We start from the raw sequence: 47,465 nt of genomic DNA, 5'->3' as shown, positions 1-47,465 counted from the left end.
CCCGCGCCGGGCTGGAAGTCGCGGCCGCGCGGGCCCGCCGGGCGGCGGCCGGGGTCGCGCTGATCGGGCCCCGACGCGCCGTCGGGACCTGCGCCGCCGCCGCGCCCCGGGTCGGTGCCGCGGCGCAGGTCACGGGGGCCCGGATCGTCGCCCGTGCGGTCGGCGCGCTCCGCCGGCGGATCGATATTGGTGGACACTTGTCGTTGCCTCCTGAGCCAGTACCGGTTTCCCGGTCCCGTACACCATCTCCAGGTACGCTAATGGATCGCTGAAGGCGGGCTTGCCGCTACCATCCACTGTCCGGTTCGCCGGGAAGTGGGCGCGCGAATCCGTCGATCAGCCCCCGAATTCATGCATACTTCTTCCGTGAGGCGGGACTTCCGCTTTTCATTCACGCCGGGCGCGCTGTCGCCCGGTCAGATTTCAAGGGGGGAACCCATGAAGTTCACGGCATCGCGCACGGCGATCGCGCTGCTCGCCGCCGGTGCGCTGGTACTCACCGGTTGCGCGGACAAGAAGACCGACGACACGTCGTCGGGCGGCGGCACCACCACCGCGGCGGCACAGAGCGGGGCCTCCGGCGCCCCGTCCGCGGCCCCGTCGGTGGACGCGAACGGCCTGCCGACCGTCCAGATCGTCAAGGACGCGGCCCTCGCCACGCGCGAGACCTACTCCGAGCACCTGACGCTCGCCGTCGACAAGGGCATCCAGGGATTGCCCGTCACGAGCGTCACCGGCGACATCATCTCGTTCAAGGACACCAAGCGGGTCGCCGCCCAGGGCGATGCGAACGTGCGCGTCAAGGACAGCTACGTCCAGACGAAGTTCGTCGTCATCGACGGCATGCTCTACGCGAACCTCGGTGGCGCGAAGTACCAGCCCATGGGCAAGACGGGCGAGAAGGGCGTCTACGACCCCGCGATCATCCTCGACCTGGAGAAGGGCCTCGCCAAGATCCTGGACTCCATGCAGGACCCGAAGGTCGAGGGCAAGGACACCGTCAACGGCCTCAAGACCGTCAAGGTCACCGGCACGGTCGCGACCCAGGTCCTGGACCCGCTGCTGCCGCAGATCACCGACATCGCCACGCGGGGCAACGCGGGCACGTCGCTGCCCATCACGCTGTGGATCGTCTTCGACGCCTCCGCGAACCCGATGCCCAAGCCGAACGTGACGCGCATGGAGGTCAAGCTCAAGGAGCTCCCGATCACCCTGAACCTCACCGAGTTCGGTAAGGACGTCAAGATCGAGAAGCCGGCCACCTAGCCGGAACAGCGGGTGCACGGGGCCCGGCGGACTTCGGGGGGAGTGCGCCGGGCCCCGTCGTATCCGGGGGCGGATCGCCTCAGAACCCCTTGGACCGCAAGTACTTCCCGAGCGTCTCCACACTCGACGGTGTCCGGGGCCCCTCGACCCAGGCCGCGTACGGCAGGACCACGAAGTTCCCCTCCCGCACCGCGGTGGTGTTCGCCATGAGCGGCTGGGACTTCAGCTGCGCGATCTTCGCCTCCGGCGTGTTCTCCTGGCCGAGGCCGTAGTCGACGACGGCGATGACCTGCGGGTCGCGCTGCGCCGCCGCCTCCCACGAGGTGCTGGTCCAGGAGTTGTCGAGGTCGGCGAAGACGTTCGTGCCGCCGGCGTTGTCGATGATCGCCTGCGGCGTCCCGGTCCGGCCCGAGGTGAACGGGTCGGGAGTGGCGCTGTCGAACAGGAAGACGCGCGCCCGGCGGGCGTCGTCCTTCGGAGCCCGCGCCCGCTCCGCGTCGATGCGGGCGCGGTAGTCCGCCACGAGCCTCACCGCACGGTCCTGGACTCCGAAGATCTCGCCGAGAGCGGTGAGATCCGCGAAGAGCGCGTCGAGCGGGGCCATGATGCCGCGTGCCGTGCTCCCGGGCTGCCGGCACGCCTCGGTGAGCTGGTAGGGCACGGCGCCGATCGAACGGACCCAGTCGGGGGTCACGCCGGTGGTCTCCTGGAATCCGTAGCTCCAGCCCGCGAACACGAGGTCGGGCTTCGCGGCCTGGATGACCTCCCGGGTGAAGCCGGTGCCCAGGTTGGGGGCGCGGTCGAAGTCGGCCTTCCACGGCGAGGTCCGGTAGTCCACGTGCTTCCCGTCGTAGGTCGTGTACCCGACCATCCTGTCGGTCAGCCCCAGCGCGAACACGATCTCCGCGATGCCGGTGTCGTTGACCACCACGCGGCTCGGCGGGTGCGGCACCGTCAGCGGTGCGCCGCAGTTGGTGACGGTCACCGGCTTGCCGGACGCCGAGGCGGGCGCGGCCTCGTCGACCTTCGCGCCGCACCCGGCGATGGCAAGGGACGCCGCGACCACCGTCGGCACGATCCTGCGTGTTCTCATCGATTCATCCTTCGTCGTCGAAGATCACCTGGGGGACGCCCAGGCGGGGGTGGGGCACGACGTGCGCCCCCATGTCGAAGTACCGCCGGATCGTCGCGGGCACGAGGATCTCCGACGGGGTGCCCGAGCAGGCCAGCGAGCCCTCGGACAGCACGTAGAGGCGGTCGCAGTACTGCGCGGCCAGGTTCAGGTCGTGGAGCACCGCGATCACGGTCACCCCCAGGTCGCGGGCCGCGCTGAGCACCGCGAACTGATGGCGCACGTCGAGATGGTTGGTCGGTTCGTCGAGCACCAGGACCTTCGGCTCCTGCGCGAAGGCGCGTGCGATCAGCACCCGCTGTGCCTCGCCGCCGGACAGCGTCCCGAAGCCCCGGCCCGCGAGGTCCGCGGCACCCGCGGCGGCGAGCGCACCGTCGACCGCGCGGCGGTGCGCCGAGGACGGGACGCCACGCCTGCGGTGCGGCAGCCTGCCGGTCTCGACGATCTCCCGGGCCGTGAAGCCGATGTCGAAGGGCGCGTGCTGCATCACCGCGGCCACGTTCCGTGCGTTCTCGGCCAGGCTCACCGCGGTCACGTCCGCGCCGTCGACGGTGACTGTTCCCGCCGCGGGCGTGAGCACGCGGTAGACGCAGCGCAGGAGCGTCGACTTGCCGCTGCCGTTGGGCCCGACGACGCCGACGAAGGTCCCGGTCTCGGCGCTCAGACTGACGTCCTCGATGACCCGGGCCCCGCCCAGCTCGACGCTCACGCCGGAGTACTCGACCCGCATCTCACGCACCCCCGACCGAGCGGCGCTGCATGAGCGCGATGAACAGGGGCACGCCGACGGCCGCGGTGATCGCGCCGAGCGGCAGCTCCTGCGGCGGCGCGACGGTCCGCGCGACGATGTCCGCGAGGACGAGGAAGACGGCGCCCAGCGCGGGAGCGACGAGCAGGACCCTCCGGTGGTCGGCACCCACCAGCAACCTCGCCACGTGGGGCACGACGAGTCCCACGAAGCCGATGGCGCCGCAGACGGAGACGATCACGCCGGTCATCGCCGCGGTGAGCACGAACAGCGCCGTGCGGAAGGCCGCAGCCGAGACGCCCAGCGAGATCGTGACCTCGTCGCCGAGGGCCAGCGCGTTGAGCCGGCGGGCGGACCAGCCGAGCACGACGAGGCCGAGACACACGTACGCCGCGAGGAGTGCGGTGGTGTGCCAGGTCGACGGGGACATGCTGCCGAACAGCCAGAACATCACGGTCCGGGCGGCGTCGCCGCGCGGCGCCAGGAACACCAGCACGGTGGTCACGGCCGAGAATCCGTAGGCCAGCGCGGTTCCGGTGAGCACCAGGCGCATCGGCGCGAGTCCGCCGCCGCGGGAGGCGATGAGGTAGACCAGCGCCGTCGCGGCGAGGGCGCCGAGGAACGCGGCCGTCGGCAGGGCGTACAGGCCGAGCGTGCCGAGGACGCCGAACAGGGCCACCGTCGTCGCGCCGACGGAGGCCCCGGAGGAGATGCCGAGCACGTACGGGTCCGCGAGGGCGTTGCGCACCATCGCCTGCACGGCGACGCCGATCGCGCTGAGCCCGGCCCCGACGATCGCGGCGCTGAGCACCCGAGGGATCCGCGAGTCGGCGACGATGCGATAGCGGGTCGCGTCCGCGGCGTCGATGTGGCCGCCGGTCAGGAAGGCACCCACGAATCGCGTGCTGTCGGCGACGGGGATGTGCACCGTGCCGAACAGCACGCCCAGCCACATGGCGCAGATCAGCGCGATGAGCAGCGTCGCGAGCAGCACGACGACACGGCGCGGCGAGACCACTCGCACTCCGCGACTCCCCTCGGGTCGGTGAGCACCGCCCGACTCCGGGCGGTCGCGAGGGCAGGTATCGGACTCGCGTCACCCGGAGGTGGCGTCACCGTTGCGGGGCAGCCCCGGATTCACACCGGGTTCCCTCTTGCGCCGCGCACTCTCGCCCGCGGACCGTCGCTGGGAGGCAGTCTAGGCCGAGGATGCGGACATATCGGCGGCGGGCCAGGCGCGGACCACGCCGAGCAGCCGATCGCGGATCGGGCCGGCCCGCTCGGCGAGCGCGACCTGCTGCCGCACGTACTCGCGCCGTCCCTCGGACGTCTCGATCGCGATGGGGGAGAAGCCGTGGTCCGCGAGGTCGTACGGGCTGGCGCGCATGTCCAGTTCCCGGGCGTCGCGGGCCAGGTCGAAGGAGTCCGCCACGAGGTCCGACGGTGCGCCGGGCGTCAGCTTGAAGGCCCACTTGTAGAGGTCCATGCCGGCGTGCAGGCAGCCGGGCTGCTCGCTCGCGACCTGTGTCTCGCGGGTGAGTTCCGTGGCGTTACGGGGGACCGCGTCGGGGGTGAAGAACCGGAACGCGTCGTAGTGGGTGCACCGCAGGCTCCCCGCGCGGACCACCTCGTCGGTGCCGTCGGGTCCGAGCCGCAATGGCACCGGGTGCCGCGCCTGGTCGGCCTCGCGGAAGACCATCGCCCACTCGTGCAGCCCGAAACAGCCGAAGACCGGCGCGCGGGACGCGGTGGCCTCGAGCAGCCGCGCGACGTAGGCGGCCGTGCCGGATCGCTTGGCGAGCACGGCCGGATCCTGGGTCACGAGCGTCCCTGATACCTGGTAGCCCCGGATTCCGCCGAATTCTTCAGCGGCGAGCGGCCCGTCGAGCTCCGTGCCGAGGCCCGGGTGCCAGCGCAGCAGATGCGCGGGGCGGTGCCCGTAGTAGGTGAACAGGAAGTCCCAGACGGGGTGCTTCTCGCCGCGGGCGGCTCGGCGACGATGCGCGTCCACGAACGGTTCGAGGCGGGCGCGGTGGCCCGCCGCGAGCGGTTGCCACTGCGCGTCGGTCAGGACAACCGCGCTGCTCACACCCGGTGCGTTCCGTCCCGGACCGTGCCGACGAACTCCTCGACCACGTCCTCCAGGGCGACGATGCCGATGGTCCGGCCGTGGTCGTCGGAGACCGCGGCCAGGTGCCCGCCGAGGCGACGCAGGTGCGCGGTCGCCTGGTCCAGCGACAGCGCACCGTCGACCACGGGGAGCGGGCGGATGCGGCCCGCGCCGATCACCGTGTCCGGTCCGACGGCGGCGTCCATGATGTCCGGCAGTACGTCCTTGACGTGCAGGTACCCGGTGAACGCACCGTCGCGGCTGCGGACCGGATAGCGGGAGTAGCCGGTCTCGGCGACCGCCGACTCGATGTCGCCGAGCGTGGGTCCCCACGTGCCGCTCGTGCCCTGGACGGCCTGCAGCCCGCGGATCTCGGTGAGCGGGATCGCGACGTCGGCGACGGTGCGGCGGGAGGTCTGCAGCGCGCGGGTGAGCCGGACGCGCTCCTCGGCGTCGATGAGGCCCTCGTCGTGCGATTCGGCGATGAGCTCGGGCAGCTCACCGGCGGACACGGTGCCCTCGAGCTCGTCCCGGGGCTGCACGCCCAGCGCCCGGAGCACCAGCATCGCGAGCCAGTTGTACAGGGCGATGAGCGGGCGGGCGATCCGGACGAACCACAGCAGCGGCGGCACCAACAGCATGGCCGCGGCCTCGGGGCCCGCGAGCGCGATGTTCTTGGGCACCATCTCGCCGAGCAGGATGTGCATGATCACCACCAGCGACATCGACACCGCGAACGAGATCGGGTGCAACAACGCGTGGGGCACGTGCGCCCATTCCAGCGGGACCTCCAGCATCCGGGCGATGGCCGGCTCGCCGACCTTACCCAGCAGGATCGAGCAGATCGTGATGCCCAGCTGGCACGCCGCCAGCATGAGCGAGAGCTGCTCCGAGGCTTTGATCACGGCGCGTGCCGAGCCGCGGCCCTGCTCCACCAGCGTCTCGAGGCGGTCCTTGCGGGCCGCGATCAGCGCGAACTCGGATCCGACGAAGAAGGCGTTGGCGGCGAGCAGCAGCACCGTCAGGAAGATGTACAGAACGTCAATCATGGCTCAGCTCCACCAGGTCGACGCGGCGGCCGTCCATCCGTGCGACGCGCGCCGTCCACACCGGCGCGGCGGTGGCACCGTCGTCCTCGAGCAGCGAGGAATGCTGCGGGAGTTCGACGACATCGCCCACGGCCGGGATCCGGCCGAGCAGGAACATCACCAGGCCGCCGAGCGTGTCGTAGTCGCCCTCGGGCGCGCGGTAATCGGTGTCGCGCTCCACCTCGTCGATGCGCAGCAGACCCGAGCACAGGAAGCCGCTGTCGGTGCGCTGCACGTCGACGGGCTCGTTCGCGTCGTGTTCGTCGCGGACGTCGCCGACGATCTCCTCGATGAGGTCCTCGACGGTGACGATACCCGCGGTGCCGCCGTACTCGTCGACGACGAGGGCCATCTGCAGCCCGTTCGCCCGCAGCTGCTCCATCAGCGCGTCGCCGTCGAGGGTTGCGGGCACGACGGGCGGCGTGGTCGCGATCGTGGCGACGGGCACCGCCCCACGGCGGTCCGCGGGCACCGTCAGCGCCTGCTTGACGTGCACGAGCCCGACGGTGTCGTCCAGGTCGCCCCGGACCACGGGGAAGCGGGAGCGGCCCGATTCGATCGACAGCGCCATGAGGTCGGCGACGGTGGCGTCGGCCTCCAGCGAGTCGACCCGCTGGCGCGGCGTCATGAGATCCTCCGCGGTGAGCTCGCCGAACTCGAGCGACCGACCCACGAGCTCGGCGGTCATCTCGTCGATCGCGCCCGACGCGGCCGAATTGCGCACCAGCGCACTGAGTTCCTGCGCGGATCGAGCCGAGCTCAGTTCCTCCGCGGGCTCGATGCCCAGGCGGCGGACCAGCCCGTTCGCCGACGAGTTGAGGAAGGTGATCGCCCAGCGGAACACCGCGGAGAAGGCGGCCTGCGGGCCGGCGCTCCAGCGCGCGGTCTGCAGCGGGCGGGCGATGGCGAGGTTCTTCGGCGCCAGCTCGCCCAGCACCATCGACAGCGAGGTCGCGAGGACCAGCGCCAGGACCAGGGTCAGGGCGGCGACCACGGCCTCGGGGGCACCGGTCCACCCGAGCGCAGGGCGCAGGAACTTCGAGAGCACCGGCTCCGCGAGATAACCGGTGACCAGCGTCGTGATCGTGATGCCGAGCTGGGCGCCCGACAGCTGGAAGGTCAGGGTCCGGTGGGCCCCCTGCACCTGTTTGGAACGGCGGTCGCCGCGCTCGCGGACGTCCGCGTCGACGGTCGACTTCTCAAGCGCCGTGAGCGAGAACTCGGCCGCGACGAACAGCGCCGTGCCCAACGTCAGGGCGAGGAATCCCACGACGGCGCCGATCGTGATGAGCGCGCTAGCCATCGGCGCGCCTCCTCGACGTGGTCAGTGCCTTCTGCGCTCGTCGTCGGCGGCGTTTGCCGGGTCTTCGGGGCTTCATGGTCCTTCCCTGAGGATCGTCGGTGGGATCCACTGCATCCTACCGGCGATCCATCGAGTTCTCACCAACCGCCGGGCAGGGGCCGGCCCTCGGCGAAACCGGCCGCGCTCTGCACGCCGACGGTGGCCTTCGCGTGGAACTCCGGGACGGACCGGGCGCCCGCGTAGGTGAACGAGCTGCGCACCCCCGAGGTGATGCGGTCCAGCAGGTCCTCGACGCTCGGGGCATCCGGGTCGACGCGGATGCGCGAGCTGGAGATGCCCTCCTCGAACAGTGACTTGCGGGCGCGGTCGAAGGCGCCCTCGCCCGCGGTGCGCGCGGCGACGGCGCGCTTGGACGCCATACCGAAGCTCTCCTTGTACGCGGAACCGTCGGTCGCGTACTTCATGTCGCCCGGGGACTCGTAGGTACCGGCGAACCACGAGCCGATCATGACGTTCGACGCTCCGGCGGCCAGTGCGAGCGCGACATCGCGCGGGTGCCGCACGCCGCCGTCGGCCCACACGTGGGCGCCCAGCTCGCGGGCGGCGGCCGCGCAGTCGAGGACGGCGCTGAACTGCGGCCGCCCGACACCGGTCATCATGCGGGTGGTGCACATGGCGCCGGGGCCCACACCGACCTTGACGATGGTCGCGCCGGCGTTCACCAGGTCGCGGGCGCCGGCCGCGGCGACGACATTGCCCGCGGCCAGCGGCAGTCCGAGGTCGAGCGCGGCGACGGCCTCGAGCGCGTCGAACATCTTGGCCTGGTGTCCGTGCGCGGTGTCGACCACCAGTACGTCGGCGCCGGCCTCGGCGAGCGCGCGGGCCTTGGCGGCCACGTCGCCGTTGATGCCGACGGCGGCGGCGATGCGGAGTTTGCCGGCCCCGTCGACCGCGGGGCTGTAGATGCCCGCCCGGACCGTGCCGGTGCGGGTGAGGACGCCGTGCAGGCGGTCGTCACCGTCGACGAGGACCGCCAGATCGGAGTGGTCCTTGGCCAGCAGGTCGAAGATCGCCTCGGGCGCGGTACCCGCGGCGGCGCAGACGAAGGACGTGGACATCACGTCGCGCAGGCGCGCGAATCGGTCGACGCCCTCGCACGCGGCCGTGGTGACGAGGCCGATCGGGCGGTTCTCGCCGTCGATGACGACGACTGCGCCGTGCGCGCGTTTGGGGAGCAGTGCGACGGCGTCGCTCACCGAGTCCTCGGCGGTGAGGGTGAGCGGGGTGTCGGCGACGAGGTCGCGGCTCTTGACGTAGGAGATCGTGTCGGCCGCCGCCTGCAGCGGGAGGTCCTGGGGGAGCACGACGATGCCGCCCCGGCGGGCCACCGTCTCCGCCATGCGGCGGCCGGCGACCGCCGTCATGTTGGCGACGACGAGGGGGATGGTGGTGCCCGTGCCGTCGACCGACGCGAGGTCCACGTCGAACCGGGAGGTCACGTCCGACCGGTTCGGGACGAGGAAGACGTCGTCGTAGGTCAGGTCGTACTGCGGGCGGCTATCAGGAAGGAACTGCACGTGTCGTCATCCTACTCGATGACGTCGTGGCGCAGCTCACGGTCGGGATCAGTGCATGACCAGACGGTAGAACTCGGTGAGCCACGGGACGGCCACGGCCACCGTGGGCACCACCAGGATCAGGCCCGCGAGCAGGTAGACCGCGCCGCTGAACATCGTGCTCGCCGGGGGCATCGACAACCGCTCGACCCGCACGACGGTGCCCGTCGAGCCGACCGCGAGAGCGCCCCGCGGGGCGCGGCTCCGCGCGCAGGTGACCAGCGCATTGGCCAGGGGGAGCGGACCCGCGGCCGCGACGGCCTCGTCGTCGGCGAGGAGCTCGACCAGCAGCTTGACGGAGTCGAGCGCCGCCGAGGAGCGGACGAGGCGCGGGAACGCGTGGTGCACCGCGGTGAACGCCTCGAGCACCAGGTCGTGCCGGGAACGCAGGTGTGCGCGCTCGTGCGCGAGCACCGCGGTCAACTCCTCGTGGCTGAGCTGGGTGAGGGTACCGACGCTGAGCACCACGCGATGCCGCAGCCCGGGCAGGCAGTAGGCGAGCGGCTCGTCGACGCCGAGCACCCGCAGGTCGGCGGCGGAGACGGGGTGGTCACCGTCGACCGCCTGGGACAGGATGTCGACGACGGTGCGGTGCCGGGCCCGGCGCCATCGCGTGCGGACGGCCAGCCGGACGGTGGAGGTGATCAGGCGTGCGCCGATGATCAGGGTGAACACGAAGGCGATCACCGACACCGTCCACGGCACGGCGCCGAGCTGGCGGATCTCGTCGATCGGATTCGTGGTGGGCCGGCCGTCGGCGCCGGGGACGAGGAGGCGGCTCGCGATGACCAGGCCGGCGCTGAACGCCGACAGCACGGCGGCGAGCGCGATGGCCTGCCACAGCACGAGCGCGGCGCGGGGGGCGCGGATCGGCCAGGCGGCGCTGGACAGCCAGGTGGGTACCGGTCCCGCGAGCAGCAGGGCCAGCACTCCGAAGATCAGGGCCGCCATGGGCTTGAGCCTACTGGCTCAGGACGACCGCGTGGGACGCTCGGCGGCGCGGTCGACCCCGGCCTCGAGCTTCGCGAGCGCGCGGCGCAGCGCCTCGGCCTCGTCGGCGCCGACGCGCTCGACGAAATGGACGAGAGCGGCCTCGCGGGAGCTCTCGGCCTGCGCGAGTGCGTCGAACATGAGGTCCGCGACGAGTTCCTCGCGGCCGAAGGTCGCGGCGTAGCGATGCGCCCGGTCGGTGCGGATCTGCGTGACCAACTTCTTCTTCGCCAACCGCTGCAGCACCGTCATCACGGTCGTGTACGCGAGTTCACGGTCAGCGGAGAGTGATTCGTGCACCTGTCGCACGGTCTGCGGTTCGGTGGACGCCCAGAGATGGTCCATGACCGCGCGCTCGAGATCTCCCAATGCCGCCATTGCTCCGATTCTACTCGGGATGGTCCGCGCCGCTACGACAGGCTGTCGTAATCCACACCACATCGATGAGGGCTTGCTAAGTTAGGGGAGGCTGCCCTAGAGTGATTCATGTCGCCGAGAGCGACACGAGATCCACATCGGACCGGTTCGCGAACTGAGGGCTGCAGTAATCCGCCCGGTCTGTGCCAAGGCGGGTCCGGGGATGGCTGAGCCCCGGGCCCGCCGCTCTCGTTTCCGGCGGCGATCGCTCCGCGGGGCGGTCAGTCCTTCGGCATCACGAGCCAGAGCAGCAGGTAGAGCAGGAACTGCGGACCCGGCAGCAGGCAGGACACCACGAACAGCACGCGTACGAGGGTGGCGTCGATCCCGAAGTAGCGGGCGATGCCGGCGCACACGCCGCCGATCCAGTTGTTCTGCAGGTCGCGGGCGAAGCGCTTCTGCGGTGCCGGGGTGTAGGGGGACTGGGTGAAGGGCGTGTTCTCGGTCATGACTCCACGATGCCGTCCGCCGGGCCCGTTCCGCATCGGGGTCTTCCCGGAATCCGGCCCGGAGATCGACCCGGCGGTGCGCCGCCCTAGGGTGGGTTCATGACGCAACCGACCCCCGGACAGCAGCAGGTCATCGACGGGATCCAGGCCCAGGGCACAGCCGGCTTCGACTCGCTCCTCGGCCTCGAGTACACCGCGCTCACGCCCGACGGCGTCCGGGCGACGCTCACGCTGCGCCCCGAGCTGCACCAGCCCTTCGGCATCACCCACGGCGGCGTGTACTGCGCGATCGTGGAGTCGGTCGCCAGCGTGTCGGGCGTGATCTGGCTCGGCGGCAGCGGTCACGTCGTCGGCGTGAACAACAACACCGACTTCCTCCGCGCCCTCTCCAGCGGCGTGCTGTCGATCCGCAGCACCCCCATCCACCGGGGCCGCCGGCAGCAGCTGTGGCTCGTCGAGATCGACTCCGAGGACGGCAAGGCGGTCGCGCGCGGGCAGGTCCGGCTCCAGAACATCGAGGCGTAACAGCTAGCGGTTGGACCACGCGGCCACCGTGTTGCCCGCGGCATCCCGTCGCACCAGCGCGATGTCCGAGCGGCCCGACTGGTTAGCGGCCCAGTGCAGCGCGGACCAGTCGAACGCCGATGCGGGCAGGACGACTCGGTAGGGCAGGTCGGCCAGGACCTCCCCGTCCTTGGTCGGCATCGCTTCCGTGGGCGCGTCGGCACGCGTTCGGACACCGATCTCGACGGTGTCGCCCCGCTCGGCGACCACGAACGCGTCGACGTTCCCCCACGGGACGACCGAGCGGCGCACCCGCACGTCCTCGGCGGACGCCTGGAACAGCGTGGCGGACGCCACGTGCTGACCGATGACCGCCACCATCCCGGCGATGAACAGCGGCCGGGCGGCGACGCCGAGGCCGGCCTTGTCCAGCAGGTACGCGGCACCCGCGAACACGACGGTGCCCGCGACGAGCTTCGCGGCCAGCCGCAGCGGCGCGTAGGAGACCGTGACGTGGTAGCGGGCCCGCGCCAGCAGGGTGCGGGAGCCGAAACCTGCGGCGACGCAGACCGCCGCGGCGATCACCGCGAGCGACCACGCGCCCGTGCCGCCCTCATCGAGCGCGAACAGGAGCGTCACGACGGCGACGATCCCGGCGAGGATCGAGACCAGTTGCACGGGCTTGCCCACACCGGCGGCCTTGCGCATGCTGCGGACCGCCGCGTCGTGCGAAACGGGAGCTGTGGAGTAGGGCACGGTGCCTCCTGGGAGTCGGAATCTCTTCGAGCACCGTAGGACCGTGCGCTTGCGCTGGAGTTGCGGCTCGCTAGCCCCGGGCTTCGCCCATGACGATCGATCACGGCCGCTCCGCCCACCAGGAACGCGAAGCCCGCCAGGGCGCCGACCGCCGTGAGCATCGTGGTGAGGGCGGTCCGGCCGTCCGCGACGTATTCGACGTCCACGCGCTGGTAGGGCTCGTCGGAGGTGGCCCGGCCGAAGCGGAAGTCGGTGGTGATGGACTCGGGGGCCGCTTCGGTGGTGATCCCGGGTGAGGTAGTCGCCCACTGCGGCGGACGGCTCCGTCAGACGCGCGCCGTTCGGCAGAGAGGCGACCACGATCATGTCGAATCCTGTGCCCGCAATGCAGCGTGGCGTCTAGCTTACTGGGGTTGCCGGAGACGGGACGAGCGCGCTCCCGATCGGGAGCGCGCTCGTTCATCGTGTGCGGGTCCGGTGTCAGCCGGCCTTCTCGGCCTTCTCCGCCTCGGCCGACGGTGCGCCCGGGGCCTGCGCCTGGACGTCCGCCTTGGGCGCGGACTTCGGGAGCGCCTTGGTGGGGGAGCTGGTGTGCACCGGCGGGATCGCCGGCTTGGCACCGGTCTGCAGCGCGTCGAGCGCCGTGCGCGCGTAGACCTGCTGCTCGGTGATCGTCATCTGGCCGCGCTTGTTGGTCAGGAAGGTGATGGCCCACGAGGTCAGCGTGATGACGCGGTTCTGGTAGCCGACGATGTACCAGAGGTGCAGCGCGAGCCAGCCGAGCCAGGCGAGGAAGCCACCGAACTCGAGCTTGCCGACCTTCGCCACGGCGCTCGCACGCGAGACGGTGGCCATCGAGCCCTTGTCGAAGTACTTGAAGGGCTTGCGCTCGGCCGGGGTCTGGCCCTTGAGGCCGGCCTCGATCGCCTTGGCCGCGTAGGTCGCGCCCTGAATGGCGCCCTGCGCCATCCCCGGCACACCGTCGACCAGCATCATGTCGCCGACGACGAAGACGTTCGGGTTGCCGGGGATCGTGAGGTCCGGCAGGACCTTGACGCGGCCCGCGCGGTCGGTCTCGGCGCCGGACTGGTCCGCGAGGACCTTGCCCAGCTTGCTCGCTGCGACGCCGGCGGACCACACCTTGCACTGCGCCTCGATGCGCCGCTGGGTGCCGTCCTTCTCCTTGACGACGAGGCCGTCGGCGTCGACGTCGATGACCATCGCGCCCAGCTGGATCTCGACGCCCATCTTCTCCAGCCGCTTCGCGGCCATCGTGCCCAGCTTCTCGCCCATCGGCGGGAGCACGGCGGGGGCGGCGTCCAGGAGGATCACGCGTGCCTCGGTGGGGTCGATGTTGCGGAACGCGCCCTTGAGCGTGTTGTCCGACATCTCCGCGATCTGCCCGGCCAGCTCGACCCCGGTGGGGCCGGCGCCGATCACCACGAAGGTGAGCAGGCGCATGCGCTCCTCGTGGTCGTTGGACAGCTCGGCCTGCTCGAAGGCGCCGAGGATGCGGCCGCGCAGTTCGAGCGCGTCGTCGATCGTCTTCATTCCCGGCGCGAACTCGGCGAACTGGTCGTTGCCGAAGTAGGACTGGTCCGCGCCGGCGGCCACGATGAGGCTGTCGAACGGGGTGATCGTCTCACGCTCGAGCAGGTGGCTGGTGACGGTGCGGTTCTCGAGGTCGATGTCGGAGACCTCGCCGAGCAGTACCTCGGCGTTGCGCTGCTTGCGCAGGATCATCCGGGTCGCGGGAGCGATCTCGCCCTCGGAGAGGATGCCCGTCGCGACCTGGTAGAGCAGCGGCTGGAACAGGTGGTGAGTGGTCTTCGCGATCATCGTCACGTCGACGTCCGCGCGCTTGAGGGCCCGGGTGCCGAACAGGCCGCCGAAGCCCGAACCGATGACGACCACCCTGTGGCGGTGCGTTCCGTCGCTCATTACTCTCGTTGCTCCTGGTATCGCGTCGTAGCCGGGATCCCCGGCATGTGCAGTCCTACCGTAGTCCCCTGCTCACCTCTCGTCGCGACGCACGCCCGAACCCGTGGCGCGGCGCTCGCGGTATGCGGCCACGTGGGTCCGGTTCCCGCAGTTCCCTTCGGTGCAGAAGCGCCGGGAACGGTTCTTCGACAGGTCGACGAGAACCCGGTCACAGTCGTCGGCCGCGCAGGTCTTGAGGCGGTCCACGCTGCCGCTGCGGACCAGGTCGACGAGGGCCATCGCGAACTCGGCGCGCATCCGGACGGGGAGCGGGGCGTCGTCGGGGGTGAAGTGCAGGTGCCAGTCCCAGGCGCCGTGCCGGGTGAGGCGCGGTTGCTGCGGCGTGGCGGCCAGCATCTCGTTGACCAGCCGGGCGACCTCGTCGGGGTGGCCGGCCGCCCAGGCGTGCGCGAGCTCCGCGCGCAGCTCGTGGATGGGGCCCAGGTCCTTCGTCTCCGCGGAGCTCCAGCCGGTGAACTCGTGCTGCCGCAGGTACTCCTTCAGCGCCGCGGCGGTGCCGAGCCGTTCCTCGTCGCCGTAGTCGGTGTTCACCAGCTCCGCCGCCATGATCAGCGAGGGCTCGGTGTCATGTGCGAATTTCATTTGACTCCTTACGGCGGGTGCCGCTACTGTCACTAGCGTACTTCACTTGACTCCTTACTGATGGCGCGAACACGGAGGTGACGCATGGGTCGGGGTATCGCTATTGCACTGGTGTCGGGCTTCGCTTTCGCGATGTCCGGCCCGTTCGGCAAGCCGCTGCTCGCCGCCGGATGGAGCCCGGCCGGCGTGGTGCTCGTACGCATCTGGATCGCGGCGATCGTCACGCTGGTGCCGATGGTGATCTTCGGCCGCGCGCGGCTCGCCACACTGCGGCATGCGCCCTTCACGGTCCTCGCGTACGGGCTGCTCGCCGTGCTCGGCGTGCAGCTCGCGTACTTCAACGCGATCGCGCACATGTCGGTGACGGTCGCCCTGCTCATCGAGTTCTCCGCGCCGCTGCTGGTGCTGGTGTACCTGTGGGTCCGGTTCGGCAAGCGCCCGACGGTGCGCACCGCCCTCGGTGCGGCGTTGGCGGTCGCGGGGCTGGTCGCGGTCGTGGGTGCGGCATCGGGCGGTGCGGTCGTCTCGCCGATCGGTCTGGCCTGGGCGTTCGTGTCGTTGGTGGGTCTCGCGGCGTACTTCCTCCTGGCCGAGGACGGTACCCGCGCCGACGACCTCGAGGTCGAGGGCATGGACGGCGCGAAGCCCTCGGTGGACCAACTCGCCCTCGCGGCCGGCGGCCTGCTCGTGGGTGCGGTCGTGCTGTCGCTGACCTCGCTGGCCGGACTCATGCCCGTGCGGATCTCGACCCAGCCCGTGGTTCTCGGCGGCCTCGGCACGACGCCGTGGTGGGTGCCCGCCGTCGTCATCGGCGCGGTCGCCACGGGGCTGGCGTATGTCGCCGGCATCGTCGCGATCAACCTGGTCGGCCCGACGCTCGCGTCCTTCCTCGGATTCTCCGAGGTCATCGCGTCCGGCGTGGTGGCCTGGCTGATGCTGGGGGAGGCGCTCACGCCCCTGCAGATCGCGGGTGCGGCGGCGATCGTCGCCGGCGTGATCGCCGTCAAGCGGGGCGAGCGGCGCGATCCGGACGAGTCCGGCCGGCCCGTCGCTCCAGCCAGTCCGCACGATGGATCTCGTACTCGACCCGTGCGTACGGCGTGAGGTCCGCGTCGCCCTCGTCGTCCAGGTCGACCTCGCCCTGCAACGACTCCCAGTCGAGCATCGCGATATCCAGTTGGGACATGCCCAGCCCGGCGAGGACGCGCCGCGACGCGAGGTTCGACCACGCCGTGGAGGCGTAGACGCGACCGGTGAGGCCGCGCCCGAAGGCGTGGTCCACCAGGGCGTGCGCCGCCTCGGCGCAGAACCCCCGTCGACGGTGCGCCTCCGCCACCGAGTAGCTCAACTCGAGGCCGCGCGCGCTGCTGTGCCGGGACGCGCGCAGCGCGATCCGGCCGAGCGTGCGGCGGGTGTGCCGGTCGACGATGTGGAACCGACCGTCGAAGACGGCGGACCCGGGGGTGCCGGCGGCAGGCGCGAGGTGGAGACGAGCCGTCTCGATGTGCGCCTGCAAATCACCCCTCACAGTGCACAGCGTATCCGCTCGGGCCGCGCGGGAGGCGCAGTTCCCGCGGGTGTCGCGACAGCGGAACGCCGATGGCTGCCATACTGTCCGGCGTGACGTACCGAATCGCTCTTGCCACCTCCGCGGCGCAGCCGGACCTCGACGACCGCGGCCAGGAGGTCCTCGCCGCCCTGCGCGCGGCCGGCCACGAGGCCGAGGCCGCCGTGTGGACCGACTCGAGTGTCGACTGGGAGCAGTTCGACGCCGTCGTGATCACCGGCGTGTGGGACTACGCGCAGCGCTACGACGACTTCCTCGGTTGGGCCTGGCGCGCAGCCGCGCAGTCGCTCGTACTCAATCCGGAGCCGCTCGTCCGCTGGTACGCCGACAAGCGCTACCTCGCCGACTACGCGTCCGAGGGCCTACCGATGGTCCCCGCGCAGTTCATCACCGTGCACGACGCCACGCTCGACCACGACTACCTCGGCGTCGATCACGTGGTCCGGCCCACGATCAGCGGAGGACTCGCCGAGGCCTTCCGGTTCGGCCCGGAGGATTCCGCGGCGAGCCGCGCGAAGCTGGAGGAGATCAAGGCGGCGGGGACGTCGGTCATGGTCTTCCCGTACGTCGGCGAGGTCGGCAGCGTCTCGCTCGTCTACATCGGCGGCGAGTACAGCCACGCCTTCGGTCGTGATCTGGCCGCCGAGGTGAACGCGGAGCCCGCGGAGGGGCGTCCCGTCGAAGTGCTCTCCGATGTCGAGCCGACGGCGGCCGAGCGCGAGGTCGCCGACGCCGCGCTCAAGCCCATCGACCCCGCCAACCCGCCGCTGTACGTGCGGGTCGACCTCGTCCGTACCCCGGAGGGTGACCCGCTGATCCTCGAGGTCCAGGTCGTCCAGCCCGATCTGCATCTCGAGCGCGTCGAGAACGGTGCGGTGAAGTTCGCCGAGGCGATCGTCGCCCGGATCGCCTCGACGAAGGCCTGATCGGCACCGTCGTACCACGTCAGAAGCCTCCGCCCGGACACCGGGCGGAGGCTTCTCGCGTTCGAGGGGTTGCCAACCGGACTATCGCGATATATCATGAACGCATCGGGTTGCGAAACATGTGACCCCCTACCGAAAGGAGTGCCACCATGCGTAGGCACATTCACGATGAGCGCTTCGATGCACGATTCCGCAACAGCGGCTTCCCGTCCGAGTGCGGCCCCGGAGAGGGCCGCGGCGAAGGTCGTGGCCGCGGTCGTGGCCGTGGATTCGGCCCGGGCGGACCGGGATTCGGCCCTGAGGGGTTCGGCCCCGGCGGCCCCGGTTTCGGTCCCGGTGGACCCGGACCGTTCGGCCCGGGCGGCCCCGGAGGCCACCGCGGTCGCGGACGGGGGCGCGGCCGTCGCGGCGTCCAGCGCGGCGACGTCCGGATCGCTGTGCTCCGACTCCTGGAGACCGAGCCGATGCACGGCTACCAGATCGTCTCCTCCATCGAGGAGCGCACGGCGGGGGCCTGGAAGCCCAGCCCCGGCGCCATCTATCCCACGCTCAGCCAGCTCGAGGACGAGGGGCTGATCACCATCGAGCGGGAGAACGGCCGCAAGGTCGCCACGCTCACCACCGCGGGCCGCGAGTACATCGAGAGCGCGCTCGCCGACGCACCTGACCCGTTCGCCGGCTTCGACGGCGGCTCGGCCGAACGCGGCCACCTCCGCGAGACCTTGCGCGAGCTGCACGAGGTCACCCGGCGCGTCGCCCGCACCGGCGATCCCGAGCAGACCGCCGCGGTCGACACCATCCTCGGCGACGCGATCAAGCAGGTCTACCTGCTGCTCGCCGGCGTGGACCGCACGCCCCCCGCGGCCGCGGAGGCGGCTACTGAGGCTGCTGATCCGGACGACGAGCAGTAGTCACCCGGTGCGCGCGGGTCAGGTCCGGCACCAGCCGGACGGGGGCACCGGGATGAATCTCCCGGTGCCGCTCGGCCGGTAGCTCGGCCACCAGGTCGACGGTGCCGTCCGCCCCCGCGGGGGCGACGCTGCTGGTCACCCGGCAGCGCCCGCCCGCCACACTCACCTCGACGACGGTGCCGGACAGTCCGGCACCGTCGTCGTTCGCGGCGACGAGGTCGAGGTCCGCCGGCCCGAACACCCACGCCCCGTCGCCGTCCGGCAGCAGGTTCATCCCCGCCAGCCGGGCGGCGAACGGCGTCGCGGGGGAGAGGAGGAGATCGGCGGCGGGCCGCTGGTCGGCGATGCGGCCGTCCTCAAGCACGGCCGCCTGGTCGGCGAGGGCCACGACATCGGCCGCGTCGTGGGTGATGAGCACGCAGGTGCGTCCGTCGAGCAGGGAGCGCAGAACCGACCGGACCTCGGCCCGGGCGCCCACGTCGAGCGCGGAGAGCGGCTCGTCGAGCAGGAGGACCTTCGGCTCGGCCGCGAGGGCCCGGGCGAGCGCGACCCGCTGCGCCTGGCCGCCGCTGAGCTCGTGCGGGCGCCGGTTCCGCAGCTGTGCGGCGCCCACGGCCTCGAGCCAGTGGTCGGCCGCGGCCGCCGCGGCCCGGCGGTCCGCCCCCGCGCTGCGCGGCGCGAAGGCCACGTTGGCATGCACGCGCAGGTGCGGGAACAGTCGCGCGGTCTGGCCGAGCAGTGCCACTTTCCGACGGTGCGCCGGTACCCACCGCCCGGCACCGTCGAAGACGGTCTCGCCGGCGACGACGACGCGGCCGGCGTCCGGCCGGACCAGCCCCGCCACGGCGTCGGCGACGGTCGACTTCCCGGTCCCGTTGGGGCCGAGGAGGGCGAGGGTCTCGCCGCCGGGCACGGTGAACCGGGCGTGCACGCCGCGCTCGCGCACCTCGACGTCCGCCTGCAGGCCGGGGGTCACTGGCGCCACGCCCGCACCCCGTACACCGCCGAGACGATCACCGCAGCCGCGGCCAGGAGCACCAGCGACAGCGCCACCGCGGCCTGCGGATCGGTCTCGTTGCGCAGGTAGATCTCCAGCGGCAGCGTCCGCGTGGTGCCCGCGAGCGAGCCGGCGAAGGTGAGCGTCGCCCCGAACTCGCCGAGCGCCCGCGCGAAGGTCAGCACCACGCCGGACGCGATGGACGGCAGCACCAGCGGGAGGGTGATGCGGCGCAGCACGATCGACGGCGAGGCGCCCAGGGTCGCGGCGGTCCGCTCGTAGTCGGTGCCGAGGGTGCGCAGCGCGCCCTCCACGGCGAGTACCAGGAAGGGCAGCGCGACGAAGGCCTGGGCCAGGACCACGGCCACCGTCGTGAACGCGATGTGCCCGCCGATCCCGCCGTACTGGCCCACCAGGCCGCGGCGGCCGAACGCGTAGAGCAGCGCGATGCCGCCGACCACAGGGGGCAGCACCAGCGGCAGCAGGACCAGGGGGCGCAGCACGCCGACCAGCCGGGATCGGCTGCGGGCCAGGATCACCCCGAGCGGGACGCCGAGCACGATGCAGACCAGAGTCGCCGCGAACGAGGTCTGCAGGGACAGGACCAGGGCGGTTCGGGAGTCCTCCGAGGTGACCAGCTCCCCGAACCGCGGCCAGTCGACCTTCGCCACGACGCCGATCAGTGGCACGAGCACGAAGGCCGCACCGACCGCGGCCGGGACGACGATCCAGCGGGGGAACGCCCCGTCGACGCCGGGAGCGGACCGAGCGGGCCGGTTCAGCTGGGCGTCCCGAAGCCGGCCGCCGCCAGGGCCGCCCGGCCCTCGGGGCCGCGGACGAATGCGACGAACTCCTTCGCGCCCGCGGAATTCTTGGCGGCCGTCAGCGGCGCGATCGGATAGACGTTGACGGCACCGTCGGCCTGCGGGAAGTCGACCGACCCGACGGCGCCGTTGGTGCCCTTGACGTCCGTCTTGTAGACCAGACCCGCGTCGGCCTGCCCGTGCCGGACCTTGGCGAGCACGCTCGAGACGGAGTCCTCCTCGCTGACGGGGTGCAGCGTCACGTCGGCGGCCTTGGTCACCTTGGCGGTCGCCGTGCCGCACGGCACCGGCTGCGCGCACACCACGACGCTGACGCCCGGCTTGGTCAGGTCGGCGAGCGAGGTGACGCCCTTCGGGTTCCCGGGGGCGGTGGCGATGGTGAGGACGTTGGTGGCGAAGGGCTGCGGGTCGGTGACCAGCGACGCCGTCCTGGCCTTGTCCATGGTGGGGGTGTCCGCGGTGGCGAAGACATCGGCGGGCGCGCCCTGCGTGAGTTGCGCGAGCAGTCCCGACGACCCGCCGAAGGAGAACTTGACCGTGGTGCCGGGGTGCTTCGCGCGGAACTCGGAACCCAGCTTCTCGAAGGTGGCCTGCAGGCTGGCTGCGGCGTACACGATCACGGTGCCGCCCGAGCCGCCCGAGCCGCCCGAGCCGGCCGCGGCGGACGAGGGGGCGGAGGCGCCGTCGCCCGAGGTCGAGCAGGCGGTGAGGCTTGCAGCGAGCACCGCGGCGGTCAGAAGTCGTGTGGCGCGCATCGCATCTCCCGGTACTGGGTGGCCGCTGGGTCGTGATCGACAATAGCCCGATGAACAATCATGAGGTGCTGGTCCCGATGCGCTGGTCGGACATGGACGCGTTGCAGCACATCAACAACGTGTCGATGCTGCGGCTGCTGGAGGAGGCGCGCATCCGGTTCATGATGCGATTCGGCTCCGGACCCGATACGGACCGGGTCACGATGTTCGTCGCGCACCAGGAGATCGACTACGTCCGCCCGCTGCTGTACTCGCTGGAGCCCGTGCGGATCCTCATGCGCGTCACCAGGATCGGCCGGTCGGGCTTCGACCTCGGCTACGAGGTGCTCGGTGCGGACGGACAGACGGCCGCGCTGTCGGAGACATCGATGGTCGTGGTCGACGGTGCCGCGTCCGGCCGTCCTGCGACCATCCCGGAGGCGCTGCGCGCCCAGCTGGAGCCGCTCCTCGGCGAGCCCGTGGGCTTCCGCCGCCGCCGCTGAGTTCGAGTTCGGGATCAAGTTTCCCGCGTGTGCCGGTCAGCCGTGCAGTTTGTTGATGTCGTCGAGCGTCTCGCAGTAGGTGAGCTCGCCCAGTGACATGCGCGTGTACACCTCGTTCGATGCCTTCGTGAACGCGTCGTCCATACCGCCGTTCTGGGCGAACAGGGTTGACCGAGCTTGGTACGGCGCGTCGAATGTCTTGCTGATTTCTTCGGTGTCGTTGGTGAATGAATCGGGGAACACGGGAAGATGTTTTGCGTTGTCCGCCGACAGCGCCATCGGTGTCGTGATGCCGTAACGATGTTCGAGCGTGCAGTTGACCTGGAGAAATACCATCAACTGCTCACCATGGTTCTTCACGTCCCCGAGTTCCTTGACCGCTGCCGCAGCGATTGCGGCGTTCGACATTGACGGCGAGAACGGTTGCAGGGCTGCAATGCCCTTCCCGGGCTTCGTATCTCCGCCGGAGCTCCCGATGCCCGTCGCCGGTGTCGTGCCGCAGGCGGCCGTGCAAGCCATGGCGGCCCCGATGACCGTTGCGCCGGCGATGGCCCTCGACGCAGTGACAATGAACGACATGAACGCCTTTCCTGACTTGGCGGGCACCGTGCCTACCCACAGCATGCACACATGACACGGTCCCAGAAGTCGCGGAGGCCGCGCAGTCCCCTGTTCGGATGAATCCGGCCCCGAATGCAACTACCGATTCGTTACCCGGCTCCGGGACGGACCATCGCCGCGAGGTAGCGCTTCGTCATGACCGACTGCAGGAGGCGGCCGACGGGCGCGCCCAGGCGGGTGTACCAGCGCCCGGGGCGGGAGAAGGCGCTCACGACCGCGACCACGGCACCGTCGGGTCGCAGCTCGACCGAGAAGAGCTCCTCCCCGCTCTCGGGGTGCCCGGGCAGCGTGCCGTAGGCGAAGCCGGCCCGGTCGGGCTCGTCGACGACGTACACGACGCGGCAGGGGATGCGGATGGGGCCGAACAGCGGCGTCGACAGCTCCAGAACGGTGCCCACGTCGGCACGCGGCGTGCTCGCCCGCACTCGCATGCCCGCACCGCGCTGCATGCCGTAGCCGAGGATCGAGTCCCGCACGGCCGCGAAGTCCGCCGGGCCCTGCCCCACGACGCGCTCGGCCCGGACGGCGTGCGCGTCGGGCGGCGGGGTGGCCCGCGTCGCGCCCACCTCGGGGTAGGTGAAGGGGGCCCGCGCCAGTGCCTCGAGGTCCGTCATACCGCCCGACGGTACGCCGTCGTCCCGGGCCGGGCGGACGGTCACCGTCGGGCCAGGCGGGCCGCCGCGACGGCCCCGACGACCCCGGACGCGATCACCGCGACGCCGTGCCAGCCCGTGAGGGTGACGGACTCCTGCAGCACGGCCGCGCCGAGGACGGCGGCGCAGAGCGGCTCGGCGAGCGTGATCGCCGGCAGCGACGCCGAGATCGGTGCGGGCTGGAAGGCCCGCTGCTGCAGGTACATCGCGCCGATCCCGCACAGCACCAGGAGGTAGAGCCGCCAGTCGCTCAGCAGCCGGACGGTGTTCGCGAGGAACTCCGCGTGCTCGTAGGACGTGAGCACCGGCTTGGTGAGCACCGTCGCGACGCCGAACAGCGCGCCCGCGGCGACGCCGAAGGACAGCGCCCGCGCAGACCCGGGCAGCGTCCGGACCAGCCCGATCCCCGCGGTGCCCGCCGCGCCGACTCCCACCGCGATGAGCGCGGGCAGCCAGGTGGCGCCCGGGGCGTCCGGCACGCCGTCGGTGGGCTGCCCCGCGACGAGGAACGCAGCAAGCGCCACGGCGAGGACTGCCGCCCAGGTCCACTCCCGGCCCGTGACCCGGGTGTGATTGAGCAGCGCCGAGATCGGCAGCGCGAACAGCAGCGCCGCGACGATGAGCGGCTGCACCACGAGCACCGGACCCAGCGCCAGCGCCCAGGCCTGGAAGGCGTAGCCGCCGAGGTCACCGAGGAGGCCCAGCCACCAGCGGGGCCGCCGGATCAGCTCGGCGATGAGCGAGGAGCCCTCGTCGACGCTCGCAGCCTCCGTCTGCTGGGCGGCGGATCCGCAGGCGAAGAGGAAGGCGGCGACGAGGGCGAGGACGATCGAGGCGGCGGTGGCGGACACGCGTGAAATCTACGCTCGGTGGCGGTGCGCGATGTCGGGCACGCTACGTTGAGTTCATCATCGGCGGCTGAAGGAGTGAGTGTGGCGAAGGTCGAGAGCCGGATCGAGATTCCTCTTCCGCCGGACACGGCGTGGGAGAAGGCGGCGGACCTCGAGACGCTCCCGCAGTGGGTGACCCTGCACGAAGGGTGGCGCGGTCCGCTGCCCGAGCTCGCTCAGGGGGCGCGGATCGCCTGCGTGCTCAAGGCGAAGAACTTCCGCAACCGGGTCGAGTGGGTCATCACCGAGTACGACCCGCCGCGGCGGCTGGTGCTCGACGGCAAGGGTGTGGCGGGCACGAAGTACAAGCTGACCGTGAGCATCGAGCCGTCCGGCTCGGGCTCGACGGTGGCCCTGCGCGCCGACCTCGGCGGCGCGCCCCTGTTCGGGCCGATCGGGGCGACGGTGGCACGGGCGCTCAAGGGCGACATCGAGGAATCGCTGCAGCGGTTCCAGCGGATGTTCGCCGAGCAGTAGGCGAAGCGCGGGCGACGGAGAGGACGGGCGGGTGGAGCTCACGGATCTGGTCGGGGCCGCGGTCCGCGGCGGCCTGAGCTGGGGCTCCGACACGCTCGCGCGGTTGCGGCAGCGCGCGGGCATGGACGGTCCCCGGCCCTGCGACGCGCTGATCCTCGACGTCGACGACACGCTGGTCGACACGTCCGCGGCGATGCGCTCCGCGGCGCGGGCGGCCGCGCTCGAGGTGTGGCCGGAGTCGGGCGCCGCCGCGCGGGAGGCCTTCGCGGAGCATTTCCTCACCGACCCGAGCGGCATCTTCGCCCGGTACACCGCCGGGGAGCTGCGGTTCCACGAGATGCGCAAGGCCCGGATCGCGGCCGCGGCGCAGGACCTCGGGCTGCTGTGGGAGCCGCGGCGCTACCGCCGGTACTGCAGCGGTTTCGACCCTGCCTTCGCGGCGGCGCAGCGGCTCTTCCCGGACGCGATGCCGGCGGTGCAGGCCGCGGAGCGGTGGGGGATCACCGTCGTACTCCTCACGAACTCGTCGACGGCCGCCACCCGGATGAAGCTCCAGGTCCTCGGCGTGTCCGATCGGTTCCCGCACGTCGTCACCACCGACACCCTGGGGATCGGCAAACCCGATCCCGGGGTGTTCCTGCACGCGTGCGAGCTCGCGGGTGCGGCGCCGGCGGACTGCGTCGCCGTGGGCGACAGCTACGCGAACGACGTGGCGGCGGCCCGAGCCGCCGGACTGCGCGCCCTGTGGCTCGACCGGGCCGGAACCGGCCTCGGCGGCGAGCCGCCGTCGATCCGCTCGCTGGCCGAGCTACCTGCGGCGTTGACCCGGGCTCTCTGACCTGTCGGACGCTCGTGTTAGAACTGCGCACATGCTCACCGTGCACCGTTCCGAACGCGGCGACGTCCTCGTGGACGCGCTGGCGGACGTGCTCGCGGTGCCCGCAGCCGACCCGTTCCGCCCGGAACTGATCGCGGTCCCGGCACGCGGGGTGGAGCGCTGGATCATCCAGGGATTGGCCTCCCGGCTCGGCATCGCCGCGAACATCGAGTTCCCCACTCCCGCCGCGCTGGTCGCCGAGGCGGTGGCTGCGGCCTCGGGCATCGCGCCGGACGACGACCCGTGGCGCGGGGAGCGGCTGGTGTGGCTCGTTCTCGCGGCAATCGACGAGATGGCCTTCGAGCCCGCCGGCGCGGTCCTCGCCCGGCACCTCGGCGTGGTCCGTCCAGGGGGCTGGGCCGCGCAGCCCGGGCACCGTCCCCGGCGGCGGTACCCCACCGCGGAGCTGCTCGCGGGCCTGCTGCGCTCCTACAGCGCGAACCGGCCCGGCATGCTGGTGGACTGGGCGGCGGGCCGCGACACCGACGGCATCGGCGGGGAGCTGCCGGAGGACCTGTGCTGGCAGGCCGAGCTCTTCCGTCGGGTCCACGGTCTCGCCGGGGTGCCCAGTCCCGCCGAGCGGCTCGACGACGCGTGCGCGCGGCTGCGGGCCGAACCGGGCATCGTCGACCTGCCCGAGCGGCTGTCGGTCTACGGTCCCACGCGCCTCCCCGCCGACCAGGCGGCCGTCCTCGCGGCGCTCGCCGCGGGTCGCGAGGTGCACCTGTGGCTCCCGCATCCGAGCCCGGCCCTCTGGGCCGAGCTGTCCGACGGTGCCGCCCCGTCCGCCGGGCCCGTGCCCCGCACCGCGGGCGGCCCGACCGCGACGAACCCGCTGCTCGCGTCCCTCGGGCGCGAGGCGCGGGAGTTGCAGGAGCGCGTCGCTCCGCTGACCGACGCCGACGTGCACCACCCGACGCCGGCCCGTCCCGCCACCCTCCTCGGCAGCCTGCAGTCGGGTATCGCCGACGATGCCCCGCTCGCCGGCGGTCTCACTGCGGACGGCTCGATCGAGTTCCACGCGTGCCACGGCCCGGCGCGCATGATCGAGGTGCTCCGGGAGCGGCTGGTCCGGCTGTTCGAGGACGATCCGACGCTGCAGCCGCGCGAGGTCCTCGTCACCTGCCCGGACATCGAGACCTACGCGCCGCTCATCCGGTCCGCGTTCGGCCAGGCCGTGGTGGGCTCCGGCGGTCCCGGCCCGGCGGGGGAGGCGATGCACCCGGCCCAGCGGCTGCGGGTGCGCCTGGCGGACCGGGCGCTGCGGTTCACCAACCCGCTGCTCGACGCGCTGGTCACGGTCCTCGAGCTCGCCGACGGTCGCGCCACCGTCGCCGAGGTGCTCGACCTGGCCGCTACCGAGCCGGTGCGGCGCCGGTTCCGGTTCACCGACGCCGACATCGAGCGGCTCCGCGAATGGGCCGGTCCCTCCGGCGCCCGCTGGGGCCTCGACGAGGGGGCGCGCGAGCGCTACGGGCTGCGCGGCTTCCCGCAGAACACGCTCGCCACCGCGCTGGACCGGATCGTGCTCGGCGTCGTCGCTGACGAGACCGACGGCCAGTGGCTGGGCCTGGGCCTGCCGCTGGACGATGTGGACTCCACCGATATCGACCTCGTCGGCCGGTTCGCGGAGTACCTCGACGTGCTCACCCGCGCGACCACGGAGAGCCGTGGCCGCAGGCCCGCTCGGGACTGGGCGGAATCGCTGCAGCGGCTGGTCGGCGAGATCGGGGCCGTGCCCGCCGCGGACGCGTGGCAGGTGACGCAGGCCGGCCGCGAGCTGACGGCTGCCCTGCGCGACGGCTCGGACCGTGACCTGACGCTGACCGAGGTGCGCGCCATGCTGGGTTCGCGGCTCTCGGCCAAACCCACGCGGGCCAACTTCCGCACCGGCGAGCTCACGGTGTGCACGCTGGTGCCGATGCGGTCGGTGCCGCATCGTGTGGTGGTGCTGCTGGGCCTGGACGACGAGGTCTTCCCACGGTCCACGCGGTACTCCGGCGACGACGTCCTGGGGCGTGCGCCGTGCGTCGGGGAGCGGGATCCCCGCGCCGAGGACCGCGAGCTCTTCCTCGACGCGGTCACCAGCGCCACCGACCGACTGCTGGTCTTCTACACGGGTGCGGACCCGGTCAAGGGCACGCTGCGCCCACCGGCGGTCCCCGTCGCCGAACTCCGCGACGCGGCGCGGGCCCTGCTCGCCGACCCGGAGGCCGAGGCCGGGGACGGCGCGGACGGCGAGGGCTCGGAGATCCCGGGGCTCGAGTTCCGGCATCCGTTGCAGCCCTTCGACCCCGGCAACTTCGACCCGGGCCGGTTCGGACTCGGCGCGCCCTTCTCGTACGACCCCGCCGCCTACGCGGGCGCCAGGGCCGCGGCATCCACACCGGAGCCGGTCCAGCCCTTCCTCGCCGCGCCGCTGGCCGCGTCCGCCGTCGAGGACGTCGACCTCGATGCGCTGGTGCGGTTCTGCGAGCACCCCGTCAAGGCCTTCCTCCGCCAGCGGCTCGGCTTCACCGTGCCCGATCAGGACGACGAGCTGGCCGAGGCGCTCACGATCGCCCCGGACGGCCTGCAGCAGTGGGACATCGGCGAGCGGATGCTCGTCTCCGCGCTCGCGGGGACGCCGCCCGAGCGGTTCGCGGCCGCGGAGATGCGGCGCGGCACGCTGCCGCCCTTCGCCCTCGGCTCGGCCGTCCTCGACCGGGTCGCGGCCGACGTCGCCGACCTGGCCCGGGTCGCGGGCCCACATCTGGTCGGTGCCGCCGCCACCATCGACATCGGCGTCGACCTGGGCGGCGGGCGCAGGCTCGTCGGGTCCGTCCCGGCCGTCCGTCCCGACGGGGTCGTGCGTGCCTCGTTCAGCAAACTCGCGGCCAAGCACCGGGTCTCGGCGTGGGTGGCGCTGCTCGCGCTCGCCGCCGGGGGGTACGAGGAGCGCTCCGCCCTCGTCCTGGGGCGCGGGTACCGGGGCGTCTCGGCGTCGCGGCTCGCGGCCCCCGCCGATCCGGTCGCGGAGCTGCGTGCGCTGGTGGACCTGCGGGACCGCGGGCTCGCCGAGCCGCTGCCGCTGTTCCCCAAGTCCTCTCCCGCATACATCACGACCGCGCTCGGCGGCAAGAGTACGAAGATCTCGCTGGACGCTGCGCGCGCCGAGTTCGACGGGAAGTTCGGCGACGGGACGGACCGGTCCATCCGGTACGCGCTGGGCGAGTCCGCGTTCGACGACGCGCTCGGCCCGCCGCGGGGCACCGAGGCGGAGTTCTCCCGCGCGGGAACGCGGTTCGGCGCGCTCGCCGCGCGACTGTGGGTGCCGCTGCTGACGCACGAGGAGTTGTCATGACCGCCCGCGAACCGGTGCTCGGCGTGACGCCGTTCGAGCTCACCGGGCCGCTGCCCACGGGCGGCGCCACCACCGTGCTCGAGGCGAGCGCCGGCACCGGCAAGACCTACGCGATCGTCGGGCTGCTCACCCGGTACGTCGCCGAGGGCGTCGCCGAGCTGGGGGAGATGCTGCTCATCACCTTCTCCCGCGCAGCCACCCAGGAACTGCGCGAACGCGCCCGTGCGCGGCTGCTCTCCGCCGAACGTGCCCTGCGGGACCCGCAGGCCGCCCGCACCGCCGGCGACGAGCTGATCCGGCACCTCGCGGCCGCGGATCCCGGTGAGGTCGCGCTGCGGCACCGCCGGCTCGTCGCGGCCCTGTCCGATTTCGACTCGGCCACCATCACCACCACGCACGGCTTCTGCCAGCGGATGCTCGACGCGCTCGGCCTCGCCGGCGACCTGGAGCCCGGGGTCACTTTCGTCGAGGACATCGGCGATCTCGTCCAGGAGGTCGCCGAGGACGCCTATCTGGCGATGTTCGCCGGGCGGCCGCGGCCGCCCTTCCCGCTGCCGATCGCGCTGCAGTTCGCCCGCACCGTCGTCGCGAACCCCCGCGCGGCGATCACCCCGCGCGACGCCGCGGAGGGCTCCGATGTCGCGGCGCGGGTGCAGTACGCGGCGGCGGTACGACAGGAGGTCGAGCGCCGCAAACGGGCGGGCAGGCTCCGCGACTTCGACGACCTGCAGGGACTGCTCCGCGACGCGCTCACCGACCCGGCCCACGGACAGCGGGCCTGCGCGCGGCTCCGCGAGGCCTATTCGGTCGTCCTCGTCGACGAGTTCCAGGACACCGACCCCGTCCAGTGGGACATCCTGCACGCCGCCTTCCACGGCAGCCGCACGCTCGTGCTGGTGGGCGACCCGAAGCAGGCCATCTACGCCTTCCGCGGCGCGGAGGTCTACAGCTACCTCGAGGCGTCGAAGGCCGCCACCACGCATCAGGCGCTGGACGTGAACCGCCGTTCCGACGGACCGCTCGTCGATGCGCTGCAGCACCTGTACGGCGATGTGGCGCTGGGCGACTCGCAGATCGTGGTGGGCCGGGTCAGTGCGCACCACCCGGACTCCCGGCTCGACGGTCCGCCGCTGCGGCTGCGGTACCTCGGGTCGAACGGCGTGGGGCCCAAGACCCAGTACGGGACGCCGAAGGTGCCCGGCGTGCGCCGGGCAGTGCTGCGGGACGTCGCGGCGGACATCGTCCGGACCCTGGTCGCCGAGGAGAGCTACGACTCCGCGGACGGGCCGCGGGCGCTGCAGCCGCGCGACATCGCCGTGCTGGTGCGTAAGAACGAGCACATCGCCGAGCTGCAGGTGCTGCTGCAGGGCCTCGGCGTCGCGGCGGTCGCCGCGGGCGGCGCCAGCGTGTTCACCACCGCGGCCGCCGTCGACTGGCTGCGGCTGCTGCAGGCCCTGGAGAACCCCGGCCGCGGCGACCGGGCCCGCCTGGCCGCGCTCACCCCGCTGTTCGAGTTCACCGCCCGCGACCTCGACGAGCGCGGCGACGAGCTGGTCTCCGAGATCAGCGGCCGGCTGCGGACCCTCGCGGGGGTCTTCGCCCGCTCGGGGTTCGCCGCGATGTTCGACGCGCTGGCCACGCGGTCGCGGTTCGACGAGCGGATGCTCGGCCGGATCGGTGGCGAGCGCACGCTCACGGACCTGCGGCACGTCGCCGAACTGGTGCAGCACGCCACCGTCGCCCACGGACTGGGGCTGGGCGCCGCGACCCGGTGGCTGGCCGAGCGGATCGCCGACCCGGGCCGCGGCGGCACCGCCGACCCGGCGCGCCGGCTCGCGACCGACACCGAGGCCGTGCAGCTCATGACGGTCCACGCCAGCAAGGGCCTGCAGTTCCCCGTGGTGTACCTGCCCTTCGCGTGGGACTCCTTCGGCGGCTTCGGGGACCGGGAGACCTTCACCTTCCACGACGAGGGTGAGCGGCTGGTCGACGTCGGCGGCAAGGACGCGCCGGGCTACGGACAGCGGCTGGCCGTCTCCCGCGAGGAGGACGCGGCCGAGGAGCTGCGCCTGCTCTACGTGGGCGCCACGCGGGCGCAGTCGCGGCTGGTCCTGTGGTGGGCGCCGAGCACCACCACGAAAGGATCGCCCCTGCACCGGCTGCTGTTCTCCGAGGTCGGCGGCGGCCGCGTGCCGCCGGAGCAGGCACCCATCCCGCACGACGACGAGACCGGCGCGCGGCTGCGGGAGTGGGCGGCGCCCGTCGGGGCGGCGGTGTCGATCGAGGCCGTGGACCTGTCCGCCCCCGCGCCGCCGCAGTGGCGGCCCCCGTTCGCCGGCTTCCCGGAGCTGGTGCTCGGCCGTGCCGAGCGCCGGATCGATCCCACCTGGCGGCGCACGAGCTACTCCGCGCTCACCGCGGATGCCGCGCACGGCCCCGCGGAGGCCGCCCCGGACACCGGCAGCGAGCCGGACGAACCGGGCGTCGCCGACGAGCCGCTGGACGAACCCATGGCCGAGGCCGCGGCGCCGGGCGGCGCGGGCGGCGCACCGTCGTCCCTGATGAACGGGCTGTCCGGCGGGGCCGTGTTCGGCACCCTGGTGCACGAGATCCTCGAGCACGTCGACACGGGCGCCCCGGACCTGGAGGTCGAGGTGCGCACGCGGTGCCGTGAGGCGGCCGAGTTCGGCGCGGTGCCCGACGATCCCGCGGTGCTGGCGGCGGCGCTCGTCGCGGTGCTGCGCACGCCACTGGGAGCCGGCGATCTGGCGGGGCTGACCCTCGCCGGGGTCGCGCCCGGCGATCACCTCGCCGAGCTCGACTTCGAGCTCCCGCTCGGCACCGACGACGGCGCGGCGGCCACGCTGGCGCAGATCGCGGATCTGCTCGACGAGCACGTGCCCGCCGACGATCCGCTGGCGCCCTACGCGGAGCGGCTGCGTGCGGTGCCGGGTGCCGCGCTGCGCGGGTACCTCACCGGCAGCATCGACTCGGTGCTCCGGGTCACGGGCCCCGACGGCACCGTCCGCTACACGGTGGTCGACTACAAGACCAACCGGCTCGCGCGCGGCGACCTCACGACCGCCGACTACACCCCCGAGGCGATGGCGCGCGAGATGATCTCGTCGCACTACGTGCTGCAGGCACTGCTGTACTCGGTCGCGCTGCACCGGTTCCTGACGTGGCGGGTACCCGGGTACCGGCCGCAGACGCACCTCGGGGTGGTGCAGTACCACTTCGTGCGCGCCATGATCGGTCCCGAGACCCCGGCCGGCGCCGGGGTCTTCGAATGGCATCCGCCCGCTGAGCTCGTCACCGCGGTGTCCGACGCGCTGGCGGGAGGCGCGTCATGACCGCTGCCGAGAAGACCCTGCTGCAGATCTTCGCCGACGCGGGCGTCCTGGGCCCGGCCGACGTGCACGTCGCGGCCGCGCTCGGCCGCCTCGGCGGCGAGCGCGACGAGTCGGTGCTGCTGGCCGCCGCGCTCGCCACCCGCGCCGTGCGGCTCGGGTCGGTGTGTCTGGAGCTCTCTCGCCTGCGGGACGTCGCCGTCGACGGTGACGGCGAGGTCGACGTGGATGCGCTTCCGTGGCCCGCCGACGGTGCCGTGCGGGAGGCCCTGCGCCGCAGCCCGCTCGTGGTGGGCGGCGCGGCCGGCCCGCTGCGGCCGCTGCGACTGGTGCGCGACGAGCTGCTCTATCTGGACCGGTACCACCGCCAGGAGGAGACGGTGCGCGCCGTGCTCGACGCGCGCGGGGGCGCCGCGCCGGGCGTGGACGTCGCGCGCCTGCGCCAGGGCCTGCGGGAGCGGTTCCCCGAGCCGGGCCCGGACCGGCAGCGGCTCGCGGCCGCCGCGTCGGTGCTCGGGCAGACGACGGTGCTCGCCGGCGGACCCGGCACGGGCAAGACCTACACGGTCGCGCGGATCCTCGCGCTGCTCTTCGACCAGCACGGACCGGAGCTGCGGGTCGGGCTCGCCGCGCCCACGGGGCGAGCGGCAGCGCAGCTCGCCGGCGAGGTCCGCGCCCAGGGCGCTGAGCTCGGCCTGCCGCGGGAGATCCCAGCGCTGACGATCCATCGCATGCTCGGCTTCAAGCCGGGCAACGCCAGCCGGTTCCGGCACGATGCGGCCAACCACCTGCCGTACGACGTGGTGGTCGTCGACGAGACCTCGATGGTCTCGCTGACCATCATGTGCCGGCTGCTGGAGGCGCTGCGGCCCGAGGCCAGGCTCATCCTCGTGGGCGACCCCGACCAGCTGGCGTCGGTCGACGCGGGCGCCGTCCTCGGCGACCTGGTGGCGCGCGGGGTGACCACGGCGCCGTCGCCCGAGCTGGAGGCGCTGTTGGCCGACGAGCAGGCGCGTACGGGCGGTGACGAAGAGGTCCTCGACGAGGCGGAGCTGCGCGACGCGCGCCGGGGCGTGGTCCGGCTGCGCCGCGGCCGCCGGTTCACGGGCGCGCTGGGCGAACTCGCCGACGCGGTGCGCCGGGGTGACGCCGACCGGGTGATCGAGCTGGCGCGCGACGGCGGGGGCGGCGCGATCGAGTGGTGCGCGCCGGACGATGTCGAGGGCCTGCGCGCCGACGTCCGGACGGCGAGCGCAGCCACCGTCGCCGCTGCGCGTTCGGGCGACGCGGCGGCGGCGTCGAGCGGGGTGCAGCAGCACCGGGTGCTCTGCGCGCACTCCGAGGGGCCGTCCGGCGTCACGCGATGGGCGCAGCTCGCCGAGGAGTGGGCGGGCGCCCGCAGCGCAGGAGCGGGCTGGTACGCCGGGCAGCCGCTGCTCGTGACCGCGAACGACTACGACACCAAGGTCTACAACGGCGACGTCGGCGTGGTGATCGCCCACGACGGCGACCCGTCGGACCTGCGGGCCGCGTTCGCCCGCGGCGCGGACGTGGCGCTGCTGTACCCGAACCAGCTGGTCGCGGTCCGCACGGTCTACGCCATGACGATCCACCGCAGCCAGGGCAGCCAGTACGACGCGGTGACGGTGGTGATCCCGCCCGCCGATTCGCGCCTGCTCACCCGCGAGCTGCTCTACACCGCCATCACCCGTGCCCGGCGCAAGGTCCGGCTGCTCGGCGGCGAGGACGCGCTGCGCGCCGGCGTGCAGCGGCAGGTGTTGCGCGCGAGCGGCCTCCGGGGTGAGGGTGGGGCATGACCGAACGCAGGCGCGTGCTCATCCAGGGCGCCGGGGCGGTCGCCGCCGCCGCGGGTGCCCTGCTCTCGGGGACCGGCGCCGAGGTCCGGGCGGCCTCGCGACGCGACGGGGTGATCCTCACGGCCGTCGCGCCCGACGGTGCCGTCACCCACGTGCCGGTGGTGGACTACGCGCAGGTCGAGGCCGGCGAGGTGCGGGGCAGCGGTGCGCCGGGCGGGGTCGATCTCCTGGTTCTCACTTCCGCGCCCGGCGAGCTCGCCCCCGAGATCGCCACCGCGCTGGCCGCCGCCGAACCGGCGGCGATCGGCGTGACCAGCCCGGTGATCGGCGATGCCGCGATCGCGCAGCGGATGTTCCCCGGAGCGGAGGTCGCGAGGCTCGCGCCGGGCCTGCTCTCGTTCGCGACCTCGCGCGGTACCGAGACGCGGGCCGAGTACTGGGTGCCGCCGCTCGCCCCGGCGTTCGCCGCCGTCGCGGTCGACGGTGCGCCGGACCTGCCTCGGCGGCTCGCCGCGGACTATCCGAAGGTGGTCGGCCGGACGCCGGCGAAGGCGGCCGACGCCGTCGGCGTGCTGATGGTGCCCTATGCGGCCGAGCTGGCGGTCGTGGGCGGCGATTGGCCCACCTTCCTGCGTCGGCTCCGCCGTCCGGGTCGGGCGATGGCCGAGGCGATGCGCGCCGATATCGGGCTGCCGGTGTTCGCACCGCCGCCGATCGTGGTGCGGGCCGTGCTCCGGCAGGTGGACCGGACGGTGCCCTTCGACTTCCCCAAGTTCGCCGGCAACCACTTCGTCCGGCACGCCGAGCAGAGCCTGCGCATCCTCGACGCCTGGCGGGCCATGACGCCCCGTGTCACTCCCGCGCTGGATTCGCTCCGCGAGGACCTCGCCGCGGTGCTGTAGCCGACCCGCGGCCCGGTGTCAGGGCTGCACGAGCAGCCTGATCGGGTTGCCCTCGTGCCGCTCGAGCCGGTCGATGCCCGCCGCGATGTCCTCCAGCGGCACGATGCCGCTGATCGACCTCGACAGGTCGAGTCGGCCGAGCGAGACGAGCGTCGCGAGGGTCTCGATGTCGACGTTCTTGTAGCCGAGGTGACCGAACACCTGCTTGCGCGTCAGCCCCAGCATCGTCGTCGTCCCGACGGTCGGCTCCTGGTCGCTCATCCCCACGGAGATCAGGCGCCCGCCGACGGTGAGGTGGCTCAGCGCCTGCTCGAAGGTCGCCTTGAGACCCACGGCGTCGAACGCGACGTCGAGGCCCCGGCCTCCGGTGGCCTCGGCGATCTTCGCGCCGAGCTGCTCGTCGCGGGAGTCGAAGGCGTGGTCGGCGCCGAGCTCGAGTGCGCGCTTGAGCACCTCGGGATTGATGTCGACCGCGATGATCGGTGCGGCACCGACGAGGCGCGCCAGTTGCACGACGTGCGTACCGACCCCGCCCAGGCCCCACACGCCGACGGACTCGCCGATGCCGACCTTGCCGGTCCGCACGACCGCGCCGTACGGCGTCGACACCGCGTCGGCGAGGATCGCCGCCTGCTCGAGGGGGACGTTGTCCGGGACGCGGGTCAGCCCGGCGGCCTGGGCGACGGTGTACTCGGCCCAGGCGCCGTCGTAGGCGAACGCCATGATCTTGACCTGCGTGCAGTCGGCGAGGTTCCCGCGCCGGCAGTTCGGGCAGGTCGTGCACGGCCGGCCTGCGGCGACGATCACGCGGTCGCCCTCGGCCCAACCGGTCACCCCGGGCCCCAGCTTCGCGACCGTGCCCGACGCCTCGTGGCCCTGTGTGACCTCGGGGAGCATCGCCGGGAACGTGCCGTTGATGAGGCTCAGGTCGGAGTGGCAGATGCCGCAGAACGCGACCTTCACCAGCACCTCGCCGGGGCCGGGCTCGGGAATCGGTACGTCCTCGACACTGATCGTCCGGGTGTCGGCATGGAAGCGCTGTGCGCGCATGGTCGCGGTCATGTCTCCATCATGGGTGCGTGCCCGTCGGTTGGAGCGATTTCGGGACGTTCGCCCGAGGTACGGGTGGACTGGTCTGAAGGCCGACGTCAGCCCACGCTGCGCAGCGGATCGTGCTCCGCCATGAGCTTGTCGAGCCGGGCCTCGTCGACGCGGACGCGGATGCTGTTCGCCTCCTGCTGGTCGCGGATGACCTTGGCGAGGTTGAACGTACTGGTGATGAGGAAGAGGGCGCCCACGATGAGGAAGCCGCGCTGCCACGGGTCCACGGGCAGGTAGAAGGCGCCCACGAGCAGGGAACCCGCGGAAACGGCGAAGGCGATGGCGGACTGGATGAAGAAGGCTGCGGTGGGCTTCGGGGCCGATGCTGTACTGGTCATGGCCATCAGCCTGCCGCGTGCGGCGCGCCCGCGGATGCGTAGAAGTACTCGGTCCGCATGGGTAGTTCGCGCTGTGAAAGCGGCCACACGATTGGGCGCGACCGGCCCCGGGCTGGGATGGTTTCTGAGAGAAGATCGGCGGAGTTCTATCGCGGCGAAGGAGGTGCCATGACGACGGTCCTGATCCTCGCGATCCTCGCGGCGCTGGTCGGGGGCGCGATCTGCTTCCTGCTGGCCGCGCCCGGCCGCCGCGCCGCGCTACCCAGCCGGTTCCTCGTCGCGGCTCTGATCGGGCTGGTCGTGGGCGAGACGGTCTCGGTGCTCGCGCTGGGCGGCGCCGTCGAGGACCGGCTGCGCGCCGACGCCGTGTCCGCGGCCTCCGCCGCGCCCGCGGTGCGTGCCGCGCAGGCCGACCTCGACGCCGCCCGGGCCGATCGGGCCGCGCTCGACACCGCGGTCACGGAGGCGTCCACCCGGCGTGACCAGGCGCTCGTCGTGGCCCGCTGCGAGTACCGGCCGGGGCCCGCCTGCCCGCAGACCACGATCACCGGCGTGCCCGGTCAGGGGCCCGAGACCCGCACCGCCAACCAGCGGCTCGCGGCCGCGCAGACCGACCTCGACCGTGCGACCGCCGCCCGCGCTGCCCGGTCGCCGGCCCTCGACGCGCGGGTCGAGGGCGCGCGGTCCGACGCGCAGTCCGCACGGGAGGCCGCCGTCGCCGACGGGGACGACGGGATCGGCGCCCGATGGGTCGCGCTGAACGGCGTGACGGCGCACTCGCCGTCCGCCGCGGCGCTGCGGATCGCGATCGACCTCGTCTGCGTGGTGCTCGCGCTGCTGCCGCTGTTCCTGCGGCTGTGGCGCGGCGAGACCGCCCGCGACATCCGGCGCCGGCAGGAGCTCGAGAGCGAGCGCCTCGCCGCCGCCGCGCAGCTCGCGATCGATCGTGGGCGCCAGGAGCGGCGCGTCGACATCGCATTGGCTCAGGATCGGCCGACGCAGGTGCTGCCGGCCCTCGGGGCCGTCGGGGGCGTCGCGCACAATGCAGCTGCGCTGGAGGCGGCGGGCTTCGAGCCCGTGGCCGTGACGGCGCGCCGGTACGTGCGGGAGGCACCGTCGGGTCCGGCACCGTCGGGCCCGGCGACCGTGAGCCGGGCCCCGGACGATGACTTCCTGCCGATCGCGGCGGCGGCGGAGGCGGCGAGCCTCGCCGCCCTGCTGCCGGACCAGCCCGTTGCGGACGAGACACCCACGGGCCCGATCCCCGTGATCACCAGCGCCACCGACGATCCCGAGCCCGCCCAGGAGGCGACCGTGCCCGACGAGACGAACCTGCCCGTGCCCGCCCCCGCCACGGAGGCGCCCGGGCTCGCGGTCCCCGAGCGGGAGGTGGCGCGCACGCCGAACCCGTTCGTGCCGCCCGTGCTCGACGGTGCCGCGCGCACCATCGCCGGGTTCGTGCGCCCGCTCGTGCCGTCCTTCGTGGCCCGGGTACTGCCGGGCGGGCAGCAGACGCGGACGGTTCAGCAGTCCTACGAGGAGGTCGAGGAGGTCACCTTCTCGATGCGCCGCACCCGGAAGGTCACCGTCGGGACGATCGAGCAGAGCGTGGCGGCACCGTCGGCCGACGGTGCCGCGGGTCCCGCGGTGACGGTCGACGCGCGTGCGGGCGAGCCCGGGCCGCGCGCCGAGGAGCCCCTCGACGTGGCGCACGAGGTCGTCGACGAGCTATCCGGCCAGCGCCCGCGCGAGCTCGGCCAGGCGCGCGAGCTCCCCGGGCGCTAGCGACCGGATCGCGGGCGGCGCCGGGTCCTCGACCGCTGCCATCTTCTCGACGACGGCGCGTCCGGCGTCGGTGATGGTGACGACCTTCGCGCGCCGGTCCTCGGGGGAGACGGTCCGCTCGACGTGGCCGCGCGCCTGGAGATCGTTGACGGCGACGGTGGCGGCCGGGGCGTCCATGTCCGCGAGCGCGGCGAGCTCCTTGAGCGTGAGCGGCCCGTAGCGGTGCAACCGCTTGAGCACCCGCAGGCGGCTGAAGGGCAGCCCGGTGCGCTCCGTGACGGCGCGCCGCCAGTCCGAACGGCTGTCGATGACGGCGTGGACGAGGAGGCTCCAGACCTCGTCGGGGCTCTCAGTGGACATCCGCGGCCTCCTTCGGCGCGAGCAGGGGAGCGATGCGCTCGCGGGAGCGCTCGGCGCGGGCGCCGGTGGACACCAGCGCGAGGATCACCACGACCGCCGCGAAGCCCGCGGTCGCCCACCACAGCGACGCACCCCCGAGCAGCCCCGACAACGCCACCCCGAGGCTCACGCCGACCTGCCGGCTGGTGCTCGCGACGGCCGCCGCGGCTCCGGCGCGGTCGAGCGGCATGCCGCTCACGGCGGAATTGGTGATCGGCGCGTTGACGAGTCCGAAACCCGTGCCGAAGACGGCGAACACGACGCCCAGCACCGGCAACGGCGTGGCGGGCCCGACCGCGGTCAGCGCGACCGTCGCGCAGGTCATCAGCACGCCCGCGCCGAGCAACGAGGGGCGTGGGCCGAACCGTGCGACGAGGCGTCCGGACACGGGGGAGGCGACGAACACGCACAGCGCCATGGGCAGGAACATCAGGCCGGTCTGCACGGCGGAGAAGTGGCGGGTGTTCTGCAGGTACAGCGACATCGTGAACAGGAACGCGCCGAAGCCCGCGAAGGCGCAGACCGCGGTGAGGGTGGCCGCCGAGAACGGGATGCTGCGGAAGAAGCGCAGGTCGATGAACGGCGACGGATGGCGGCGCTCGTGGGCGATGAAGCCGCCGAGCGCGACGGCGGTCGCGAGCAGGACCAGCGGCTCGTGTTCGATGAGCCCGAACACCGCGGTGAACATGACCGCGATGGCCAGTATCTGGCCGAGTGGGTCGATACTGCGCGGCGTCGCGGCCCTGGACTCGGGCACCACGGCGTAGGTGAGGGCGATCGCGACGGCGCAGATCGGCAGGTTCACCCAGAACACCGATCGCCATCCGAGCGCGTCGATGAGCACGCCGCCCACCAGCGGCCCGACGGCCGTCGAGACGCCGACGACCGCACCCCACAGCCCGATCGCACGGGCGCGCTCGGCCGGATCGGTGAAGACGGCGGTGACGATCGACAGGGCGACCGGCGACAGCATCGAGCCGCCGACCGCCTGGATCCCGCGGGCCGCGATGAGGACCTCGACGGTGGGCGCCAGGCTGCACAGCAGTGATCCCGCGGCGAACACCGTGAGGCCGAGCCGGAAGATCCGTCGGCGACCGAACCGGTCCGCCGTCGCGCCGGACAGGACCAGGAGACTGGCCAGGGTGAGCGTGTAGATGTCGACCACCCATTGCAGGTGGGTGACGGACGCCGTCATGTCGCGGCCGATCGCCGGGAGCGCGACGTTGACGATCGTCGCGTCCATCGAGGAGATGAGCAGGCTGAGGCTGCACGCGACGAGGATCAGCGCTCGCCGGCGCGGCCCGAGGTCGGGAATGCTTGTAGACATACAAGGATTGTATGACCACAACTAATAAGATGGAAACAGATTTCCGCGGGCGCACGCCTCGTACGCATTGTTTGCTATTCTGCAATCAGGAGATCCGAGCGCAGAGGAGGCGCCCGTGGTTACCGCTTTCGCAGTCTGTGCCGTGGTCGGCGTGCTCGTCCTGGTCGCGTCACTCGTCCTGGGGGACATCGATATCGGGGGTGCCGATATCGGGGGCCCGCATGCCGACGCGGGTCTGCCCTGGCTCAGCGCGCCCGCGCTCGCGGCGGCCGTCGGGGTGTTCGGCGTCGTCGGTTGGCCACTGTCGGCGGGAACCTCGGTGCCGCTTGCCGCCGTGGTGATCGCGGCCGCGGCCTCGGGCGTCGTCGCCTACGGCGTGCTCATGCTGGTGCTCCGGGCCATGCGCCGCTCCCAGACCGGCACCGTCGCGGGGCTCCGGGCGGCGATCGGCACCATCGGCGAGCTCAGCATGGAGATCCCCGCGGGCGGCTGGGGGCAGGTGCGCTACCTGGACTCGGAGTCCGTGCGCGCGGTCACCAACGCCGTCCTCGTCGACCCGGGGGCCTCCGCGCGTCCGGGCGAATCGGTACTCATCGTCGATGTCGACGGTGACCGGCTCGTGGTGCAGCCGCTCAACACACAGGACTGAGGCGCTGCCCGCCGGCGCGCCGCACGAACGAAACGTAGAAGGAACAGGGAGGGAATGTCATGATGATGGCCCTTATCGCGGCCGGCGCCGCGGTGATCGTGATCCTGCTGGCGCTGTGGATCTTCTTCCACAACTACATCAAATCCCCGCCGGACCAGGTGGCCATCTTCACCGGCCGCGGGGAGATGAAGGTCGTCCGCGGCGGCGCCCGGTTCAAGGTGCCCGGGCTCGAACGCGTGGACTACATGCCGTTGCGCCCGTTCGAGGTGCGCATCGCGCTCAACAACGCCCGGAGCATCGACGGTGTGCCCGTCGAACTGCAGGCCGTGGGTCTCGTCCGCATCGGCACGACCGACGAGATGACCCGCACCGCCGCGCAGCGCTTCCTCACCGCGAACATGGCGGAGCTGGAGAACCAGATCAACGAGATCCTGGCCGGCAGCCTGCGCGGCATCGCGGCCACGATGACCGTCGAGCACCTCAACAGCAACCGTGAGGCCCTCGCGCGCGGGGTGGTCGAGGAGGCCGGCGGCGACCTCGCCCGCATCGGCATGGAGGTCGACATCCTCAAGATCGCCGGCATCGAGGACCGCAACGGCTACCTCGAGTCGCTCGGCCAGAAGCGCATCGCCGAGGTCAAGCGCGACGCCGACATCGGCAAGGCCGAGGCCGAGCGCGACTCCCTGATCCGCTCCGCCGACGCCCGCCGGGCGGGCGAGATCGCCCAGACCGAGGCGGAGACCGCGATCGCCGAGGCGCAGCAGAGCCGGGACGTGCGCATCGCCCAGTTGCGCGCCCAGACCGAGGCGCAGAACGCGGAGGCCGACCAGGCCGGGCCGCTGGCCAAGGCGAAGGCCGAGAAGAACGTCGGCATCGCGCTCGAGGAGGCCGAGGCGGCCCGCATCGAGGCGCGCACCGAGGTCGAGCGGAAGCGTCGCGCGCAGGCCGAGGCCGCGCTCGAGGCGGACGTCATCGCGCCCGCCGAGGCGCAGCGCCAGGCCGCGATCACCCGGGCTGAGGGCGAACGTCAGTCCGCGATCCTCACCGCCGAGGCCCGCGCCAATTCGACCCGGCTCGACGGCGAGTCGGCCGCCGACGCCCGCAAGTCGGCCGCGGCCGCCGTCGAGGCCGAGCTCCGCGCCGATGCGGCCGGCAAGCTCGCACAGGCCGAGGTGCACGCCGAGTCGATCCGGCTCGAGGGCGAGTCGAAGGCGACGGCCCGCAAGTCCGCGGCCGAGGCGCTCGAGGCCGAGCTGCGCGCCGATGCCGCGGGTAAGCAGGCCCAGGCCGAGGCCTTCAACCAGTACAACTCGGACGCCGCCCGACTGCTTCTCGTGCCGCAGGTCCTGGCCACCATCGAGGGCGCGGTTCGCGCCCAGTCGGAGGCCACGGCTGCGATCGACAGCATCAACATCATCGGCGGCGGGCAGAACGACGCGACCGGGGGCCTGCTCGGGCTCTCCGCGCAGTCCATCGCGTCGATCGTCGCGGCCCTGCGCGCGCAGGGCATCGACCTGTCGAAGCTGCTCGACGGCGCGGCGCCGGCACCGGTCGAATCAGCCGGGCCGGTCGCGGGCACCGTCGACGACGAGTAGCGCGCCGGTGTTGCCCGGCGACGCCGAGGCGCTGCGCCTCGCGGTGGGCCTGCTGGGGGAGCGACTCCGGCGGCTGCCCGCCGCGGGGCTGCGCGGCTCCGAGCTGTTCGTCCTCGCCACTGTCGAGACGCTGGGGCCCGAGGCCTTCCCGACGGCGATCGGCGACCGGCTGGAGATGAAGCGTTCGAACGTGTCCGCCGCGATCGCGGATCTGCGCCGGCGAGGATTTCTGCAGGGGGACGCCGACGGTTCCGACGGCCGACGGCGCCCTGTCGCCCTCACCGAGCGCGGGCGTGCCGTACTCCACGCCCGCGACGCCGCGCAGGACGCGTGGCTCGTGGACACCGGCGGCAAGCACCTCACCGCGGACGAGACCGCGCAGCTGCGGGGCTCGATCCCCCTGCTCCTGCGGCTGGCCGGCGGATGAGAATCATCGCGAGCGCAACCCTGGGCGCGGCCGACGCGCGGCGATAGTCTCGGCGGCGTGAGTGGTCTCTTCTCCTTCCCGAACCCCGTCAACGAGTACGCGGCCCGCGCGACCGCGGCGCTCGTCGTCGTCCTCGCGGTGGTCACGATCGTCGCCGGGCAGTGGTGGCTCTACGCCGCGCTGGCCATCGGCTTCGCGCTGCGCGTTGCGGGCGGGCCGCGCTACTCGCCCTTCGGCCGGCTCTCCGTGCACGTCATCGCCCCGCGCCTCGGCCCGGCCAAGCTCGTGCCCGGCCCGCCGAAGCGGTTCGCGCAGACCATCGGCCTCGTCTTCTCGACCGTCGCGCTGGTGCTCTTCCTCACGGGGAACCACCTCGCGGCGCAGATCGTGCTCGGCCTGCTGGTCGTCGCCGCGCTGCTCGAGTCGGCGCTCGGCCTGTGCCTGGGCTGCATCGTGTTCGGGTGGCTGCAGCGCCGCGGCGTGATCCCTGCCTCCGTCTGCGAGGCGTGCGCCGGCGTCAACACGACCCCGCCGACCCTGACCGTGCCCCAGTAGTACGGACCGACGAAAGAACGCCGCCGCGGAGATCTCCGCGGCGGCGTTCGGCTGTCAGGGTGCGTCCCCCCGAGAGAGGTCAGATCTGGCCGACGATCTCCTCGGCCCACTCGACGGCCTTCTCGTCCACGTCGTCGGTGCCGGAGTTGTCGTGCTCGAAGCGGTCGCCCACCTGGGTGGCGCCCAGGCCGGTCAGGTGCTTGACGATGGTCTTGCCGCCGGCGTTGTAGGTGTCGACGTAGATGGTGTCGCCCAGGCCGAAAACCGCGAAGCGCAGGCCCGTGAGGTCGGGAGCGGCCTCGAGCAACTCCTCGAAGAACTCGGTGGTGCCGGCGGGCAGCTCGCCCTCGCCGTACGTGGCGCACGAGAACACGTGGAAGTCCGCGGGATCCAGCGCGTCGATCTCGCCGTCCATCATGTCGTGCAGCTCGACGGAGCCGGCCTTGGCGAACACGTCGAACATGGCGTTCGCGGCGCCCTCGGCGGTGCCGGTCGAGGAACCGTAGAAGATGTGAACAGACATGGGATGTGATTCTAGGTGATCGCCGGGCGGCACCGTGAGCGGCGTCGCTCCGATGTGACGTCCTAGGGTTGGCCCATGCCTCACGCCACGCTGCCCGACGGTGCCCGGCTCGCGTACACCGTCCGACCGGCGGCGCCGGGCGCGACGGGGCCCGGCGTGCTCCTGTTCGCCGGGCAGGCGCTCGCGGGATCGTCGTGGGATCCCGTGGCCGACGACTTCCGCGCCGCCGGGCCGGTCATCACCTTCGACCACCGCGGTATCGGCGACAGCGACGACGCGTTCCCGCGCCGCTGGAGCACCCGGGACTGCGCGGAGGACGCCCTCGCGGTGCTCGACGCGGCTCGCGCCGCCGGCGCCATCGGGGATCGGGTGGACGTCTACGGCTTCTCCATGGGCGGCCGGGCCGCGCAGTGGCTCGCCGCGGACCATCCCGACCGGGTACGCCGCCTGATCCTCGGCGCCACCACCGTCGGCGACGCGCACGGTGTGGCGCGTCCCAGTGAGGTGCTCCGCATCCTGGTCCGCTCCGACCGGCGCGCCCTGCTCGAGCTGTTCTTCACCCCGGACTGGCTCGGCGGGCATCCCGAGGCCGCCGAAGCGATCCTCGCCCGGCCCAGGTCGCTGCCCGCGCAGCGCGCGCACTTCGCGGCCAGCACCGACCACGACGCCGCGAAGGCCCTGCCGTGGATCGCGGCGCCCACGCTGATCCTGCACGGCGCCGAGGATCGGATGTGCCCGGCGGAGAACGCCTCGATCCTGCGGGACGGGATCGACGGTGCGCGACTGCGCGTCTACCCCGGCATGCGGCACGGCTACCACCTGCAGGAGCCGAAGGCCACCGTCGACGCCCTGGACTTCCTGACCGCTCCCTGACCGGCACTGCTACGGTCCCTCCATGGCGGACTTCGGCAGCTTCCAGGACGGCATCTACGCGGAGGGGCTGCTCGCGAAGCACCGCCGCTTCCCCTACACCTTCGACGACCTCGAGGCCCGCGCGCAGCAGGTGCTCGACCCCGCCACCTTCGACTACGTGCGCGGCGGCGCCGGCGACGAGACCACGCAGGACGTCAACGTCAGCGAACTGCGCCGCTACGGTTTCGTCCCACGGATGCTCCGCGACCGCAGCGTGCGCGACCTCTCCACGACCTTCCTCGGCGCGGAGCTGGAGGCCCCCGTGGTCCTGTGCCCCGTCGGCGTGAACGGTCTGGTGCACGAGGGCGGTGATCTCGCCGTGGCCCGCGCCGCCGACGCCCTCGGCGTGGCCGCGATGTACTCCACCCTCGCCGAGGCGACGCTCGAGGAGGTCGCCGACGCGCGCGGCGACTCCTTCGCGGCGTTCCAGCTGTACCCGACCAAGGACGATCAGCTCACCGACAGTCTGGTGCGCCGCGCCGACAAGGCCGGGTTCGACGCGCTGACCATCACCCTGGACACCGGCAGCCTGGGCTGGCGCCCCCGCGACCTCCGGAACGGCTACATCCCGTTCCTGCGCGGCCGCTGCCTCGCCAACTACCTCAGCGACCCCCGGTTCATCGAGCTCTGCGGGGTGGACAGCCCGCCGCCGCTGCACGCCGGGATCGTGTGGTCGTCGCTGTTCAGCAAGCCGACCTTCTCCTGGGACGACGTGGCCCGAATCCGCCGGACCACCGACCTGCCGATCATCCTCAAGGGCATCTGCCACGCCGAGGACGCCCGCCGGGCGGCCGCCGAGGGGGTCGACGCGATCGCCTGCTCCAATCACGGCGGCCGGCAGGCCAACGGTGGCCTGCCCGCGATCGGCCACCTCGAGAGCGTCCTCGAAGCGGGACTGCCGACCACCTTCGACAGTGGCATCCGCGACGGCGTCGACGTCCTGCGCGCCGTCGGCCTCGGCGCGACCCTGGCCGGCGTCGGCCGCCCGTACGTCTACGGACTGGCGATCGGCGGGCAGGAGGGTGTCGAGCACGTCGTCCGGTCCATGCTCGCCGAGGCCGACCTGACCATGGCCGCCGACTGTCTCACCACGCTCGCCGACCTGCACGTCGTGAAGCGGTGAGCCCCCGAGCCGGCGCGCCCGACTTCGACTGGTTCGGCTTCGAGGACGCCGTCGCCGACGAGCTGCGGACGGTCGCCCGGGCGCTCGTGTATCAGGCCGACGGCGAGCTGCCCTACGCGTACGCTCTGACGAGCTTCTACGCCGAGCGCGGTTCGGTGATCCAGCTGCCGTATCCGGCCCTCGGCACCGTCGAATCCGTTCCGCCGAGCGAGCTCTGGGACCCGCCCGGGTGGCCCCGGTCCGACGACGGGTGGGCGGAGCGGGCGCCGCTCGACGCGTGGCAGGACCGGCTGAACGACGCGGTCGAGGGGCTCGGCCGGAAGGCCTGGGACGCCGCGCACGCCCGCTACGGGTACGCGCTGCTCGGCGCGATGCGCCGGGCGAAGGCCGAACTCGTCGCCGACGGCACCTTCCCGACGGGCATCGTCTGCGTGCTCGACGACGAAGAAGAGGACCTTCTTCGGAAATCGGCCACGCCCCGTGAGCTGCGCGCCTTCCGGGCGGTACGCCAGGAGTAGCGTCCTCCCATGACCTTCACCTTCTCGACGCTCGCGCTGGTCACCGCGTTGGGGCTGCTGGGACCCGTGTTGGCGCTGCGGAAGTCGTGGCACATCCCCGCGATCGTCGGGCCGCTGGTGGCGGGCGTGGTGTTCGGGGCCACCGGATTCCGCGTTCTGGACGCGTCGGAGCCGACCTTCACCTTCCTCGCCGACATCGGCTTCGCCCTCGTGATGTTCGTGGCGGGCACACACGTCCCGGTGCGGGATCCGGCGGTGCGGTCGGCGCTCGGGGCCGGCGCACTGCGGGCGGTGATCGTCGGTGTCGTCGCGGCGGTGTTCGGGACCGGGCTCGCCACCGCGTTCGGGACGGGCCACGCGCCGCTGTACGCGGTGCTCATGGCCTCGTCGTCGGCGGCCGTGGTGCTGCCGATCATCGACTCCGCGGGGCTCACCGGGAAGCCGGTGCTGGCGCTCACGGCGCAGGTGGCGATCGCCGATACCGTCTGTGTCGTGGCGCTACCCCTGGTGATCGATCCGTCGACGGCCGGTCGCGCGGCGGTCGGCGCCCTCGCGGTGGGCGCCGCCGCCGTGGTCGCGTACCTGCTCCTGCGCGCCGCAGAGGAGCGCGGGTGGCGTCAGCGGGTGCACGAGGTCTCCGAGGAACGACGGTTCGCCGTCGAGCTGCGGGTGAGTCTGGTGGGACTGTTCCTGCTCGCGGCCGTGGCGACGCGGATGCACGTCTCGGTGATGCTCGCGGGCTTCGCGATGGGCCTCGCCGTCGCCGCGGTGGGCGAGCCCCGTCGGGTGGCCAAGCAGCTCTTCGCGATCGAGGAGGGCTTCTTCGCGCCGCTCTTCTTCGTCTGGTTGGGCGCCCGCATCGACCTGCGGGACCTCGTCTCGCATCCGAAGTTCGTCGCGGTCGGGCTCGCCCTGGGCGTCGGGGCGATCGTCGCGCACGTCGTGATGCGGGCGATCGGGCAGCCCCTGCCGCTCGGCGTGCTCGCGGCGGCGCAGATCGGCGTCCCGGTCGCGGCGGTCACCGTCGGCGAACAACTGCACGTGCTCGCCGCGGGCGAGGGATCCGCACTGATCCTGGGTGCACTCGTCACGATCACCGGCGCCGCGCTGGCCGCGGGCCGCGCCGCCGTCGTGCCGTCAACCGGCGCGGGTGGCACTGCGGGGCGGTCAGGCCGCGGGTGACGCCGCCGCGGTCGGCGCGGTCGCGCCGTCCGGATGGCGCAGGAACGCACGGCGGGCGACGAGCAGGAGCGCGGCGCCCGCGGCCATCACCGCGGCGGCGGCGAGCCAGGCCACGGTGAAACCCGCGGCGGCGACGGTCGCGCCGAACAGCGACGGGCCCAGGGCCCCGCCGAGGAACATCCCGCCCTGCACCAGGCCGGACACCGTGCCCGGACTGTCGCGGGCGAGCCGCATCATGGCCAGGATCAGCAGGCCCGGCCATGCCCACCCGATCGAGAACGCGACCAGCATCCCGGGCCAGAAGGCCGCCAGGTGCGGGACGGAGAGGACAGCGAGGGCGACCGCGCCGACGGCGACCTGGATCGCGGCGGCGGGGAGGTGCGCCCGGCCCCGTCGGTCCGCCAGGACGCCGGTGGCCACCCGAGCCACTACGGAGAGCAGGCTGCCGACGCCCGCTGCGGTGGCGGCGCGGTGCTCGGACATCCCCAGCTCGACGGCCCAGGTGGTCGTGAACGCCGACATCGCGGTCGCCGCGATGCACGCGAGGCAGATGCCCGCCACGGCGATCAGCAGGGGCGGCATCGGCGGACGGGCACCGTCGTTCAAGGTCACCTCGGCCGGTATCAGCCGGCTCCCCGGGACGGCATGCAAGGGAAGCTTGCTGCGCACATGGACGA

At 72.7% G+C, this 47,465-nt stretch carries 48 protein-coding genes, 1 pseudogene and 1 riboswitch; of the genes and pseudogenes, 22 read left to right on the top strand and 27 right to left on the bottom strand.

What is annotated here, in order from left to right:
- Nucleotides 1–197, bottom strand: a pseudogene (locus ABZX10_RS22445) (hypothetical protein); the annotation flags it as partial.
- Between the two features lie 241 nt (nt 198–438).
- Here ABZX10_RS22445 and ABZX10_RS22440 point away from each other — a divergent pair.
- A complete protein-coding gene (locus tag ABZX10_RS22440) occupies nt 439–1,266 on the top strand; it encodes an LppX_LprAFG lipoprotein (protein WP_355545428.1) in 828 nt (275 codons plus the stop codon).
- A gap of 79 nt (nt 1,267–1,345) precedes the next feature.
- Here ABZX10_RS22440 and ABZX10_RS22435 read toward each other — a convergent pair whose 3' ends face one another.
- From ABZX10_RS22435 to ABZX10_RS22390, 10 genes are all read right to left on the bottom strand, one after another.
- Nucleotides 1,346–2,359, bottom strand: coding sequence for an ABC transporter substrate-binding protein (locus ABZX10_RS22435; RefSeq protein ID WP_355545425.1), 1,014 nt, complete (start codon nt 2,357–2,359; stop codon nt 1,346–1,348).
- A gap of 4 nt (nt 2,360–2,363) precedes the next feature.
- Nucleotides 2,364–3,128, bottom strand: a complete 765-nt coding sequence (locus ABZX10_RS22430; RefSeq protein WP_355545422.1) for an ABC transporter ATP-binding protein — start codon at nt 3,126–3,128, stop codon at nt 2,364–2,366.
- A 1-nt stretch (nt 3,129) separates the two neighbouring features.
- Nucleotides 3,130–4,101, bottom strand: a complete 972-nt coding sequence (locus ABZX10_RS22425; protein ID WP_355545437.1) for an iron ABC transporter permease — start codon at nt 4,099–4,101, stop codon at nt 3,130–3,132.
- A gap of 104 nt (nt 4,102–4,205) precedes the next feature.
- Nucleotides 4,206–4,346, bottom strand: a riboswitch (cobalamin riboswitch).
- Nucleotides 4,345–5,235: a 3-methyladenine DNA glycosylase gene (locus ABZX10_RS22420; protein WP_355545419.1), complete on the bottom strand. Its 891-nt coding sequence runs from the start codon at nt 5,233–5,235 to the stop codon at nt 4,345–4,347. It overlaps the preceding riboswitch by 2 nt.
- Nucleotides 5,232–6,305, bottom strand: a complete 1,074-nt coding sequence (locus ABZX10_RS22415) for a hemolysin family protein (RefSeq protein WP_355545416.1) — start codon at nt 6,303–6,305, stop codon at nt 5,232–5,234. The genes ABZX10_RS22420 and ABZX10_RS22415 overlap by 4 nt, the downstream gene beginning before the upstream one ends.
- Nucleotides 6,298–7,647 carry a hemolysin family protein gene (locus ABZX10_RS22410; protein WP_355545413.1) on the bottom strand — a complete coding sequence of 450 codons (1,350 nt, stop codon included), beginning with the start codon at nt 7,645–7,647 and terminating at the stop codon, nt 6,298–6,300. Before ABZX10_RS22410 ends, ABZX10_RS22415 begins: the two co-directional genes overlap by 8 nt.
- Nucleotides 7,648–7,784: 137 nt before the next feature.
- Nucleotides 7,785–9,224, bottom strand: coding sequence for a GuaB1 family IMP dehydrogenase-related protein (locus tag ABZX10_RS22405; RefSeq protein WP_355545410.1), 1,440 nt, complete (start codon nt 9,222–9,224; stop codon nt 7,785–7,787).
- Between the two features lie 48 nt (nt 9,225–9,272).
- On the bottom strand, nt 9,273–10,214 hold the full coding sequence (locus tag ABZX10_RS22400) for a M48 family metalloprotease (protein WP_355545407.1): 942 nt from the start codon (nt 10,212–10,214) through the stop codon (nt 9,273–9,275).
- 18 nt (nt 10,215–10,232) lie between these two features.
- Nucleotides 10,233–10,631, bottom strand: a complete 399-nt coding sequence (locus tag ABZX10_RS22395; protein WP_068569800.1) for a BlaI/MecI/CopY family transcriptional regulator — start codon at nt 10,629–10,631, stop codon at nt 10,233–10,235.
- A gap of 260 nt (nt 10,632–10,891) precedes the next feature.
- A complete protein-coding gene (locus ABZX10_RS22390; protein WP_068569799.1) occupies nt 10,892–11,119 on the bottom strand; it encodes a PspC domain-containing protein in 228 nt (75 codons plus the stop codon).
- A gap of 99 nt (nt 11,120–11,218) precedes the next feature.
- On the opposite strand from ABZX10_RS22390, the gene ABZX10_RS22385 reads away from it, so the two are divergent.
- The gene (locus ABZX10_RS22385; RefSeq protein WP_082777778.1) at nt 11,219–11,644 is read left to right on the top strand and encodes a PaaI family thioesterase; all 426 of its coding nucleotides are present in this window, start codon (nt 11,219–11,221) and stop codon (nt 11,642–11,644) included.
- 3 nt (nt 11,645–11,647) lie between these two features.
- Here ABZX10_RS22385 and ABZX10_RS22380 read toward each other — a convergent pair whose 3' ends face one another.
- Complete coding sequence (locus ABZX10_RS22380; RefSeq protein ID WP_355545401.1) at nt 11,648–12,379, bottom strand: hypothetical protein; 732 nt, start codon at nt 12,377–12,379, stop codon at nt 11,648–11,650.
- Between the two features lie 89 nt (nt 12,380–12,468).
- Between ABZX10_RS22380 and ABZX10_RS22375 the strand changes: the two genes are divergently transcribed.
- Entirely contained in the window at nt 12,469–12,675 is a 207-nt protein-coding gene (locus ABZX10_RS22375; RefSeq protein ID WP_355545398.1) for a hypothetical protein, read from the top strand.
- A gap of 184 nt (nt 12,676–12,859) precedes the next feature.
- Here ABZX10_RS22375 and ABZX10_RS22370 read toward each other — a convergent pair whose 3' ends face one another.
- Both ABZX10_RS22370 and ABZX10_RS22365 read right to left on the bottom strand, forming a co-directional pair.
- On the bottom strand, nt 12,860–14,320 hold the full coding sequence (locus tag ABZX10_RS22370; RefSeq protein WP_355545395.1) for an NAD(P)/FAD-dependent oxidoreductase: 1,461 nt from the start codon (nt 14,318–14,320) through the stop codon (nt 12,860–12,862).
- 72 nt (nt 14,321–14,392) lie between these two features.
- Nucleotides 14,393–14,962 (bottom strand): CGNR zinc finger domain-containing protein, encoded by a 570-nt coding sequence (locus ABZX10_RS22365; RefSeq protein WP_355545392.1) that lies wholly within the window; start codon nt 14,960–14,962, stop codon nt 14,393–14,395.
- A gap of 84 nt (nt 14,963–15,046) precedes the next feature.
- Here ABZX10_RS22365 and ABZX10_RS22360 point away from each other — a divergent pair, with 84 nt between their 5' ends.
- Nucleotides 15,047–16,066 carry a DMT family transporter gene (locus tag ABZX10_RS22360; RefSeq protein ID WP_355545389.1) on the top strand — a complete coding sequence of 340 codons (1,020 nt, stop codon included), beginning with the start codon at nt 15,047–15,049 and terminating at the stop codon, nt 16,064–16,066.
- On the opposite strand, the gene ABZX10_RS22355 is transcribed toward ABZX10_RS22360, so the two are convergent.
- The gene (locus tag ABZX10_RS22355) at nt 15,966–16,490 is read right to left on the bottom strand and encodes a GNAT family N-acetyltransferase (RefSeq protein ID WP_355545386.1); all 525 of its coding nucleotides are present in this window, start codon (nt 16,488–16,490) and stop codon (nt 15,966–15,968) included. The two genes, ABZX10_RS22360 and ABZX10_RS22355, sit on opposite strands and share 101 nt — an antisense overlap.
- Before the next feature lie 92 nt (nt 16,491–16,582).
- Between ABZX10_RS22355 and ABZX10_RS22350 the strand changes: the two genes are divergently transcribed.
- Together ABZX10_RS22350 and ABZX10_RS22345 are read left to right on the top strand one after the other, a co-directional pair.
- Entirely contained in the window at nt 16,583–17,455 is an 873-nt protein-coding gene (locus ABZX10_RS22350; protein WP_355545383.1) for a hypothetical protein, read from the top strand.
- 437 nt (nt 17,456–17,892) lie between these two features.
- A complete protein-coding gene (locus ABZX10_RS22345; RefSeq protein WP_355545380.1) occupies nt 17,893–18,366 on the top strand; it encodes a PadR family transcriptional regulator in 474 nt (157 codons plus the stop codon).
- Here ABZX10_RS22345 and ABZX10_RS22340 read toward each other — a convergent pair.
- From ABZX10_RS22340 to modA, 3 genes are read right to left on the bottom strand one after another with little or no spacing between them, the layout of a single operon-like run.
- Nucleotides 18,332–19,351, bottom strand: a complete 1,020-nt coding sequence (locus ABZX10_RS22340; protein WP_355545377.1) for an ATP-binding cassette domain-containing protein — start codon at nt 19,349–19,351, stop codon at nt 18,332–18,334. The two genes, ABZX10_RS22345 and ABZX10_RS22340, sit on opposite strands and share 35 nt — an antisense overlap.
- Complete coding sequence (locus tag ABZX10_RS22335) at nt 19,339–20,145, bottom strand: ABC transporter permease (RefSeq protein ID WP_355545434.1); 807 nt, start codon at nt 20,143–20,145, stop codon at nt 19,339–19,341. Before ABZX10_RS22335 ends, ABZX10_RS22340 begins: the two co-directional genes overlap by 13 nt.
- Nucleotides 20,142–20,942 carry a molybdate ABC transporter substrate-binding protein gene (gene modA / locus ABZX10_RS22330; RefSeq protein WP_355545374.1) on the bottom strand — a complete coding sequence of 267 codons (801 nt, stop codon included), beginning with the start codon at nt 20,940–20,942 and terminating at the stop codon, nt 20,142–20,144. Before modA ends, ABZX10_RS22335 begins: the two co-directional genes overlap by 4 nt.
- A gap of 50 nt (nt 20,943–20,992) precedes the next feature.
- Here modA and ABZX10_RS22325 point away from each other — a divergent pair, with 50 nt between their 5' ends.
- The gene (locus ABZX10_RS22325; RefSeq protein ID WP_355545371.1) at nt 20,993–21,424 is read left to right on the top strand and encodes an acyl-CoA thioesterase; all 432 of its coding nucleotides are present in this window, start codon (nt 20,993–20,995) and stop codon (nt 21,422–21,424) included.
- Between the two features lie 36 nt (nt 21,425–21,460).
- Here ABZX10_RS22325 and ABZX10_RS22320 read toward each other — a convergent pair whose 3' ends face one another.
- From ABZX10_RS22320 to ABZX10_RS22310, 3 genes are all read right to left on the bottom strand, one after another.
- Nucleotides 21,461–22,048: a hypothetical protein gene (locus ABZX10_RS22320; protein ID WP_355545368.1), complete on the bottom strand. Its 588-nt coding sequence runs from the start codon at nt 22,046–22,048 to the stop codon at nt 21,461–21,463.
- Between the two features lie 86 nt (nt 22,049–22,134).
- Entirely contained in the window at nt 22,135–22,659 is a 525-nt protein-coding gene (locus tag ABZX10_RS22315; protein WP_355545365.1) for a DUF1990 domain-containing protein, read from the bottom strand.
- 41 nt (nt 22,660–22,700) lie between these two features.
- A complete protein-coding gene (locus tag ABZX10_RS22310) occupies nt 22,701–23,549 on the bottom strand; it encodes a DMT family transporter (protein ID WP_355545362.1) in 849 nt (282 codons plus the stop codon).
- 81 nt (nt 23,550–23,630) lie between these two features.
- On the opposite strand from ABZX10_RS22310, the gene ABZX10_RS22305 reads away from it, so the two are divergent.
- The 6 genes from ABZX10_RS22305 to ABZX10_RS22280 are packed head-to-tail and all read left to right on the top strand — an operon-like array spanning nt 23,631 to nt 34,354.
- The gene (locus ABZX10_RS22305; protein WP_355545359.1) at nt 23,631–24,065 is read left to right on the top strand and encodes an SRPBCC family protein; all 435 of its coding nucleotides are present in this window, start codon (nt 23,631–23,633) and stop codon (nt 24,063–24,065) included.
- A 31-nt stretch (nt 24,066–24,096) separates the two neighbouring features.
- A complete protein-coding gene (locus ABZX10_RS22300) occupies nt 24,097–24,903 on the top strand; it encodes an HAD family hydrolase (protein WP_355545356.1) in 807 nt (268 codons plus the stop codon).
- 31 nt (nt 24,904–24,934) lie between these two features.
- The gene (recC, locus tag ABZX10_RS22295) at nt 24,935–28,285 is read left to right on the top strand and encodes an exodeoxyribonuclease V subunit gamma (protein ID WP_355545353.1); all 3,351 of its coding nucleotides are present in this window, start codon (nt 24,935–24,937) and stop codon (nt 28,283–28,285) included.
- Nucleotides 28,282–31,638, top strand: coding sequence for a UvrD-helicase domain-containing protein (locus ABZX10_RS22290; protein WP_355545350.1), 3,357 nt, complete (start codon nt 28,282–28,284; stop codon nt 31,636–31,638). Before recC ends, ABZX10_RS22290 begins: the two co-directional genes overlap by 4 nt.
- The gene (recD, locus tag ABZX10_RS22285; protein ID WP_355545347.1) at nt 31,635–33,452 is read left to right on the top strand and encodes an exodeoxyribonuclease V subunit alpha; all 1,818 of its coding nucleotides are present in this window, start codon (nt 31,635–31,637) and stop codon (nt 33,450–33,452) included. Before ABZX10_RS22290 ends, recD begins: the two co-directional genes overlap by 4 nt.
- Entirely contained in the window at nt 33,449–34,354 is a 906-nt protein-coding gene (locus ABZX10_RS22280; RefSeq protein ID WP_355545344.1) for a hypothetical protein, read from the top strand. The genes recD and ABZX10_RS22280 overlap by 4 nt, the downstream gene beginning before the upstream one ends.
- 18 nt (nt 34,355–34,372) lie before the next feature.
- On the opposite strand, the gene ABZX10_RS22275 is transcribed toward ABZX10_RS22280, so the two are convergent.
- Nucleotides 34,373–35,416 carry a zinc-binding dehydrogenase gene (locus ABZX10_RS22275; RefSeq protein ID WP_355545341.1) on the bottom strand — a complete coding sequence of 348 codons (1,044 nt, stop codon included), beginning with the start codon at nt 35,414–35,416 and terminating at the stop codon, nt 34,373–34,375.
- Between the two features lie 86 nt (nt 35,417–35,502).
- A complete protein-coding gene (locus tag ABZX10_RS22270) occupies nt 35,503–35,793 on the bottom strand; it encodes a YiaA/YiaB family inner membrane protein (protein ID WP_355545338.1) in 291 nt (96 codons plus the stop codon).
- A gap of 168 nt (nt 35,794–35,961) precedes the next feature.
- On the opposite strand from ABZX10_RS22270, the gene ABZX10_RS22265 reads away from it, so the two are divergent.
- The gene (locus tag ABZX10_RS22265; RefSeq protein ID WP_355545335.1) at nt 35,962–37,578 is read left to right on the top strand and encodes a DUF4407 domain-containing protein; all 1,617 of its coding nucleotides are present in this window, start codon (nt 35,962–35,964) and stop codon (nt 37,576–37,578) included.
- Here ABZX10_RS22265 and ABZX10_RS22260 read toward each other — a convergent pair.
- Nucleotides 37,522–37,938 (bottom strand): MarR family transcriptional regulator, encoded by a 417-nt coding sequence (locus tag ABZX10_RS22260; RefSeq protein WP_355545332.1) that lies wholly within the window; start codon nt 37,936–37,938, stop codon nt 37,522–37,524. The genes ABZX10_RS22265 and ABZX10_RS22260 overlap by 57 nt on opposite strands.
- The gene (locus ABZX10_RS22255) at nt 37,928–39,304 is read right to left on the bottom strand and encodes an MFS transporter (RefSeq protein ID WP_355545329.1); all 1,377 of its coding nucleotides are present in this window, start codon (nt 39,302–39,304) and stop codon (nt 37,928–37,930) included. The genes ABZX10_RS22260 and ABZX10_RS22255 overlap by 11 nt, the downstream gene beginning before the upstream one ends.
- 115 nt (nt 39,305–39,419) lie before the next feature.
- Between ABZX10_RS22255 and ABZX10_RS22250 the strand changes: the two genes are divergently transcribed.
- From ABZX10_RS22250 to ABZX10_RS22235, 4 genes are all read left to right on the top strand, one after another.
- On the top strand, nt 39,420–39,953 hold the full coding sequence (locus ABZX10_RS22250) for an NfeD family protein (RefSeq protein WP_355545326.1): 534 nt from the start codon (nt 39,420–39,422) through the stop codon (nt 39,951–39,953).
- A gap of 62 nt (nt 39,954–40,015) precedes the next feature.
- Nucleotides 40,016–41,548 carry an SPFH domain-containing protein gene (locus ABZX10_RS22245; protein ID WP_355545431.1) on the top strand — a complete coding sequence of 511 codons (1,533 nt, stop codon included), beginning with the start codon at nt 40,016–40,018 and terminating at the stop codon, nt 41,546–41,548.
- 7 nt (nt 41,549–41,555) lie between these two features.
- Nucleotides 41,556–41,975, top strand: a complete 420-nt coding sequence (locus ABZX10_RS22240; RefSeq protein WP_355545323.1) for a MarR family transcriptional regulator — start codon at nt 41,556–41,558, stop codon at nt 41,973–41,975.
- 57 nt (nt 41,976–42,032) lie between these two features.
- Nucleotides 42,033–42,530, top strand: a complete 498-nt coding sequence (locus ABZX10_RS22235; RefSeq protein WP_355545320.1) for a DUF4395 domain-containing protein — start codon at nt 42,033–42,035, stop codon at nt 42,528–42,530.
- A gap of 79 nt (nt 42,531–42,609) precedes the next feature.
- Here the strand turns inward: ABZX10_RS22235 and ABZX10_RS22230 are convergent, their stop codons facing one another.
- Nucleotides 42,610–43,053, bottom strand: a complete 444-nt coding sequence (locus tag ABZX10_RS22230) for a flavodoxin domain-containing protein (protein WP_355545317.1) — start codon at nt 43,051–43,053, stop codon at nt 42,610–42,612.
- A 75-nt stretch (nt 43,054–43,128) separates the two neighbouring features.
- Here ABZX10_RS22230 and ABZX10_RS22225 point away from each other — a divergent pair, with 75 nt between their 5' ends.
- Genes ABZX10_RS22225 through ABZX10_RS22210 form a run of 4 tightly spaced genes read left to right on the top strand, consistent with a single transcriptional unit; the run spans nt 43,129 to nt 46,788 of the window.
- Entirely contained in the window at nt 43,129–43,926 is a 798-nt protein-coding gene (locus tag ABZX10_RS22225; protein WP_355545314.1) for an alpha/beta fold hydrolase, read from the top strand.
- Between the two features lie 22 nt (nt 43,927–43,948).
- Entirely contained in the window at nt 43,949–45,088 is a 1,140-nt protein-coding gene (locus ABZX10_RS22220) for an alpha-hydroxy-acid oxidizing protein (protein ID WP_355545311.1), read from the top strand.
- Nucleotides 45,085–45,606 (top strand): hypothetical protein, encoded by a 522-nt coding sequence (locus ABZX10_RS22215; protein WP_355545308.1) that lies wholly within the window; start codon nt 45,085–45,087, stop codon nt 45,604–45,606. Before ABZX10_RS22220 ends, ABZX10_RS22215 begins: the two co-directional genes overlap by 4 nt.
- 9 nt (nt 45,607–45,615) lie before the next feature.
- Nucleotides 45,616–46,788 carry a cation:proton antiporter gene (locus tag ABZX10_RS22210; protein WP_355545306.1) on the top strand — a complete coding sequence of 391 codons (1,173 nt, stop codon included), beginning with the start codon at nt 45,616–45,618 and terminating at the stop codon, nt 46,786–46,788.
- On the opposite strand, the gene ABZX10_RS22205 is transcribed toward ABZX10_RS22210, so the two are convergent.
- On the bottom strand, nt 46,774–47,465 hold a 692-nt coding region (locus ABZX10_RS22205; protein WP_355545304.1), incomplete at its 5' end, for an MFS transporter. The two genes, ABZX10_RS22210 and ABZX10_RS22205, sit on opposite strands and share 15 nt — an antisense overlap.

It is taken from the genome of Tsukamurella sp. NPDC003166, assembly GCF_040611135.1.
Taxonomy (GTDB): domain Bacteria; phylum Actinomycetota; class Actinomycetes; order Mycobacteriales; family Mycobacteriaceae; genus Tsukamurella.
The sequence above is the reverse complement of the archived record's forward strand: the minus strand, read 5'-3'. Positions and strand labels throughout refer to the sequence as shown.

Excerpts from the sequence above, each read along its gene's own strand:
- ABZX10_RS22440 (WP_355545428.1), top strand. The coding sequence starts at position 439 with ATGAAGTTCACGGCATCGCGCACGGCGATCGCGCTGCTCGCCGCCGGT.
- ABZX10_RS22435 (WP_355545425.1), bottom strand. The coding sequence starts at position 2,359 with ATGAGAACACGCAGGATCGTGCCGACGGTGGTCGCGGCGTCCCTTGCC.
- ABZX10_RS22430 (WP_355545422.1), bottom strand. The coding sequence starts at position 3,128 with ATGCGGGTCGAGTACTCCGGCGTGAGCGTCGAGCTGGGCGGGGCCCGG.
- ABZX10_RS22425 (WP_355545437.1), bottom strand. The coding sequence starts at position 4,101 with ATGTGGCTGGGCGTGCTGTTCGGCACGGTGCACATCCCCGTCGCCGAC.
- ABZX10_RS22415 (WP_355545416.1), bottom strand. The coding sequence starts at position 6,305 with ATGATTGACGTTCTGTACATCTTCCTGACGGTGCTGCTGCTCGCCGCC.
- ABZX10_RS22410 (WP_355545413.1), bottom strand. The coding sequence starts at position 7,647 with ATGGCTAGCGCGCTCATCACGATCGGCGCCGTCGTGGGATTCCTCGCC.
- ABZX10_RS22400 (WP_355545407.1), bottom strand. The coding sequence starts at position 10,214 with ATGGCGGCCCTGATCTTCGGAGTGCTGGCCCTGCTGCTCGCGGGACCG.
- ABZX10_RS22395 (WP_068569800.1), bottom strand. The coding sequence starts at position 10,631 with ATGGCGGCATTGGGAGATCTCGAGCGCGCGGTCATGGACCATCTCTGG.
- ABZX10_RS22390 (WP_068569799.1), bottom strand. The coding sequence starts at position 11,119 with ATGACCGAGAACACGCCCTTCACCCAGTCCCCCTACACCCCGGCACCG.
- ABZX10_RS22385 (WP_082777778.1), top strand. The coding sequence starts at position 11,219 with ATGACGCAACCGACCCCCGGACAGCAGCAGGTCATCGACGGGATCCAG.
- ABZX10_RS22375 (WP_355545398.1), top strand. The coding sequence starts at position 12,469 with ATGACGATCGATCACGGCCGCTCCGCCCACCAGGAACGCGAAGCCCGC.
- ABZX10_RS22370 (WP_355545395.1), bottom strand. The coding sequence starts at position 14,320 with ATGAGCGACGGAACGCACCGCCACAGGGTGGTCGTCATCGGTTCGGGC.
- ABZX10_RS22365 (WP_355545392.1), bottom strand. The coding sequence starts at position 14,962 with ATGAAATTCGCACATGACACCGAGCCCTCGCTGATCATGGCGGCGGAG.
- ABZX10_RS22360 (WP_355545389.1), top strand. The coding sequence starts at position 15,047 with ATGGGTCGGGGTATCGCTATTGCACTGGTGTCGGGCTTCGCTTTCGCG.
- modA (WP_355545374.1), bottom strand. The coding sequence starts at position 20,942 with ATGCGCGCCACACGACTTCTGACCGCCGCGGTGCTCGCTGCAAGCCTC.
- ABZX10_RS22325 (WP_355545371.1), top strand. The coding sequence starts at position 20,993 with ATGAACAATCATGAGGTGCTGGTCCCGATGCGCTGGTCGGACATGGAC.
- ABZX10_RS22320 (WP_355545368.1), bottom strand. The coding sequence starts at position 22,048 with ATGCTGTGGGTAGGCACGGTGCCCGCCAAGTCAGGAAAGGCGTTCATG.
- ABZX10_RS22315 (WP_355545365.1), bottom strand. The coding sequence starts at position 22,659 with ATGACGGACCTCGAGGCACTGGCGCGGGCCCCCTTCACCTACCCCGAG.
- recC (WP_355545353.1), top strand. The coding sequence starts at position 24,935 with ATGCTCACCGTGCACCGTTCCGAACGCGGCGACGTCCTCGTGGACGCG.
- ABZX10_RS22290 (WP_355545350.1), top strand. The coding sequence starts at position 28,282 with ATGACCGCCCGCGAACCGGTGCTCGGCGTGACGCCGTTCGAGCTCACC.
- recD (WP_355545347.1), top strand. The coding sequence starts at position 31,635 with ATGACCGCTGCCGAGAAGACCCTGCTGCAGATCTTCGCCGACGCGGGC.
- ABZX10_RS22280 (WP_355545344.1), top strand. The coding sequence starts at position 33,449 with ATGACCGAACGCAGGCGCGTGCTCATCCAGGGCGCCGGGGCGGTCGCC.
- ABZX10_RS22275 (WP_355545341.1), bottom strand. The coding sequence starts at position 35,416 with ATGACCGCGACCATGCGCGCACAGCGCTTCCATGCCGACACCCGGACG.
- ABZX10_RS22270 (WP_355545338.1), bottom strand. The coding sequence starts at position 35,793 with ATGACCAGTACAGCATCGGCCCCGAAGCCCACCGCAGCCTTCTTCATC.
- ABZX10_RS22265 (WP_355545335.1), top strand. The coding sequence starts at position 35,962 with ATGACGACGGTCCTGATCCTCGCGATCCTCGCGGCGCTGGTCGGGGGC.
- ABZX10_RS22260 (WP_355545332.1), bottom strand. The coding sequence starts at position 37,938 with ATGTCCACTGAGAGCCCCGACGAGGTCTGGAGCCTCCTCGTCCACGCC.
- ABZX10_RS22255 (WP_355545329.1), bottom strand. The coding sequence starts at position 39,304 with ATGTCTACAAGCATTCCCGACCTCGGGCCGCGCCGGCGAGCGCTGATC.
- ABZX10_RS22245 (WP_355545431.1), top strand. The coding sequence starts at position 40,016 with ATGATGGCCCTTATCGCGGCCGGCGCCGCGGTGATCGTGATCCTGCTG.
- ABZX10_RS22230 (WP_355545317.1), bottom strand. The coding sequence starts at position 43,053 with ATGTCTGTTCACATCTTCTACGGTTCCTCGACCGGCACCGCCGAGGGC.
- ABZX10_RS22225 (WP_355545314.1), top strand. The coding sequence starts at position 43,129 with ATGCCTCACGCCACGCTGCCCGACGGTGCCCGGCTCGCGTACACCGTC.
- ABZX10_RS22220 (WP_355545311.1), top strand. The coding sequence starts at position 43,949 with ATGGCGGACTTCGGCAGCTTCCAGGACGGCATCTACGCGGAGGGGCTG.
- ABZX10_RS22210 (WP_355545306.1), top strand. The coding sequence starts at position 45,616 with ATGACCTTCACCTTCTCGACGCTCGCGCTGGTCACCGCGTTGGGGCTG.